Origin of the sequence: Nocardiopsis suaedae (assembly GCF_027706745.1) — a bacterium.
Taxonomy (GTDB): Bacteria; Actinomycetota; Actinomycetes; order Streptosporangiales; family Streptosporangiaceae; genus Nocardiopsis_A; species Nocardiopsis_A suaedae.
The window spans coordinates 1-56,789 of record NZ_JAQFWP010000019.1; the positions used below are offsets into that span (position 1 = coordinate 1).

46 protein-coding genes and 1 pseudogene (1 of these 47 running past the window's edge) are annotated in these 56,789 nt (G+C 74.1%); 28 read left to right on the forward strand and 19 right to left on the reverse strand.

Translation table 11 applies throughout. The annotated features are described in order from the left end of the window. Positions 1-37: 37 nt before the first annotated feature. The 5 genes from O4U47_RS12170 to O4U47_RS12190 all read right to left on the reverse strand — a co-directional run bounded on the left by O4U47_RS12170 (position 38) and on the right by O4U47_RS12190 (position 6,762). Complete coding sequence (locus tag O4U47_RS12170; RefSeq protein WP_270677928.1) at positions 38-1,624, reverse strand: BCCT family transporter; 1,587 nt, start codon at positions 1,622-1,624, stop codon at positions 38-40. Positions 1,625-1,789: 165 nt separating this feature from the next. After that, complete coding sequence (locus O4U47_RS12175; RefSeq protein WP_270677929.1) at positions 1,790-2,377, reverse strand: sarcosine oxidase subunit gamma; 588 nt, start codon at positions 2,375-2,377, stop codon at positions 1,790-1,792. Then, positions 2,367-5,210 carry a 2Fe-2S iron-sulfur cluster-binding protein gene (locus O4U47_RS12180; RefSeq protein WP_270677930.1) on the reverse strand — a complete coding sequence of 948 codons (2,844 nt, stop codon included), beginning with the start codon at positions 5,208-5,210 and terminating at the stop codon, positions 2,367-2,369. The genes O4U47_RS12175 and O4U47_RS12180 overlap by 11 nt, the downstream gene beginning before the upstream one ends. Next, a complete protein-coding gene (locus tag O4U47_RS12185) occupies positions 5,207-5,485 on the reverse strand; it encodes a sarcosine oxidase subunit delta (protein WP_270677931.1) in 279 nt (92 codons plus the stop codon). The genes O4U47_RS12180 and O4U47_RS12185 overlap by 4 nt, the downstream gene beginning before the upstream one ends. 44 nt (positions 5,486-5,529) lie before the next feature. After that, the gene (locus O4U47_RS12190) at positions 5,530-6,762 is read right to left on the reverse strand and encodes a sarcosine oxidase subunit beta family protein (protein ID WP_270677932.1); all 1,233 of its coding nucleotides are present in this window, start codon (positions 6,760-6,762) and stop codon (positions 5,530-5,532) included. 461 nt (positions 6,763-7,223) lie between these two features. On the opposite strand from O4U47_RS12190, the gene O4U47_RS12195 reads away from it, so the two are divergent. The 4 genes from O4U47_RS12195 to O4U47_RS12210 all read left to right on the forward strand — a co-directional run bounded on the left by O4U47_RS12195 (position 7,224) and on the right by O4U47_RS12210 (position 13,285). Then, positions 7,224-9,692, forward strand: coding sequence for a GcvT family protein (locus O4U47_RS12195; protein WP_270677933.1), 2,469 nt, complete (start codon positions 7,224-7,226; stop codon positions 9,690-9,692). Positions 9,693-9,799: 107 nt separating this feature from the next. Further along, complete coding sequence (locus O4U47_RS12200; RefSeq protein ID WP_270677934.1) at positions 9,800-11,173, forward strand: L-serine ammonia-lyase; 1,374 nt, start codon at positions 9,800-9,802, stop codon at positions 11,171-11,173. Between the two features lie 10 nt (positions 11,174-11,183). Further along, entirely contained in the window at positions 11,184-12,032 is an 849-nt protein-coding gene (purU, locus tag O4U47_RS12205) for a formyltetrahydrofolate deformylase (RefSeq protein WP_270677935.1), read from the forward strand. Between the two features lie 107 nt (positions 12,033-12,139). Then, positions 12,140-13,285, forward strand: a complete 1,146-nt coding sequence (locus O4U47_RS12210; RefSeq protein ID WP_270677936.1) for an aromatic ring-hydroxylating oxygenase subunit alpha — start codon at positions 12,140-12,142, stop codon at positions 13,283-13,285. Positions 13,286-13,520: 235 nt separating this feature from the next. On the opposite strand, the gene O4U47_RS12215 is transcribed toward O4U47_RS12210, so the two are convergent. Continuing rightward, the gene (locus O4U47_RS12215; protein WP_270677937.1) at positions 13,521-14,972 is read right to left on the reverse strand and encodes an MFS transporter; all 1,452 of its coding nucleotides are present in this window, start codon (positions 14,970-14,972) and stop codon (positions 13,521-13,523) included. A gap of 481 nt (positions 14,973-15,453) precedes the next feature. On the opposite strand from O4U47_RS12215, the gene O4U47_RS12220 reads away from it, so the two are divergent. Further along, positions 15,454-15,828: a bifunctional 3-phenylpropionate/cinnamic acid dioxygenase ferredoxin subunit gene (locus O4U47_RS12220; protein WP_333563644.1), complete on the forward strand. Its 375-nt coding sequence runs from the start codon at positions 15,454-15,456 to the stop codon at positions 15,826-15,828. Next, entirely contained in the window at positions 15,825-16,985 is a 1,161-nt protein-coding gene (locus O4U47_RS12225) for an NAD(P)/FAD-dependent oxidoreductase (protein WP_270677938.1), read from the forward strand. The genes O4U47_RS12220 and O4U47_RS12225 overlap by 4 nt, the downstream gene beginning before the upstream one ends. 42 nt (positions 16,986-17,027) lie before the next feature. Here O4U47_RS12225 and O4U47_RS12230 read toward each other — a convergent pair whose 3' ends face one another. After that, positions 17,028-18,302, reverse strand: coding sequence for a helix-turn-helix transcriptional regulator (locus tag O4U47_RS12230; RefSeq protein WP_270677939.1), 1,275 nt, complete (start codon positions 18,300-18,302; stop codon positions 17,028-17,030). Positions 18,303-18,476: 174 nt separating this feature from the next. Between O4U47_RS12230 and O4U47_RS12235 the strand changes: the two genes are divergently transcribed. From O4U47_RS12235 to O4U47_RS12245, 3 genes are all read left to right on the forward strand, one after another. Further along, entirely contained in the window at positions 18,477-19,562 is a 1,086-nt protein-coding gene (locus O4U47_RS12235) for an S-(hydroxymethyl)mycothiol dehydrogenase (RefSeq protein WP_270677940.1), read from the forward strand. After that, positions 19,559-20,191 carry an MBL fold metallo-hydrolase gene (locus O4U47_RS12240; protein WP_270677941.1) on the forward strand — a complete coding sequence of 211 codons (633 nt, stop codon included), beginning with the start codon at positions 19,559-19,561 and terminating at the stop codon, positions 20,189-20,191. The genes O4U47_RS12235 and O4U47_RS12240 overlap by 4 nt, the downstream gene beginning before the upstream one ends. Positions 20,192-20,522: 331 nt before the next feature. Next, on the forward strand, positions 20,523-20,726 hold the full coding sequence (locus O4U47_RS12245) for a cold-shock protein (RefSeq protein ID WP_017623812.1): 204 nt from the start codon (positions 20,523-20,525) through the stop codon (positions 20,724-20,726). Positions 20,727-20,866: 140 nt separating this feature from the next. Here O4U47_RS12245 and O4U47_RS12250 read toward each other — a convergent pair whose 3' ends face one another. Continuing rightward, a complete protein-coding gene (locus O4U47_RS12250) occupies positions 20,867-23,374 on the reverse strand; it encodes an alpha-L-arabinofuranosidase C-terminal domain-containing protein (RefSeq protein WP_270677942.1) in 2,508 nt (835 codons plus the stop codon). 552 nt (positions 23,375-23,926) lie between these two features. Between O4U47_RS12250 and O4U47_RS12255 the strand changes: the two genes are divergently transcribed. The 8 genes and pseudogenes from O4U47_RS12255 to O4U47_RS31280 all read left to right on the forward strand — a co-directional run. Beyond that, positions 23,927-24,907, forward strand: a complete 981-nt coding sequence (locus tag O4U47_RS12255; protein WP_270677943.1) for an ABC transporter substrate-binding protein — start codon at positions 23,927-23,929, stop codon at positions 24,905-24,907. Between the two features lie 30 nt (positions 24,908-24,937). Next, entirely contained in the window at positions 24,938-26,464 is a 1,527-nt protein-coding gene (locus O4U47_RS12260; RefSeq protein ID WP_333563645.1) for a sugar ABC transporter ATP-binding protein, read from the forward strand. Continuing rightward, on the forward strand, positions 26,464-27,573 hold the full coding sequence (locus O4U47_RS12265; RefSeq protein ID WP_270677944.1) for an ABC transporter permease: 1,110 nt from the start codon (positions 26,464-26,466) through the stop codon (positions 27,571-27,573). Before O4U47_RS12260 ends, O4U47_RS12265 begins: the two co-directional genes overlap by 1 nt. Further along, positions 27,570-28,586, forward strand: a complete 1,017-nt coding sequence (yjfF, locus tag O4U47_RS12270) for a galactofuranose ABC transporter, permease protein YjfF (protein ID WP_270677945.1) — start codon at positions 27,570-27,572, stop codon at positions 28,584-28,586. Before O4U47_RS12265 ends, yjfF begins: the two co-directional genes overlap by 4 nt. Positions 28,587-28,698: 112 nt before the next feature. Continuing rightward, entirely contained in the window at positions 28,699-29,964 is a 1,266-nt protein-coding gene (locus tag O4U47_RS12275; protein WP_270677946.1) for a DUF6745 domain-containing protein, read from the forward strand. Between the two features lie 54 nt (positions 29,965-30,018). Further along, a complete protein-coding gene (locus O4U47_RS12280) occupies positions 30,019-30,531 on the forward strand; it encodes a hypothetical protein (protein ID WP_270677947.1) in 513 nt (170 codons plus the stop codon). Positions 30,532-30,725: 194 nt separating this feature from the next. Beyond that, positions 30,726-34,850: a serine protease gene (locus O4U47_RS12285; protein WP_270677948.1), complete on the forward strand. Its 4,125-nt coding sequence runs from the start codon at positions 30,726-30,728 to the stop codon at positions 34,848-34,850. Between the two features lie 66 nt (positions 34,851-34,916). Continuing rightward, positions 34,917-35,132: pseudogene (locus O4U47_RS31280) on the forward strand (hypothetical protein); the annotation flags it as partial. Between the two features lie 208 nt (positions 35,133-35,340). Here the strand turns inward: O4U47_RS31280 and O4U47_RS12295 are convergent. Continuing rightward, complete coding sequence (locus O4U47_RS12295; protein WP_270677950.1) at positions 35,341-35,901, reverse strand: MarR family winged helix-turn-helix transcriptional regulator; 561 nt, start codon at positions 35,899-35,901, stop codon at positions 35,341-35,343. Further along, complete coding sequence (locus O4U47_RS12300) at positions 35,891-36,625, reverse strand: SDR family NAD(P)-dependent oxidoreductase (RefSeq protein ID WP_270677951.1); 735 nt, start codon at positions 36,623-36,625, stop codon at positions 35,891-35,893. Before O4U47_RS12300 ends, O4U47_RS12295 begins: the two co-directional genes overlap by 11 nt. A 184-nt stretch (positions 36,626-36,809) precedes the next feature. On the opposite strand from O4U47_RS12300, the gene fabI reads away from it, so the two are divergent. Both fabI and O4U47_RS12310 read left to right on the forward strand, forming a co-directional pair. Then, positions 36,810-37,589, forward strand: a complete 780-nt coding sequence (gene fabI, locus O4U47_RS12305; RefSeq protein WP_270677952.1) for an enoyl-ACP reductase FabI — start codon at positions 36,810-36,812, stop codon at positions 37,587-37,589. 378 nt (positions 37,590-37,967) lie between these two features. Next, positions 37,968-38,450, forward strand: a complete 483-nt coding sequence (locus tag O4U47_RS12310) for an HAD domain-containing protein (RefSeq protein ID WP_270677953.1) — start codon at positions 37,968-37,970, stop codon at positions 38,448-38,450. Here the strand turns inward: O4U47_RS12310 and O4U47_RS12315 are convergent. Next, positions 38,436-38,894 carry a MarR family winged helix-turn-helix transcriptional regulator gene (locus O4U47_RS12315; RefSeq protein WP_270677954.1) on the reverse strand — a complete coding sequence of 153 codons (459 nt, stop codon included), beginning with the start codon at positions 38,892-38,894 and terminating at the stop codon, positions 38,436-38,438. The genes O4U47_RS12310 and O4U47_RS12315 overlap by 15 nt on opposite strands. Positions 38,895-39,066: 172 nt before the next feature. Between O4U47_RS12315 and O4U47_RS12320 the strand changes: the two genes are divergently transcribed. Both O4U47_RS12320 and O4U47_RS12325 read left to right on the forward strand, forming a co-directional pair. Next, positions 39,067-40,236, forward strand: coding sequence for an MFS transporter (locus tag O4U47_RS12320; protein WP_270677955.1), 1,170 nt, complete (start codon positions 39,067-39,069; stop codon positions 40,234-40,236). 11 nt (positions 40,237-40,247) lie between these two features. Beyond that, a complete protein-coding gene (locus O4U47_RS12325; protein ID WP_270677956.1) occupies positions 40,248-40,928 on the forward strand; it encodes a class I SAM-dependent methyltransferase in 681 nt (226 codons plus the stop codon). Positions 40,929-40,951: 23 nt separating this feature from the next. Here O4U47_RS12325 and O4U47_RS12330 read toward each other — a convergent pair whose 3' ends face one another. After that, positions 40,952-41,206, reverse strand: a complete 255-nt coding sequence (locus O4U47_RS12330) for a PLD nuclease N-terminal domain-containing protein (protein ID WP_270677957.1) — start codon at positions 41,204-41,206, stop codon at positions 40,952-40,954. Between the two features lie 406 nt (positions 41,207-41,612). Here O4U47_RS12330 and O4U47_RS12335 point away from each other — a divergent pair, with 406 nt between their 5' ends. From O4U47_RS12335 to O4U47_RS12345, 3 genes are all read left to right on the forward strand, one after another. Beyond that, positions 41,613-42,173, forward strand: a complete 561-nt coding sequence (locus tag O4U47_RS12335) for a GNAT family N-acetyltransferase (RefSeq protein ID WP_270677958.1) — start codon at positions 41,613-41,615, stop codon at positions 42,171-42,173. Between the two features lie 90 nt (positions 42,174-42,263). Then, positions 42,264-42,776: a GNAT family N-acetyltransferase gene (locus tag O4U47_RS12340; RefSeq protein ID WP_270677959.1), complete on the forward strand. Its 513-nt coding sequence runs from the start codon at positions 42,264-42,266 to the stop codon at positions 42,774-42,776. A gap of 126 nt (positions 42,777-42,902) precedes the next feature. After that, entirely contained in the window at positions 42,903-43,304 is a 402-nt protein-coding gene (locus O4U47_RS12345; RefSeq protein ID WP_270677960.1) for an ACT domain-containing protein, read from the forward strand. Positions 43,305-43,430: 126 nt separating this feature from the next. Here the strand turns inward: O4U47_RS12345 and O4U47_RS12350 are convergent, their stop codons facing one another. From O4U47_RS12350 to O4U47_RS12360, 3 genes are all read right to left on the reverse strand, one after another. Further along, a complete protein-coding gene (locus tag O4U47_RS12350) occupies positions 43,431-44,243 on the reverse strand; it encodes an SWIM zinc finger family protein (protein WP_270677961.1) in 813 nt (270 codons plus the stop codon). After that, positions 44,240-47,305 carry a DEAD/DEAH box helicase gene (locus O4U47_RS12355; RefSeq protein ID WP_270677962.1) on the reverse strand — a complete coding sequence of 1,022 codons (3,066 nt, stop codon included), beginning with the start codon at positions 47,303-47,305 and terminating at the stop codon, positions 44,240-44,242. Before O4U47_RS12355 ends, O4U47_RS12350 begins: the two co-directional genes overlap by 4 nt. A 104-nt stretch (positions 47,306-47,409) precedes the next feature. After that, positions 47,410-48,543, reverse strand: a complete 1,134-nt coding sequence (locus O4U47_RS12360) for a chitinase (protein ID WP_270677963.1) — start codon at positions 48,541-48,543, stop codon at positions 47,410-47,412. Between the two features lie 163 nt (positions 48,544-48,706). On the opposite strand from O4U47_RS12360, the gene O4U47_RS12365 reads away from it, so the two are divergent. Further along, positions 48,707-49,279, forward strand: coding sequence for a hypothetical protein (locus tag O4U47_RS12365; protein WP_270677964.1), 573 nt, complete (start codon positions 48,707-48,709; stop codon positions 49,277-49,279). Positions 49,280-49,330: 51 nt separating this feature from the next. Here the strand turns inward: O4U47_RS12365 and erm are convergent, their stop codons facing one another. Beyond that, positions 49,331-50,221: an ErmE/ErmH/ErmO/ErmR family 23S rRNA (adenine(2058)-N(6))-methyltransferase gene (gene erm / locus O4U47_RS12370; RefSeq protein ID WP_270677965.1), complete on the reverse strand. Its 891-nt coding sequence runs from the start codon at positions 50,219-50,221 to the stop codon at positions 49,331-49,333. A gap of 940 nt (positions 50,222-51,161) precedes the next feature. On the opposite strand from erm, the gene O4U47_RS12375 reads away from it, so the two are divergent. Then, on the forward strand, positions 51,162-52,196 hold the full coding sequence (locus O4U47_RS12375; protein WP_270677966.1) for an NAD(P)-dependent alcohol dehydrogenase: 1,035 nt from the start codon (positions 51,162-51,164) through the stop codon (positions 52,194-52,196). A gap of 8 nt (positions 52,197-52,204) precedes the next feature. Here O4U47_RS12375 and O4U47_RS12380 read toward each other — a convergent pair whose 3' ends face one another. The 3 genes from O4U47_RS12380 to O4U47_RS12390 form a co-directional block, all read right to left on the reverse strand. Continuing rightward, positions 52,205-52,624 (reverse strand): SAM-dependent methyltransferase, encoded by a 420-nt coding sequence (locus tag O4U47_RS12380; RefSeq protein ID WP_270677967.1) that lies wholly within the window; start codon positions 52,622-52,624, stop codon positions 52,205-52,207. Between the two features lie 88 nt (positions 52,625-52,712). Then, positions 52,713-54,527, reverse strand: a complete 1,815-nt coding sequence (locus O4U47_RS12385; protein WP_270677968.1) for an alkyl/aryl-sulfatase — start codon at positions 54,525-54,527, stop codon at positions 52,713-52,715. A 278-nt stretch (positions 54,528-54,805) separates the two neighbouring features. Further along, complete coding sequence (locus tag O4U47_RS12390; protein WP_270677969.1) at positions 54,806-55,372, reverse strand: TetR/AcrR family transcriptional regulator; 567 nt, start codon at positions 55,370-55,372, stop codon at positions 54,806-54,808. Between the two features lie 94 nt (positions 55,373-55,466). Here O4U47_RS12390 and O4U47_RS12395 point away from each other — a divergent pair, with 94 nt between their 5' ends. Both O4U47_RS12395 and O4U47_RS12400 read left to right on the forward strand, forming a co-directional pair. Further along, positions 55,467-55,934 (forward strand): DoxX family protein, encoded by a 468-nt coding sequence (locus tag O4U47_RS12395; RefSeq protein ID WP_270677970.1) that lies wholly within the window; start codon positions 55,467-55,469, stop codon positions 55,932-55,934. Between the two features lie 375 nt (positions 55,935-56,309). Beyond that, positions 56,310-56,789, forward strand: the 5' portion of a protein-coding gene (locus tag O4U47_RS12400) for a HipA family kinase (RefSeq protein ID WP_270678006.1). It continues 288 nt past the right edge of the window; 480 of the gene's 768 nt are visible here — the first part of the coding sequence; its start codon is at positions 56,310-56,312; the stop codon falls past the right edge of the window.

A 56,789-nucleotide genomic window follows, 5' to 3' on the forward strand; every position in this document is an offset into this window, starting at 1 on the left:
CCTCCCCGCCGCGACCACGAATCTGATCGGGGTCCGATCAGCGGGAGCCGCGCGGCGGGGAGGGGTCCGGGGCGAACTCGGCGCGCAGTTCGCGGTGCAGGCCGATGCACGCCGCCACCAGCAGAGCCAGGAACGGCAGGGCGATGACCAGCGAGGCCGTCTGGATCGCCGACAGCCCGCCGGCCAGGAGCAGGACGGCCGCGGTCAGGGCGATCACCGCCCCCCACAGCACGACGAGCGGGCGGTGCGGGTGGAGCGCGCCGCGCTGGCACATCATCGCCAGCACCACCGACGCCGAATCGGCGCTGCTGACGAAGAACAGCGCGATCAGCACGATCACGGCGACCGAGGTGACCGCGGCCAGCGGCAGGTGGTCGAACATGGCGAACAGGGCGCCCTCCTCGCCGGAGGAGGCGAGCGCGTCGGAGAGCGGGGCCCCGCCCGAGAGCTGCATGCGGATGCCCGTCCCGCCCATGACCGCGAACCAGGCCAGGCTCAGCGCCGTGGGCACCACGAGCACGCCGACGATGAACTCGCGGATCGTGCGCCCGCGGGAGATGCGGGCGATGAAGGCGCCCACGAAGGGGGCCCACGACATCCACCAGGCCCAGTAGAAGACGGTCCACTCGGCCAGCCACTCATCGCCGCCGTAGACGCCGGTGCGCGAGGCCATCGGGACGATGTGCGCGGCGTACCCGCCGACCGTCTCGACGAGCGTCTGCAGGACGGGGATGCTCGGCCCGGCGACGAACACGAACGCGACCAGCAGCCCGGCCAGGGCGGCGTTGATCGTCGAGATGTGCTTGATCCCGCGGTGCAGGCCGGTCACCGCCGACAGCACGAACAGCACCATCAGCCCGGCGATGACCGAGATCGCCACCGCGGTGTTCTCGGGGACCCCGAAGGTCGAGGCCAGCCCGCTGTTGATCTGCAGCGCGCCCAGCCCCAGGGAGGTCGCCGCGCCGAAGGTGGTCAGGAAGACGACGAAGGCGTCGACGGCGCGGGAGGGCGCGCCGGAGGGCGGCCGGCCGGGCAGCACGATCGCGCTGAGCAGGTTGGGACGGCCCTTGCGGAACATCCCGTAGGCCAGCGCCAGGCCCACCAGGGCGTACAGCGACCACGGGTGCAGGCCCCAGTGGAAGACGGAGTACTCCATCGCCAGCCGCGAGGCCTCGGGGGAGTTCGGCGCGGCGGCGCCCAGAGGAGGCTCGGCCAGGTGGGACAGGGGCTCGGCGACGCCCCAGAACACCAGGCCGATGCCCATCCCCGAGGCGAACAGCATCGCCGTCCAGGAGGCCGTTCCGAACTCGGGGCGCTCGCCGTCCTCCCCCAGGCGGATGCCGCCGTAGCGGGAGAAGGCGAGGAAGAGGGCGAACACGACGAGCGCGGAGGCGACCAGCCCGTAGAGCCAGCCGGTCGAGTGGAGGACGCGGTCGAGGAGGCCTTGGGCGCCCGCCGCCAGGGAATCGGCATCGACCACGCCCCACACCACGAAGGCCAGGCACAGGGTCAGCGCGGTGCCGAGGACCACGGGGTCGATGCGATGGTCCGGCGGGGGTGCGGCGCGGTCGCGGCCGGTGGCGGCCGGGCTATGGAGCGGGGCGGATCGTTCTTTGCCGAGCATGGGGGGTTCCTTTCGCTCGCGAGCGGTGCGCGGGTCGAAGGCGCGCGGGTCGCCGGGGGCAGGGGCGAGCGGGCGGTGCGGCGGAGAATGCGCGCACCGCGGGAAGCGGGAAGGGGGCGGGCGGCCCCGGCGGAGGGTGTCGGACCCGGGGGCGCCCGCCCCGGCTCAGCCGCCGTATTCGGCGGCGGCGTCGATCAGCCAGTCGGCGAGGTAGCGGGCGAACGAGGCGCGGACGAAGATCCGGAAGCCCGGGGACCCGGCGTCGTGCCGCATCAGGATCGCGGCCGTGCGCGCGACGTCGGTCTGCGCGCACCGGTCGGAGGCGAACACCCGGGGGTGCAGGTCCAGCGCGCACCCCTTGTTCAGCACCTCCCGCGCCTTGGGGCCGGTCACCTCGACGACCGTGCGGTGGGCCGACACGTCCACCACGGCGCCGAACGCGCGGTCCAGGGCCGCCGTGAGCGTGTCCTGCAGCCCCTGCGCGGCGCCTTCCGGACCCACGAGCAGCCATTCGTCCGGGCCCAGGCCCAGCACCGTGACGCGCTCGGTGCGCGCCACCCCGCCGGGGCCCGGGAGCGCGGCGCCGAGCGCGGCCCCGATGCGCTCGGCCGCCGCGCCCCGGGGGTCCACGCGCAGCGTCACCTGGGCCAGGAAGGGCACCTCGGCGACGCGCACGGTCGAGGGGGACGAGGACGCGGCCAGGGCGTCGGCGCGCACGGCCAGCGGCGACGCGCCGTAGAGGTCAGCCGTCACGGCGTGCTCCCTCCTTGTCGTAGAACACGGGGTCGGTGATCTCGACCGGCACCAGCCGGTCGCCGACGTGCCCGTACACCGTCTGCCCGATGCGGTCCCGCCCGCCCTTGACCAGGGCCAGGGCGAACGGGGTGCCCAAGGCGGCACTGCGGTAGCTGGAGGTGACGTGGCCGAGCATCGGCACCGGGGGCTCGGGCAGCACCCGCGCCTCCACGATCTGGGTGCCCTCCGGGAGCACGCCCTCGCCCGCGGCCGGGATCAGGCCGACGAGCTGCTTGCGGTCGGTGCGGACGTTGTCCGGGCGGCTGAAGGAGCGGGCGCCGACGAAGTCCGCCTTCTTCTTGGACACCGCCCAGCCCATGCCCAGGTCCTGCGGGGTGACCGTGCCGTCGGTGTCCTGGCCGACGATGGGGAAGCCCTTCTCGGCGCGCAGCACGTGCATGGTCTCGGTGCCGTAGGGGGTGATGCCGAACGGCTCCCCGGCCGCGTACAGCGCCTCCCAGACCTGCCTGCCGTGCCACCACGGAACGTTGATCTCGAAGGCCAGCTCACCGGAGAAGCTGATCCGGCACACCCGGGCCCTGCGGCCCGCGATCGTCCCGTTGCGCCAGCTCATGAAGGGGAAGTCGGCGTTGTCCAGGTCGATCCCGGTGCACGCCCGCTCCAGCACCTCGCGCGAACGCGGCCCCGCCAGCGCGATGGTGGCCCACTGCTCGGTCACCGAGGTCAGGTGCACCCGCAGGTGCGTCCACTCGGTCTGCAGCCAGTCCTCAAGGTGCTCCAGCACCCCGGCCGCGCCCCCGCTGGTGGTGGAGAGCAGGTACCGGTTCTCCCCGGTGCGCATGACGGTCCCGTCGTCGAAGACCATCCCGTCGGCGGTGCACATCAGCCCGTACCGGATCCGGCCGAGCTTGAGCGTGCTCATCATGTTGGTGTAGACGAGGTCGAGGAACGCGGCGGCGTCCGGCCCCTGCACGTCGATCTTGCCGAGCGTGGACACGTCCTGCATGCCCACTCCGGTGCGCACCGCGCGGCACTCGCGCAGCACGGCCGCCTCCATGTCCTCGCCCGGCTGCGGGTAGTACCACGGGCGCTTCCACTGGCCCACGTTCTCGAAGGGCGCCCCCTGCGCGACGTGCCAGTCGTGCATCGCCGTCACCCGGATCGGGTCGTACAGGTCGCCCCGCTCCCGCCCGGCCAGCGCCGCGAAGGAGACGGGGCTGTAGGGCGCCCGGAAGGTGGTGGTGCCCACCTCGGACAGGTCGGCGCCCAGCAGCCCGGCGATGATGCCCGAGGACACCGTGCCCGAGGTCCGGCCCTGGTCGTGGCCGGTGCCGATGGTGGTGAAGCGCTTGATGTGCTCCACCGAGGTCAGCCCCGCCCCGACGGCCTTGCCGACGTCGGCGACCGTGGCGTCGCGCGCCAGGTCCACGAACTGGCGGCGGCCCGGCGCCTCGGGGTCGGGGTCGGGCACCCGCCACAGCGGGCGGCCCTTGGGCACCGGGTGCGGGTCGGTCTCGGGGCGGGGCGCCGCCGTGGCCTCCAGCCCGAGCCGGGAGGCCGCCTGCACCCCGGCCACCGCGCCGCTGGACAGGCACTGGGCCGTGGTGCGCAGCCCGGCCGCCGCCCCCGCCGGGTGGACGCCCGGGACGGAGCCGGAGGGCAGGAACGCCCCCGCCGCCTCGTCGTAGGCGAGGGGGCCGCGGGCCTGGGAGTACAGGTGCACCGCCGGGTTCCAGCCGCCGGAGACCAGCAGCAGGTCGCAGTCGTGGTGCTCCTCGGGGCCCAGGGCACCGGTGTCCGGGTCGAACGCGGCGAGGCGGGCGCCGGTGACGCGCTCCCCGCCGTCCGTGCCGACCACGGCGTGGCCGGTGCGCACCGGGATGCCCTGCTCGGCGCAGCGTTTGGCCCAGAACGGGGGCGCCTCCGGCCGCGCGTCGACGACCGCGGCGATCTCCACCCCGGCGCCGCTCAGGTCGAGCGCGGCCGGGTAGGCGCCGTCGTCGGTGGTGAACACGACCGCGCGCCGCCCGGGCAGGACCGCGTAGCGGTGCAGGTAGGTGCGGGCCGCCCCGGCCAGCATGGTGCCGGGGCGGTCGTTGTCGGCGAAGACCAGGGGCCGCTCGTGCGCCCCGGTCGCCAGCACCACCTCGTGGGCCCGGATGTGCCAGGTGCGCTGCCGGGTGAAGGCGTCTGGGCCCCGGTCCTCCACGGCGACCAGGTAGTTGGCGTCGTAGTGGCCGGTGACGGTGGTGCGCGGCAGCAGCCGCACCTCGGCGCGGCGGGCCAGCTCGGCCCGCGCCCGCTCCACCCACTCCATGGCCGGGGCGTGGTCGAGCAGCTCCCCGCTGCCGAGCAGGCCGCCGCCGAACTCGGTGTCGGCGTCGGCGACGACCACCCGGGCGCCGCTGCGGGCGGCGGCGAGCGCGGCGGACAGCCCGGCGGGCCCGGCGCCGACGACCAGCACGTCGCAGTGCTCGTGCACGGCGTCGTAGCGGGCGGGGTCGGGGTCGGGGGACAGGCGCCCCTGCCCGGGCAGGCCGGAGGCCTCCAGCCCGTCGCGCAGCTCCACCGTGGTGGCGGTGAGCATCGGCTCGGGGAAGGGCTTCTCGATCTGCACCAGGGCGTTGGGCTCCTCGGCGCCCGCGGACAGCACGCCGCGCGGGCGCCCGTAGCGGATGCCCGTGGCCACCTGGTGCACCCCCTGGGCCAGCAGCGCCGAGGCGAGCGTGTCCCCGGCGAAGCCCTGCAGGTCGCGGCCGTCGAAGCGGAACGCCACGGGGCGGTCGCGGTCGATCCGGCCGCCTTCGGCGAGCCTGAAGGGGCCGCTCATACCGCCACCGTCCTCTCCTGGTCCTCGTGCGCTCCGGTGTGGATCTCGTTGGTGGCGGTGTCCCGGCGGAGGTCGAACCAGCGGCGGCAGCCGGACCGGTGCATCCACCGCTCGGTGAACACGCCCTTGGGGTTGTCCCGGAAGAACAGGAACGCGGCCCACTCGGCGTCGGAGGCCGCGTACGGGTCCTTGGGGCAGGCCACTCCGGCCTGGCCGCCGTAGTGGAACTCGGTCTCGTTGCGCGGGCCGCACCACGGGCACGGGATCAGCATCATGCGTGGGCCTCCTTGGGAGGGTCGTGCGGAGGGACGGGGGACATCTAGTGCGCCACCCCGGCGGCCCCGTGCTCATCGATCAGGGCGCCGGTGGTGAACCGCTCCAGCCCGAAGGGGGCGTTGAGCGGGTGCGGCTCGTCGTTGGCGATGGTGTGGGCGAAGCACCAGCCCACCCCGGGGGTGGCCTTGAACCCGCCGGTGCCCCAGCCGCAGTTGACGTACAGGCCCTCGAAGGGGGTGCGCCCCATGACCGCCGAGGCGTCGGGGGTGACGTCGACGACCCCGCCCCAGGTGCGCACCACGTGGGCGCGGGCGAACATCGGGAACAGCTCCACGGCCGCGGCCAGCTCGCGCTCGATGGTGTGGAACGCCCCGCGCTGCCCGTAGGAGTTGTAGGCGTCGATGCCCGCGCCGAGGACCAGTTCGCCCTTGTGCGCCTGGCTGACGTACACGTGCACCGCGTTGGACATGACCACGGTCGGGTGGACCGGCTCCAGCAGCTCCGAGACCAGCGCCTGCAGCGGGTGGCTCTGCAGCGGCAGGCGCAGCCCCAGCGTGTCGGCCAGCACCGAGGTGTGCCCGGCGGCGGCCAGGGCGACCCGGCCCGCCCGGATCGGGCCGCGGGTGGTCTCGACCCCGATCACCCGGTCCCCGATCCGCTCGAAGCCGGTGACCTCGCACCCCTCGACCAGGTCCACGCCGAGCAGGTCCAGGGCGCGGGCGAAGCCCCAGGCGACGTGGTCGTGCTTGGCGATGCCCGCGCGCGGCTGCCAGGTCGCCCCCAGCACGGGGTAGCGCAGGTCGGGGGAGGTGTTCAGGATCGGGCAGGCCTCGGCGACCTGGTCGGTGTCGAGCCATTCGGCGTCGACGCCGTTGAGCCGGTTCGCGCCCACCCTGCGGACGCCGTCGCGCACCTCCTGCAGGGAGTGCGCCAGGTTCAGCACGCCCCGCTGGGAGAAGAGCAGCGGGTAGTCCAGTTCGTCCTCCAGCCCCTCCCAGAGCTTGAGCGCGTGCTCGTAGAGCCCGGCGCTCTCGTCCCAGAGGTAGTTGGAGCGGATGATCGTGGTGTTGCGGGCCATGTTCCCGCCGGCCAGCCAGCCGCGCTCCAGCACGGCGATGTTGGTGATGCCGTGGTTGACCGCCAGGTAGTAGGCGGTGGCCAGGCCGTGCCCGCCGCCGCCGACGATCACCACGTCGTAGGAGCTCTTGGGGTCGGCCGAGCGCCAGAGCCGGTCGGGGTGGTCGGGCAGGTCGGCGCCGGGCGTTCGCGGTGCCATCGGAGCCCTCCGTTCGTCCGGGGGGAGTAGAGAAGGTGCGGCGGCGGTGGCCGCGGGTCGCCGGCGACGTCGTCGTCCGCGATTCGTGAGGGCGGAGCGGGCGTCCGGGCCGGGGGCCGCTGCCACGCAACTGCCATGCAACTGAAATATCAGATGCCGTTCAGGCTAGCAGCGGGGCGGCCGAGGTCAAGGGGGTCCCGCGGGAGAAGCGGGGATGGAGCGGGACGGAGAACGGCGGATGAACCGATTCCCCGCAGGGGCTTGACCCCCGCTCCGGCCTCCGCGTACGTTGCCGTCCAGTTGATATATCAGTGTGCGTTCAGTCGTCGGGGACGGCCGGACGCGCGGTCCCGGCCCCGCCGCCGAGCCGCCCAGCCACCCACCCGCCCGCCCCGCGGCCGCGGCCGCCCCGGCGGGCGCCGCCCCGTGGTCATCACCCTCCGCCCCAAAGGAGATCCAGCATGGGTACGACCCCCCGAGTCGTGATCATCGGAGCCGGGATCGTCGGTGCCAACCTGGCCGATGAGCTGACCGAGCGCGGATGGGACCGGGTCACCGTCCTCGACCAGGGGCCCCTGCCGCTCACCGGGGGGTCCACCTCCCACGCGCCCGGCCTCGTCTACCAGACCGGCCCCTCCAAGACGATGACCGGCTTCGCCTCCTACACCGTCGACAAGTTCACCGGCCTGGAGGCCGACGGCGGCTGGTGCTTCAACCAGGTCGGCGGCCTGGAGATCGCGACCACCCCCGAACGCCTGGCCGACCTGCACCGCAAGGCCGGCTGGGCCGCCTCCTGGGGCGTGCCCGGCGAGGTCGTGGGCGCCGAGGAGTGCGCCAAGCTGCACCCCCTGCTCGACCCCGACCGGATCCTCGGCGGGTTCCACACCCCCACCGACGGCCTGGCCAAGGCCTCCCGCGTCGTGGAGGTGCTCGCCCGCCGCGCCGAGGCGCGCGGCGCCGTCTTCCAGGGCGGCACCCGCGTGGTGGGGATCCGGCAGAGCGGCGGCCGCGTCACCGGGGTGGAGACCCCGCAGGGCGAGGTCCCCGCCGACATCGTCGTGTGCTGCGCCGGGTTCTGGGGCCGCGAGGTCGGCGCCATGGCCGGGATGACGGTGCCCCTGCTGCCCATGGCCCACCAGTACGCGCGCACCGCACCGCTGCCCGAACTGGCCGGGCGCAACGACGAGCGGATCGAGGCGCGCCTGCCCATCCTGCGCCACCAGGACCGCGACCTGTACTTCCGCGAGCACGTCGACCGCCTGGGCATCGGCTCCTACGCCCACCGCCCGATCGCGGTCGGCCTGGACGAGCTGCCCCGCCTGGACACCCCCTCCGACGACGCCATGCCCTCGATGCTGGACTTCACCGGCGAGGACTTCGCCGAGTCCTGGGAGCACGGCCGCCGCCTGCTGCCCGCCCTGGAGCAGGCCCGCATCGAGGACGGGTTCAACGGGGTCTTCTCCTTCACCCCCGACGGCGGCCCCCTCATCGGGGAGTCGCCCGAGGTGGCCGGGTTCTGGATCGCCGAGGCCGTGTGGGTGACCCACTCGGCCGGCGTGGCCCGGTCCGTCGCCCAGCTCCTGGTCGAGGGCCGCAGCGAGCTCGACCTCCACGGCTGCAGCGTCCACCGGTTCGACGAGGTCGAGACCGCCGACGCCTACGTGGAGGAGACCTCCCGGCAGAACTTCATCGAGATCTATGACGTCAAGCACCCGCTCCAGCCCCGGTTCTCCCCCCGCGACCTGCGCACCAGCCCCTTCCACGCGCGGCAGAAGGAGCTCGGCGCGGTCTTCCTGGAGTCCCACGGCTGGGAGCGGCCCCACTGGTACGCGGCCAACGCGGCGCTGGCCAAGGACCTGCCCATGGACTGGCGGCCGCCCTCCCGCGACGCCTGGTCGGGCATGTTCCACGACGCCTCCGTCGTCGCGGTCGAGGCGTGGAAGACCCGCACCGCCGTGGCGATGTACGACATGACCTCTCTCAAGCGGCTGGAGGTCACCGGGCCCGGAGCGCTGGCCTACCTGAACCGTCTGACCACCGGGAAGATGGACAAGACCGTCGGCGCGGTCACCTACACCCTGATGCTCGACGACGCCGGGGGCGTGCGCAGCGACATCACCGTCGCGCGCCTGGACGAGCAGGAATTCCAGATCGGCGTCAACGGCAACATCGACCTGGACTACCTCCGGCGCGAACTCCCCGAGGACGGGAGCGTGCGGGTACGCGACATCACCGGCGGCACCTGCTGCATCGGCGTCTGGGGCCCACTGGCCCGGGACCTGGTCCAGCCGCTGAGCCGGGACGACTTCTCCCACGAGGGGCTGCGGTTCTTCCGCTGCATGCGCGCGCGCATCGCCGGGATCCCGGTCACCGCCATGCGCCTGTCCTACGTCGGCGAGCTGGGCTGGGAGATCTATACCAACGCCGAGTACGGGCAGCGGCTCTGGGACGTCCTCTTCGAGGCCGGACGGGACCTGGGCGTGGTGGCCGCCGGCCGGGCCGCCTTCAACAGCCTCCGGCTGGAGAAGGGGTACCGCGCCTGGGGTGCGGACATGACCACCGAGCACGACCCCTACGAGGCCGGGGTGGGCTTCGCCGTCCGCGCCGACAAGGGCCCCTTCATCGGGCGCGACGCGATCGCCGGGCGCGACGAGGGGTCGGTCGGGCGGCGCCTGACGTGCCTGACCGTCGACGACGGCCGCAGCGTGGTGCTCGGTTCCGAGCCGGTGCTCCTCGACGGGGCCCCCGCCGGATACGTCACCTCCGCGGCCTTCTCCCACACGCTCGGCACGCCCATCGCCTACGCGTGGCTGCCCGCGGAGGCCACGGTCGGCACGCCGGTGGAGATCCAGTACTTCGACCGGAGGGTGCGCGCCACCGTCGCCGCCGAACCCCTGGTCGACCCTGAGATGACGCGCATCCGCCGCTGACCCCGACCCCCCGCGCCGCCCCCGGCTTCGAACCCCTCACCGGGGGCGGCGCGGGGTCCATGGGCCCCCGTCGCCGGGCCGCCCGACGATCCCTCAGAGGAGGGAACATGAGCCTGTCCGTATTCGATCTGTTCAAAGTGGGCATCGGACCGTCCAGCTCGCACACGGTCGGGCCGATGCGCGCGGCCTACCTGTTCGCCACCCGGCTGCGCGGGGCCGGGACGCTGGCCCGCGTGGCCGGTGTCCGCTGCGAGCTGTTCGGCTCCCTCGGCGCGACCGGCCACGGCCACGGCAGCGTCAAGGCCGTGGTGCTCGGGCTGGCGGGGGAGCAGCCCCACCTCGTGGACCCCGTCGCGGCCGAGCCGGCGGTGCGGGCCGCGCGGGAGGAGGGCCGCCTCGTCCTCCTCGGGGAGCACAAGATCGCCTTCGCCGTCGACGACGACATCGTCCTGCACCGCAGGCGCAGGCTCGACTTCCACAGCAACGGGATGGTCTTCGAGGCCTTCGACGGCCAGGGGAACACCGTGGAGCGCCGGGAGTACTACTCGGTCGGCGGAGGGTTCGTCCTCGACGAGGACGAGGCGGGCCGCCCCGTGCTCGTGGAGGACGCGACCCCCGTGCCCCACCCCTTCCGCACCGGCGAGGAGCTGCTCGCCATCACGCGCCGCACGGGCCTGCCGGTCAGCGGCGTGATGATGGCCAACGAGCGCGTCCGCCGCACCGAGCGGGAGGTGCGGGAGGGCCTCCTGCACATCTGGTCGGTGATGCGCGAATGCGTCGACCGGGGGACGGGCGCCGAAGGCGTCCTGCCCGGAGGGCTCAGGGTCCGCCGCCGCGCCGGGGAGCTGCGCACGCGGCTGGAGGCGGGCGGCGGCGAGGGCGACGCGCTGGCCGCCCTGGAGTGGGTCACCCTGTTCGCCCTGGCCGTCAACGAGGAGAACGCCGCGGGTGGGCGGGTGGTGACCGCCCCGACCAACGGAGCGGCCGGGATCGTCCCGGCTGTCCTGCACTACGCCCAGGCGTTCCTGCCGGACTTCGGCGACGAGGAGGTGGTGCGCTTCCTGCTCACCGCCGGGGCGGTCGGGATCCTGTTCAAGGAGAACGCCTCGATCTCCGGGGCCGAGGTCGGCTGCCAGGGCGAGGTCGGCTCGGCCTGCTCCATGGCGGCGGCCGGCCTCGCCGAGGTCATCGGGGGCAGCCCTGAGCAGGTGGAGAACGCCGCCGAGATCGGCCTGGAACACAACCTGGGGCTCACCTGCGACCCGGTGGGCGGGCTCGTGCAGATCCCCTGCATCGAGCGCAACGCGGTGGCCTCGGTCAAGGCCATCACCGCCGCGCGGATGGCCGTCTACGGGGACGGCCGGCACCACGTCACCCTCGACAAGGCCATCACGACGATGCGCCAGACGGGGGCCGACATGAAGGACAAGTACAAGGAGACCGCCCGGGGCGGACTCGCTCTCAACGTCGTGGAATGCTGAGGAGCATGCGGTGGCCCGTTCGTTCGTCCTCACCCTGAGCTGCCCTGCGCGGACCGGAATCGTCCAGGCGGTCAGCTCCTACCTCTTCCAGCGCGGGTGCGACATCCGCGAATACCAGCAGTTCGACGACTCCGTCGGCGACCGCGTCTTCCTGCGCACGCAGGTCGCCTCGGACCGGGACGTCGACCTGGCCGAGCTCTCCTCCGGGTTCGAGCCGGTCGCCGCGGACTACGAGATGGACTTCTCGTTCTTCGGGGACCGCCCCGCGCGCGTCCTGGTGATGGCCTCCAAGGCCGGGCACTGCCTCAACGACCTGATCTACCGGTGGCGCGCCGGGAGCCTCGGGGCCGACATCGCCGCGGTGGTGTCCAACCACGAGGACCTGCGGCCCATGGCCCAGGCCGCGGACCTGCCCTTCGTCCACGTCCCCGTCACCCAGGAGAACAAGCCGGAGGCGGAGGCCCGCCTGCTGGAGCTCGTCGACTCCTACGGGGCCGACCTCGTCGTCCTCGCGCGCTACATGCAGATCCTGTCCGACCAGACCTGCAAGGCCCTGTACGGGCGGGCCATCAACATCCACCACTCCTTCCTGCCGGGCTTCAAGGGCGCCCGGCCCTACCACCAGGCCTACCGGCGCGGGGTCAAGCTGGTCGGCGCCACCGCGCACTACGTCACCCCCGACCTCGACGAGGGGCCGATCATCGAACAGGAGGTCATCCGCATCGACCACACCTACGACCCCGAGGCGCTGCAGACGGTGGGGCGGGACGCCGAGGCCCTGGCCCTGTCGCGGGCGGTGCGCTGGCACTGCGAGCGCCGCGTGCTGCTCAACGGCGACAGCACGGTCGTCTTCCGGTAGCGCCGTACCGCCACCGCCGCACCACCGCCCGTCCTCCCCGCCCCGGCCCGGTGCCGGGGCGGGGCCCATCTCCTTTTCTCCACCCCTCCCGCGTGAGGAGCACTTCCATGACCACCGGTGAAATCGCCCCCTCCAGCCAGGGCGAGGACCTTCCCGAGAGCCTGAAGGGAACACTTCCCGGCCGCTACTACACCGATCCGGCGATCTTCCGCGCGGAGCAGGCCGCGATCTTCGAGACGCAGTGGTTCTGCGCGGTGCTCGCGGCCGACCTGGACAAGCCCGGGCGGTTCGAGACCGTGCAGGTCGGCCGTGAGAGCGTGCTGGTGGCCCGCGGCCGGGACGGCGCGGTCAACGCCTACCTCAACGTGTGCCGCCACCGCGGCGCGCGGCTGTGCACCGAGGAGAGCGGCGAGGTGCGCCGGGCCTTCCAGTGCCCCTACCACGCCTGGACCTACTCCCTGGACGGCAAGCTCGTCTCGGCCCCCAACCTGACGTCGATGCCGGACGTGGACCGTGCCCGCTTCGGCCTGCACCGGGTGCACGTGCGCGAGTGGCTCGGGTACGTGTGGGTGTGCCTGGCCGACGAGCCGCCCTCGTTCGAGGAGACCGTCATCGGCGACGTCACCACCCGCCTGGGAACCCCCGACGCGATCGTGGGCTACCAGGTCGCCGACCTCAAGCTCGGGCGGCGCATCGAGTACGACGTGAAGGCGAACTGGAAGCAGATCGTCGAGAACTTCATGGAGTGCTACCACTGCGCGACGATCCACCCCGAGCTGACCGAGGTCCTGCCGGAGTTCGCCGACGGCCTGGCGGCCCAGTACTTCGTGGGCCACGGGGCCGAGTTCGGCCGGGACGTCGAGGGGTTCACCGTGGACGGGTCGGCCGGCCTCGAACGGATCCCGGGGGTGAACGAGGAGCAGGACCGGCGCTACTACGCCATCACGGTGCGCCCGACCGTCTTCATCAACCTCGTCCCCGACCACGTCATCTTCCACCGCATGTTCCCGCTCACCGCCGACCGCACCCTGGTCCGGTGCGACTGGCTGTACCTGCCCGAGGTCGTCGACTCCGGCGCCGACATCGACCGCTCGGTGGAGCTGTTCCACCGGGTCAACCAGCAGGACTTCGACGCCTGTGAGCGGTGCCAGCTCGCCATGGACTCCCGGTCCTACCGGGACGGCGGCGTGCTGGTGCCCAGTGAGCACCACATCGGCGAGTTCCACGACTGGGTGCGCGCGCACACCGGCTGACCTGGGAAGGCGGGGCCCCGCGTGCGCGCACGCGGGGCTTTCGGGCGTCACCTTCGTCTAGGGGGGGTTGGGTGGATCATGGCCGTAGCGAGCGGCGTCCAGGTGCGTTCATCGCGAGAACGCTGTGTTTCCCGAAAAGCAGGGGAGTCAGCCTGGGTGCGCTGTCGACCGATGAGGACGCAGCGAGGGGCGTGCCCGGGCGTCGCGCAGTAGGCCGTGATCCGCACAACACCCCCTAGTTCTCTTCGCGGTTCTCTTCGCGCGGGTACTCGAGGGGCACGCCGTCGGGGGACAGCGGGGGAGGGGCCAGCTCCGAGCTCGACGTCAGCGGCGCCGCGCCCTCCAGCGGCCGCCCGGCGTGCTCTTTGAGGAAGCAGGTGCTGACCAGGCCGATGACGCCGGCGGCGATCAGGTAGTAGCCGGGCCAGTCGAGGTCGCCGGTGGCGACGGTCGCGGCCTCGATCACCGTCGGCGCCGTGCCCGCGAACACCGACACCGACACGTTGAAGATGACCGCGAGGCCGCTGTAGCGGACCATCGTGGGCAGCAGGGCGGGCAGCGTCGAGGGGGACACCGCCGCGAAGCACACCAGCGCGGTCCCCATGATCGCCAGCCCCGCGATCTGGCCCATGAGGCCCTCGCGCAGCAGCCACACGGCCGGGAGGCCGAGCAGGACCAGGGTGGAGCTGGCCAGGATCAGGACGGGGCGGCGCCCGATCCGGTCACTGAGCCGCCCCACCGACCCGATGGCGCACATCATCAGCAGCATCGTGCCGACCTGCAGGGCCGTCACCGTCGTGCCGTCGGCGCCGCCCGCGCCGTGGCGCGGGAGGGTGCCCGACAGGTAGGCGGGGACGTGGTTGGTCAGCACGTAGTTGGTGACGTTCCAGGCGATGGTCACCCCGGCCGCCACCAGGGCCGCGGACCGGTAGTGGGCCGCGATGATCTGGACGGCGCGCCGGACCGACATCGTGGCCAGCGCCGGGGAGCGCTCCATGAGCTGGCGGAAGGCGGGGGTGTCCTCCAGCGACATGCGCAGGTACAGCCCGGTCAGCCCCAGGGGCAGGGCGAGCAGGAACGGCAGGCGCCAGCCCCAGGCGGCCAGGTCCTCGGCGGGCAGCAGCGCGATCACCGCCCCGGAGGCGGCCGCGCCCAGGGCGTAGCCCGCCAGCGTGGACAGCTCAAGGCGGCTGCCGAAGAACCCGCGCCGCCGGTCGGGCGCGTACTCGGCGATCAGGGTGAGCGCGCCGGTGTACTCGCCTCCGGCCGCGAAGCCCTGCAGCATCCGCATCAGCAGCACCAGCACCGGGGCGGCGACGCCGATGGTGCCGTGGCCGGGCACCAGGCCGAGCAGGACCGTGGCCGCGGCCATCAGCAGCATCGAGGCGGAGAGCACCCGGGTGCGGCCGAACCGGTCGCCGAGCCAGCCGAACACGAACCCGCCCAGCGGGCGCACGAGGAAGGCCGAGGCGAACGCGCCCAGGGCCAGGGCCGTGGTCCACCGGCCGGCGTCGGGGAAGAACACCCCGTTCAGCACGGCGACGGCCAGGTAGGAGTAGAGCCCGAAGTCGTACCAGGCGGCGAAGTTGCCGAGGGCGGCCGCGCCGACCGCCCTGCGGACGATGCGCTCCTCCTGCACGACGGGCGGCGTCAGGCCCCGGCGCGGCCGCCTCGGCTTGTCGGTCATGAGCCTCCTCGGTGCGGGTCCCGGTCCGCCCGAGGGGGAGCGGTGGGCCGGGGCCCAGAGGGCGAGGATTCGGGAGGTAAGTGTCGACGAGTGATATATCTCTGTTCAGCACGCGGCAACTTACGGCACCGCACCGCGGGGGTCAAGGCGCGGGGATCCGGTCCGGGCCGGGTGGGCCCCCCGGGGTGCCGGGGCGGAAACGAGAACGTCACGGACGTGTTCGAAATCGACCGTTGACGCGCGGTCCGGTGGAGCCGCATCCTGTGTGTTGCGCATCCCACCCCGGGTCTCGCAGTGTGCAACAGAGGCGAAAGGATCGTCGTCGCACCCGGCCGGGACCCTCCACCCGTCGGCCCACCGTTCCGGGTGCGCACCACGGCGCCGACCCCCCTGACCCCCTGGCCGTCGAAAGATGACCGTTGACGAGCGGCGGACCGGACCGCCCTGAGTGCGTTGCGTATTACGAAATGAGTTACTTCATATGCAACTTGGAGGCGAGATGATCTTCGTGGGCGAGCTGTCCGAACTCCCGCCCGGGGAATCGGTCCGCGTACAGGGAGAGGTGGCGATCGCGGTCTTCAACGCCGACGGCGAGCTCTACGCGATCGACGACACCTGCACCCACCAGGACGCGTCGCTGTCCGACGGATGGCTGGAGGGCTGCGCTGTGGAGTGCCCCCTGCACGCGGCCTGCTTCGACCTGCGGACCGGCCGCCCCAGCGGGCCGCCCGCCAAGGAGCCCGTCCGGACCCACCGGGTCGAGGTCCAGGACGGCCGGATCTACGTCCACGAGACGGCCCCCGTCGGCGCGGCCCCCGTCGCCGCCGAGGCGGCCGTGGGCGAGGTGGTCCGATGAGGACCGCCACCGTGGTCGGGGCCTCCCTGGCCGGACTGGCGAGCGCCCGCGCGCTGCGCGAGCACGGCTTCGACGGCCGCATCACCGTCATCGGCGAGGAGAAGCACGCCCCCTACGACCGCCCGCCGCTGTCCAAGGAGTTCCTGGCGGGCACGGTGTCCGAGGACGACATCCGCCTGACCGCGGACGACGAGGACCTCCAGGTGGACTGGGCCCTGGGCCGCACCGCCACGGCCCTGCGGCCGCGGGAGCGCACCGTGGTCCTCGACGACGGCAACCGCGTCGCCTCCGACGCGGTCGTTTTGGCGACCGGGGCGCGGGCGCGCACGCTCCCCGGCCCCCTCCCCGCAGGGGTCCACACCCTGCGCACCCTCGACGACGCCCTGGCCCTGCGGCGCGAACTGGTACCGGGGGCGCGACTGGTCGTCATCGGGGGCGGGTTCATCGGCGCCGAGGTCGCCTCGACCGCGGTCGGCCTGGGCTGCGAGGTGGACGTCGTCGAAGCGGGGGCGGTCCCGCTCCAGCGCGCGCTGGGGCCCGAGATCGGGGCGTTCTGCGCGCGGCTGCACGCGCGCAACGGCGTGCGCCTGCACTCCCACGCCCGCGTCGTGGAGATCGTGGGCCACTCCAGCGTGCAGGCCGTCCGGCTGGAGGACGGGCGGCTGCTCCCGGCCGACGCGGTGGTGGCGGGCATCGGCGCCGCCCCCAACACCGAGTGGCTCCACGGGTCGGGCGTCCAGGTCGACGACGGGGTCCGCACCGACGAGGCGGGGGCCACCAACGTGCCCGGGGTGGTCGCCGTCGGCGACTGCGCCAACAGCCACCGGGCCTACACCGGGGCGCCGCTGCGGCTGGAGCACTGGACCAACGCCCTGCAGCAGCCCGCGGCGGCCGCCGCGGGCCTGCTCGGCCGCGAGCACAGCGCGCCCGCCCACCACGCGGTCCCCTACTTCTGGTCCGACCAGTACGGCCACAAGATCCAGTTCGCGGGCCGCCGCACCGACGCGAGCTCGCTGCAGGTCGAGGAGGGCGACCCCGAGACGGGCGCCTTCCTGGCCCTCTACACCGACCGCGACGAGGAGGTCACCGGCGTCCTCGCCGTCGACCTCCCCCGCCCCTTCGGCGGGTGGCGCAGAAAACTGGCCAAGCGGATCTGACCGGGGCCCCGCCCGTCCGGGCGGGGCCCCGGCGCGCTCCTTCTAGGACGCACCGCCCCGGGCGCCGGGGGCGTCGGCCGCGATCCCCGCCCTCAGGCCGATCACGGCCGCCTCGCCCCTGGTCGCCACGCCCAGCTTCTTGAGCACCGCCGAGATGTGGAACTTCACCGTGCTCTCGGCCACGCCCAGGTCATGCGCGATGGCCCGGTTGCGCTTGCCCGCCGCCACCAGGGCCAGCACCTCCCGCTCCCGGCGGTTCAGGTCCGCCGGCAGCTTCTGCTCGGCCTGCGGCGCGGGCGGGGCGAGCGGAAGCCGGACGACGACCCGGTTGCCCCAGCCGGGCACCGACTCCACCTCCAGCCCGGCGTCGAGCGTGCGCGCCCGCCCCTCCAGCGTCCGCCGCAGACCGGCCGCGTCCAGCACGCCGCCGCCCTGGTCCCGCACGTCGACCACCAGGGTGGCGCTGTCGCACACCCAGGCCACCCGCAGCCGCTCCACATCGGACTGCGCCGTCAGGGCGACCGCGACGTCATGGGTGAGCGCCCGGGCCCCATAGGCGACCTCGCCGGGCAGGGGGCCGCCGCCGTCTCCCGGCGGCACGAACTCGGCCGCCACCTCCCGGTGCCGCAGCAGGGGGTCGACCTCCTGGCGCAGCCGCTGGAAGGCGGCGTCCGGCGCCTCCTCCGAAAGGTTCCGGTCGGCGTCCCGGCGCGCCCTCAGGGCCACCAGGGCCTTGGAGGCGGCGTCGGCCGCCGCGCCCCGGGCGCCGCGGTCGTCCAACCGGGCCGAGCGCAGGGTGCTGAGGATCCCGGTGAGCGCCGCCTCGTGCGCCGCCGTCAGCTCGGCGGTGGCCCGCGTGCGCTCGCTCGACGCGGCCCGCGACTCGGCCAGGTAGTCCGGGCTGGCCTGGGCCACCTGCTGGCGGATGGAGGTCGCCACGACGCCGAAGGCGGCCGCCAGCGCCGACGGGTCGGCCGGCTCGGCCCGGCGCCGCGGGAAGAGCACGAGCAGCGTGTCCTCGCGGTCCCGCACCGCCCACACCCAGCGCTGCGCACCGGCCAGCCGGGCGTGGCCGCTCGTGTGCTCCCCGAGCGCGACGGACGACTTCAGCGCTTCGAGCTCGGCGATGGTGACCCGCTCCACGATGTCGCGCTCGCCCGCCACCTTGCGGGGGCGGCCGGTGCACTCCAGCGTGTAGACCACCAGCGCCCGGTGGGGCCACCGCTCCGACAGCATCCGGGAGAACCGGCGCGCGATGTCGGCCAGTGGGCCCGCCACCACCTCGCGCAGCGCGTGCAGTTCGGCGACATCCCCCATGTCCGGGAAGTCTAGGCGCCCCCGCCTCCGGCGGGAACGGCGCGGCCCCGCCGAAGGGAGGGAAACTCCCCGCCTTCCGGCGGGCTCCCCGTCCGGGCCGCCCGGTCCTACCGTCGCGGTGAGTGCCGCGCGCCGCCGCGCGCGGCCGGTCGCAGCATCGGAGGAACACCAGGCATGCCACAGCAGGTACGCGGCGTCGTCGCCAGGAAGAAGGGCGCCCCCGTCGAGGTCGCCGACATCGTCGTCCCCGACCCGGGGCCGGGGGAGGCCGTGGTCGCCATCGCGGCCTGCGGGGTGTGCCACACCGACCTGACCTACCGGGAGGGCGGCATCAACGACGAGTTCCCCTTCCTGCTCGGCCACGAGGCGGCGGGCACGGTGGAGAGCGTCGGGGAGGGGGTCGAGGACGTGGCCCCCGGCGACTTCGTCGTGCTGAACTGGCGCGCGGTGTGCGGGAGCTGCCGCGCCTGCAAGCGCGGCCGCGCGCAGTACTGCTTCGACACCTTCAACGCCGCGCAGCCGATGACCCTGGCGGACGGGACCGAGCTGTCCCCGGCCCTGGGCATCGGCGCGTTCGCGGAGAAGACGCTCGTGCACGCCGGCCAGTGCACCAAGGTCGACCCGGCCGCGGACCCGGCCGTCGTCGGGCTGCTGGGGTGCGGGGTGATGGCCGGGCTCGGCGCGGCCGTCAACACCGGGGGCGTGGGCCGCGGCGACTCGGTCGCCGTCATCGGCTGCGGCGGCGTCGGCGACGCCGCGGTGGCCGGGGCGCGCCTGGCCGGGGCCGGGACCATCATCGCCGTGGACCGCGACGCCGGGAAGCTGGAGTGGGCCAAGGAGCTGGGCGCCACCCACACCGTCGACGCCTCCGCGGCCGACACGGTCGAGGAGGTGCGCGCCCTCACCGGGGGCTTCGGCGCCGACGTCGTCATCGACGCGGTCGGCCGCCCCGAGACCTTCGAGCAGGCCTTCTACGCCCGCGACCTGGCCGGGACCGTGGTGCTGGTGGGCGTGCCCACCCCCGAGATGCGCCTCGAACTGCCCTTCCTCGACGTCTTCGGGCGCGGCGGGGCGCTGAAGTCCTCCTGGTACGGCGACTGCCTGCCCGAGCGCGACTTCCCCATGCTGGTGGACCTGTACCGCCAGGGGCGCCTGCCGCTGGAGCGGTTCGTCACCGAGCGCATCGGCATCGAGGAGGTCGAGCAGGCCTTCCACACCATGCACGAGGGCGAAGTGCTGCGCTCGGTGGTGGTCCTGTGAGCGGCGCGCTGCGGATCGACCGCGTGGTCACCTCCGGCCTGTTCGAGCTCGACGGGGGCGCCTGGGAGGTCGACAACAACGTCTGGGTGGTCGGCGACGACGACGAGGCGGTGGTGATCGACGCCGCGCACGACGCCGAGCCCATCGTCAAGGCCGTCGGCGGGCGGGACGTGGCCGCGGTGGTGTGCACCCACGGGCACACCGACCACGTCACCGTCGCCCCGCGGCTGGGGCGGGAGCTGGACGCGCCGGTCCTGCTGCACTCCGGCGACGACGTGCTGTGGCGGATGAGCCACGAGGGCCGGTCCTACCGGCACCTCGACGACGGCCACCGCATCGGGGTCGCGGGCACCGAGCTGGTCGCGATCCACACGCCGGGCCACTCGCCGGGCTCGGTGTGCCTGCACCTGCCCGAGGCGGGGGCGCTGTTCTCCGGGGACACGCTGTTCTCCGGTGGGCCGGGGGCGACCGGGCGGTCCTACTCGGACTTCCCGACGATCATCGGCTCCATCCGCGAGCGCCTGTTCCGCTTGCCGGAGGAGACCCGCGTCCACACCGGCCACGGCGACGGCACCACGATCGGCTCGGAGGCGCCGCACCTGGCGGAGTGGATCGCCCGCGGCCACTGAGCCGGCCGCGGAGCCGGCTACTGAGCGGGCGTGTGCACCGGTCCCCCAGGGCCGGGGCCGGTGCACACGCCCTGTCCCGGTCCGGGGCCGTTCGGCCGGACCGGGCGCCCCCTCACCGGGGCGGCGGGAGTGACCGGAGTGACAGGGGACAGGCGCACCCGAATGTGCTAGTGTCACAGACGGGTTGCAGTCTGGATTTCGCTTGATCGCTTGATCGCCCGCGGAGTTTCGGCCAGCGGGCGTTTTTTCGTTCCGGAAAAGGGTTCGCGGCAGCCCCGGGCGCCGCAGCCCGCGGCGTCGGTTTCATTGCAGAAGGAACGAGGAGGCCGCCATGGCCACCGGAACCGTCAAGTGGTTCAACAGCGAAAAGGGCTACGGCTTCATCAGCCAGGATGAGGGCGGCCCGGACGTCTTCGTCCACTACTCCAGCATCGCCGGCTCCGGCTTCCGGAACCTTGAGGAGAACCAGCGCGTGGAGTTCGACATCGCGCAGGGCCCCAAGGGCCCGCAGGCCCAGGACGTCCAGGGCCTCTGAGGAGGACCGGCACGACGTGCCCGCCCCGCCGCCTCACCGGGCCCGGGGCGGAGGGCGGACGGCCCCCGCAGCCACCGGCTGCGGGGGCCGTCCCTTTTTCCCGGGCGGTGCGGGGGGCGCCCGGGAGGCCGGGCCGGAGGTCAGTCCCCTAACCCGATCCGCATGAAGGTGATCGAGTTCTGCGGGAACGTGTGGGTGAACGAGGAGTCCACGCCCTCGATGGTGGAGGTCTCGGGCGCCACGGGACGGTCCTCCGCCGTGTTCTCCGCGTCCGGGTCCGCGGCCAGCACCGTCAGCTCCGCGGTCGGCGCGACCTCGGCGCCGCCCAGGTCGATGGAGGTGCGCGCCTCCTCGCTCTGGGCGTTGACGACCTTCACGATGTACTCGCCGGTCTCCTCGTCGTGCGTGACGACCTGCCGGAACGGCTCGGGCGCGGGCGCGGTGAAGCTGTTCCACTCCTCGCCGTCCAGGTAGAGGGTGACGTCGCGCCCGCGCACCTCGATGCGGACGTCATAGGCGCGCCCGGCCTCGATGGTGGTCTCGTCGGAGACCACGGTGCTCTTCGCCCCTCCGGAGGCGTGCTCCACGGCGGACCGGGTGTTGCCCCAGCCGCCCAGGTTCCACCAGTAGTAGTCCTGGCTTCCCTGCACCCCGAAGCCGATGAGGAAGCCCTCGTCGCCTTCGCGCTTGGTGGCGGTGACCTCCATGTCGTAGTCGGTCCAGCCGGGGTCGCCCGCCATGACCATCGTGTTCTCGCCGGCCGTCTCGGTCTGGACGTACGCGCCGTCCTCCACGGCCCAGCTCCCGGCGTCGGTGATGTGCTCCCACCGGTCGGCGCCGCCGGAGAAGTCGTCGCTGAGCAGCGTCTCACCGCCGGCGGAGGTCACCTTCACGTCGTCGTACTCGGCGCTGGTGTTCCAGGTCGACAGGCCCACCGCCCCGGTGATCGGCCCGCTGGCGTCCGGGGTGCCCGAGGCGGTGCTGGGCACGACCGCGTCGCCGGTGTTCCGCGCGAACAGCCGCTGCACCTCGTAGTTGGCCGACCCCCAGCTCCGGGTGGTGTCGAACCAGATCATGTCGGGCGTCCACTGGGCGTCCCACTCGGCGGCCAGGAGCGGTGCGTAGGAGGCCATCTTCACCACGTCGGCGTTGCGCTCCAGCCCGGTCATGTAGGCGGCCTCGGCCAGGGCGTTGGAGAAGCGGTTGCCCTGGGAGGCGTACTCGCCCAGGTAGACGTCCGGACCCTCCCGGTCATAGGAGTCGTAGCGCTCGTTGTTGGACAGGAACCACTCGGGCGAGTTGTAGTAGTGCTCGTCGACCAGCTCCACGCCGTGCTCGCGGTTGAGCTCCCAGGCGCGCTCGAAGACGGTGCCGCCGGAGGCCGGGCCGGAGTTGCCGACCACCGTGATGTCCGGGTACTCGGCCTCGATCGCGTCGCGGAACTCCACGAACCGCTCGAAGAACTCCTCGGGCAGGTTCTCCTCGTTGCCGACCTGCACGTGCGTCAGGCCGAAGGGCTCGGGGTGCCCCATCTCGGCGCGCAGCCCGCCCCACTCGGAGTCGGCCGGGCCGTTGGCGAACTCGATCAGGTCGAGGGTGTCCTGGACGTGGCGCTCCAGCAGCTCGGGGTCGTCGGTGGCCTCGTTCTCGCCGCAGCCGGTGACCAGGGCGGGGACGACCGGGAGCGGCATGGCGCCCAGGTCCTCGGCGAACTGGAAGTACTCGTAGTACCCCAGGCCGTAGGACTGGTTGTAGCCCCAGAAATTGTGGTTGACGGCGCGCTCCTCGACCGGGCCGACGGTGTCCTTCCATTGGAAGGAGCGCTCGCGGGGCCAGTCGGGCGCCTCATAGGCCTCGTGGCTGCCGGTGTTGACCAGGCAGCCGCCGGGGAAGCGCACGAACCCGGGGTCGAGGCCGGCGATCTTCTCGGCGATGTCGGCGCGCAGGCCGTTCTCCCGGCCCTTGAACGTGTCGCGGGGGAAGAGCGAGACCATGTCCAGACTCAGCGAGCCGCCGCCGCTGCCGGTGACCGCCAGCCTGCCCGCGGTGCTGGACGAGTCGGCGGTGAGGGTCCCGGAGTACTGGGCCCACTCCCGGCCGCCCGCCTCCAGCTCCAGCGGCGCGGCGAGGGGGGCGCCCTGGGGGTCGGTGAGCCGCACGGTGAGCGGAGTCGTTCCGCTTCCGGCCGCCTTGGCCCAGACCGAGAAGTCGTACTCCGCGCCCTCCTCGACGGGGATGCCGGTGGAATAGCCGGTGTTGGCCACGCCGTATTCGCCGCCGTCGGCGGGCAGCGCCAGCCGGAGGTAATTGCGGTTGCGCTCATTGAGGCGGCCGTCGTCGCCGACGACTTCGGCGTTTCCGTCGGCGCCTCCGTCGGCGACCGCCTCCCACGAGGTCATCGGGGTGTAGTCCGCATTGTCGGCGGTGCTGTATTCGAACGACCGGTTCTGGACGAGTTCGGCGTACAGCCCGCCGTCGGCGGCGTGGTTGATGTCCTCCATGAAGATGCCGTACATGCCGTCGCCGATGTTCGGCCCGGTCGCCGCGGTGTCGACGTCGATGGTGTAGTCGGTCGCGGCGGACGCGGGCGCCGCCGCGGTCACGCACAGCGCGCAGGCGAGCAGTGCGCCGGTCGCGGCGGCCGTCACGGCCGTTCTCTTCCGGTGTGTCTTCGGTGGCACGTCTCCTCCGATGGGGATGCGCCTCCGGCGGTGGGAGGCGGAGCGGGAGAGGATCGAATGGGCCGGGAGAAGGGCGCCGGACCGGCGGAATGCAGGGGGGCCGCATTCCTCTTTCGGTGGTGCCGGGCGCCGTTCACCGGGGGATAGGGGGAAACGCCGACGGCGTTCTGCGCCAGGACCTCCTTGAGTGGAATGTTAGCGCTAACATTTCGATTCGGGAGGGTGGGTCCGGTCGGCCGGGGATATTTCCTCGAGGTTGCCGCCCGGCCGGAGGGGTGTCAAGGGGGCCGGGAGGGGCGGGTGCGCCGGAGGTGCGCCCGGGAGCGGATGGAACGTCTCAGAGCGGTAAACGTGTATTGACTGCCCGACTGTTAGCGCTAACAGTGGTGACGCACCTCACTCGCCGGACCCCGTGACGCCCCCACTCCCGATCCCCGCCCCGCTCCGGCGCACCTACGTCCCCCCGATTGTTAGCGCTAACACCCGGCCGTCCCGGCCGGTGGGCGCGGAAGGGCTCCCATGAACAAGGCACTCTCCACGACCGCCGCGGCCGTCGCGCTCACCGCCGCGGCGACCGCCTGCGGCTCGGGCGGCGGCCAAGGCGGCCAAGGCGGCGGCGACGACACCATCGTCCTCGGCTTCTCCCAGGTCGGCGCCGAGAGCGGCTGGCGCACCGCCAACACCGAGTCCATCAAGGCCGCCGCCGACGAGGCGGGCATCGAGCTGAAGTTCTCCGACGCCCAGCAGCAGCAGGAGAACCAGATCCAGGCCATCCGCAGCTTCATCCAGCAGGACGTCGACGTCATCGCCTTCTCGCCCGTCGTCGAGTCGGGCTGGGACACCGTCCTCGCCGAGGCGCGCACCGCCGGGATCCCCGTCGTGCTCACCGACCGCGCGGTCGAGACCGGCCAGGAGGACGTCTACGAGACCTTCCTCGGCTCCGACTTCGTCGAGGAGGGCCGCAACGCCGGGCGCTACGTGGTCGAGGAGTTCGCCGACTCCGACGAGGACGTGAACATCGTCGAGCTGCAGGGCACCACCGGCTCCGCGCCCGCCATCGACCGCAAGGAGGGCTTCGCCGAGATCATCGGCGAGGACGACAAGTTCGAGATCATCGCCTCCCAGGACGGCGACTTCACCCGGGCCGGCGGCCAGGAGGTCATGCAGGCCTTCCTCGGCTCCCACGACGACATCGACGTCCTCTACGCCCACAACGACGACATGGCGCTCGGCGCGATCGAGTCCATCGAGGCGGCCGGGCTCAAGCCCGGTGAGGACATCAAGATCGTCTCGGTGGACGGCATCAAGGCCGCCTTCCAGGCGATGGCCGAGGGGAAGATCAACCAGGTCGTCGAGTGCAACCCGCTGATCGGTCCGCAGTTGATGGACCTGGTGGAGAAGGTGCACGCGGGCGAGGAGGTCCCCGAGCGCGTCGAGGTGGAGGAGGGCGTCTTCGGCCAGGACCAGGCCGAGGAGGAGCTGCCGAACCGCCAGTACTGACCCGCCCGCCACCGACGCGAAGGAGGGGCCGTGGAGACCGCGGCCGGACCCGCTGTGCAGATGAGCGGGATCGTGAAGGACTTCCCCGGCGTCCGGGCCCTGGACGGCGCCGGGCTCCACCTCGAACCGGGGGAGGTGCACGCGCTGCTGGGTGAGAACGGGGCCGGGAAGTCGACCCTGATCAAGGTCCTGACCGGCGTGCACCGGCCCGACGCCGGAAGCATCGAGGTCGGGGGCCGCCCGGTCGCGGTCGACGGCCCACAGGACGCCGAGCGCCACGGGATCGCCACCGTCTACCAGGAGGTGAACCTGTGCCCGAACCTGTCGGTGGCCGAGAACGTGCTGCTGGGCCGCGAGCCGCGCGGCCGGTTCGGGATCTCCCCGCGGCGCATGAACCGGCGGGCGGCCGAGCTGGCCTCCGGCATGGGGCTCGACCTCGACGTCACCCGCGCCCTGGGCGAGTACCCCATCGCGGTCCAGCAGCTCGTCGCCATCCTGCGGGCGGTGGACCTCGACGCCCGGGTGCTGGTCCTGGACGAGCCCACCTCCAGCCTGGACCGCGACGAGGTGCGCATCCTGTTCGGCCTGGTGGAGCGGCTGCGCTCGCGCGGGGTGGCGATCCTGTTCGTCACCCACTTCCTCGACCAGGTCTACGAGCTGTGCGGCCGCATGACCGTGCTGCGCAACGGGCGCCCGGTCGGCACGTTCACCACCGACGAGCTGGACCAGCGCGGACTGGTCGGGCTCATGCTCGGTGAGCAGGCAGGGGAGCTGGACCGGGTGGAGGGGCGCGCCCACGAGGGCGCGCCGCCCCCGGACGAGCCCCCGCTGCTGCACGCGCGCGGGCTGGGGCGCGAGGGCGGCGTCGCCCCCTACGACCTGGACGTGGCGCCGGGGCAGATCGTCGGCCTGGCCGGCCTGCTGGGCTCCGGGCGGACCGAGGCCGTGCGGCTCCTCTTCGGGGCCGACCGCCCCGACAGCGGGAGCCTGGAGGTCGACGGGCGGCTGGTGTCGCTGCGCACGCCGCGCGCGCCCATCGCCGCGGGGCTGGCCTACTGCTCGGAGGACCGCAAGGCCGAGGGGCTGGTGGCCGACCTGTCGGTCGCCGACAACCTGCTGCTGGCCATGCAGGCCGCCCGCGGGTGGATGCGGCCGATGCCCCGCAAGGCGCGCGCGGAGCTGGTCGAACGCTACATCTCCGCGCTGCGTGTCAGGACCGCCTCGCCGGACACCCCCGTGGGCGCCCTCAGCGGCGGCAACCAGCAGAAGGTGCTGCTGGGCCGGTGGCTCATCATGCGGCCGCGGCTGCTCATCCTCGACGAGCCCACGCGCGGGATCGACGTCGGCGCCAAGGCGGAGGTGCAGCGCCTGGTGGCGGCCGAGGCCGAGGAGGGGACGGCGGTGCTGTTCGTCTCCTCCGAACTGGAGGAGGTGCTGCGGCTGAGCCACCGGGTGGTGGTCCTGCGGGACCGGCGGGTGGTCTCCGCCCTCGACAACGACGGCGGGCTGGACGTGGACGGCGTGCTCGCCGAGATCGCCGAAGGGGGTGCGCGGTGATGGCCGCGCAGACGCGGCGGCTCGCGTGGCCGCTCCTGGTGCTCGTCGGGCTGCTGGCCGCCAACGCGGTCGCCACCCCGGGCTTCTTCGCCGTCACCGTCAAGGGCGGGCGGCTGTACGGCAGCCTGGTCGACATCCTGCACTTCGGCGCGCCCCTGCTGCTGATCGCCCTGGGCATGACCGTGGTGATCGCGCTGCGCGGGATCGACCTGTCGGTGGGCGCCGTGGTGGCCGTCTCCGGCGCCGTGGCCTGCGAGATCATCGTCGCCGCGGGGGATCCCTCATCGCCGGGGGCGGTCGCCGGGGCGGTCGCGGCCGCCCTGGCGCTGTCGGCGCTGCTGGGGCTGTGGAACGGGTTCCTGGCGGCGGTGCTGCGCATCCAGCCGATCGTGGCGACCCTGATCCTCATGGTCGCGGGGCGGGGCCTGGCCCAGCTCATCACCGACGGCCAGATCACCACCGTGACCAGCGAGCCCTACCGGGGGATCGCGGCGGGCAGCCTGGCGGCGGTGCCCTACACCGTGCTCATGGCGGCGGTGACCGTGCTGGTCATGTGGGTGGCGCTGCGCCGCACCGCGCTGGGGCTGTTCGTCGAGGCCGTCGGCGGCAACGCCGAGGCGGCCCGGCTGGCGGGGATCCGCGCGACCGGGCTGTCGGTGGCGGCCTACGCCGTCTGCGGCCTGTGCGCCGGGCTCGCCGGGATCGTCATCAGCGCCAACACCGGCAGCGCCGACGGCAACAACGCGGGGCTGTGGATCGAGCTGGACGCGATCCTCGCCGTGGTGATCGGCGGGACGCTGCTGACCGGCGGCCGGTTCTCGATCGCCGGGACCGTGCTGGGCGCGGTCATCGTGCAGACCCTGTCCACGACGGTCTACACCATGGGGGTGCCGCCGGAGAGCGCCCTGGTGTTCAAGGCGGTCGTGGTGTTCGTGGTGTGCCTGCTGCAGTCGCCGCGGTTCCGCGCGCAGGTCGCGGCGCCGTTCCGGCGCGGCGGGCCGCCGGCACCGGCGGGGGGTGCGGGCGGCCCCGCGCCCGAGGAGGAGGACGGCACCATGCCCACTGCGACCGGCGACGGCCGGCCGGACCCCCGGGAGGTGCGGCGATGACGGGCCTTTCGACCCCGACCCCGGCCGCGTCCGCGGCGGCCCGTGTCCGCGCCCTGGTGGACGGGCGGCGCAGGTTCATCCCGGTGGCCGTGTCCGGCCTGGTGCTCGTGCTGCTGTTCGCGGTCGGCTCGGTGCGCTACACGGGGTTCGCCGAACCGCAGGTGATGCTGAACCTGCTGGTGAACAATTCCTTCCTCATCGTGCTGGCGGTGGGGGTGACGTTCGTGATCCTGGCGGGCGGCATCGACCTGTCGACGGGGTCGGTGCTGGCGCTGTCGGCGATGATCTGCGCGTGGCTGCTGCGCGAGGGCTGGCCCCCGCTGCTGGTGATCCCGGTCGCGCTGCTGGCCGGGGCCGCCATCGGCTTCCTGCAGGGGTGCATCATCCACTTCTACGGGGTGCAGCCCTTCATCGCCACGCTCGGCGGCATGTTCTTCGCCCGGGGGCTGTGCTACCTGATCAGCACGGAGTCGATCCCGATCACCGACCCGCTGTTCGGCACGCTCGCCCAGGCGCGGGTGCCGCTGCCGGGAGGGACGTCGCTGTCCCTGGGCGCGGTGGTGGCGCTGGCCGCGGCGGGTGCGGCGGCCTTCGTGCTGCACCGGACCCGGTTCGGGCGCAGCGTCTACGCGGTCGGCGGCAGCGAGTCCTCGGCGATGCTGATGGGCCTGCCGGTGGGCCGCGTGAAGATCGGGGTCTACACGGTCAGCGGGTTCTGCGCGGCACTGGGGGGCGTGCTCTACACGCTCTACATCGCCTCCGGGAACAGCCTGCACGGCCTGGGCATGGAGCTGGACGCGATCGCCGCCGTGGTGATCGGCGGAACGCTGCTCACGGGCGGCTTCGGCTACGTGCTGGGCAGCGTCGTGGGCGTGCTGACACTGGGCACGATCCAGACGATCCTGGTCTTCGAGGGCACCTTGAGCTCCTGGTGGACCAGGATCGTCGCGGGGGTGCTCCTGCTGGTGTTCATCCTGCTGCAGAGGGCCCTGGCCCCACGCACGGTGAAATGACCCCTGAGGACGTGGTGGCCGCCGGCGCCGGGGATCCGGGGTTGTGCTCCTTCGTCGGCGTCTGCCATCATCCGTCCATGACCGACATGAAAGGCGGCCCTGCCGCTCTCCGGTGACCGGGCGTCGTGGGGCTGAGAACCCCGACACCGAGTCCCTGTCCCTCCTTCGGCGCGCGGCCGCCATCCGAGACGAATGGCTGGCGCACGGCCTTTCCACGGAACCGGCCGACCGCCCCGCCGCCGAAGCCGCGATCTCCGCGCTGTACCGGCTCGTCGACCGCCCCCCGCCGCGGTTCGTCTGGGCCGACTCCCCCGGATCGGCCCTGTACCCCGGATCCCCGCTGCGCCGTGCGGAGCCCACGCTCGCCTACCTGAACGCGCCGGACGCCGTCAAAGGCGCCGACCCGCCGGTCCATGTCCGGCTCGCCGACCTGTGGAGCGGGATGCGCTCCCGGCTCGACCGCGCGGTCGCTCTCCGCCTGCGGACTCCGCAGGGAGCGCCGCGCCCGCCCGCGACCCTGCCGGCCGTCCCACCGGAGCGCGCCCTGCGCGACGGCGTCGGGATCGGGGCGATGATCGACGTCACCGTGCGCCACTCCCTGACGGTGTCCCTGCGCGACGCGGTGCGGGCGCCGCTGCTCACCGAGTTCGCCGCCTGCTCGCCGCGCCCGCTGGCCGACGCCTTCCGCGGCCAGCACGACGCCTTCCAGGTCGGCCCGTACGACGCCTGGAACAGGCTCGGCCTGGCCTCCTACCCCGCCTGGGCGCAAGGGCTCCTGGACCTGTGGTCGGCCACGGCCCGCTCCTGCGGCTGGTGGTGGCCGGGCGAGGAGGTGTGCGTGGTGGCCGAGCGGACGGCCGCGCTCCACAGCGAGCCGATGCCCGACGCCGTCCACGGCGAGGTGCGCCTCCACCACGACGGCGGGCCCGCCGTGCTCTACCGCGACGGCTGGGGCGCGCACGTCCTCAACGGGGCACGCGTCCCGGCGTGGGTGCTCACCAACCCCACCCCGGAGCGGATCGCGGCCGAGGCCAACGTGGAGGTGCGGCGCGCCGCCATCGAGCGCATCGGCTGGGACGCCTACATCGACGCCGCCGGGCTGTCCCTGGTCGCGGCCGCGCCCGACCCCGGAAACCCCGGCTCCGAGCTGCGGCTCTACGACATGCCGGAGTCCCCGGTGGCCGTGCCCGGCGCGCGGACCGGGCCGGGGCCGACCGGCCGGGTGCTGGTCGTGGTCAACGGCTCGCTCGAACGCGACGGCACACGGCGCCGGTACGGGCTGCCCGTCCCCGGCTCCCTCGACGACCCGGTCGACGCGGCCGGATGGACCTACGGCCTCTCGCGCGACGTCTACGCCCGACTGGCGCGCCGCACCTGACCCCCTGTCCACGGCGACGCGAACCGCCACCGAGCACACCCACAGGTGACCACCATGAGCACGGACACGCCCGCCACCGCCCCGACCCTCGCCGACCTCACCGCCCGCACCGGCCTCACCGTCCTGGACCACCTGGAGCGCGGGGCCGCGGTCCCCGTCCTCGACGGCCTCCAGGCCCAGGGCGACCTCCTCATCGTCCCGCTGCACCTCGTCGCCGACGAGGTGGCGCTGTCCGGGGGCGCCGCAGGCTCCGGACCGCGGTGGACACCGGTCCCGGCCGAGGGCCTCGAACTCCTGCGCAGCGCCGCCGGAGGCAACCCGCACACCCTGGCCGCCGCCCCCGGCACCTGCCGCTGGACCCCCGACGTCCACGACCGCCACCGCCTGGCGCTGGGCGTCCTGGCCGCCACGGCCCCCGCCTACCTGCTCCACCCCGAGCACGGCGGCAGCGGCCTGGCGCCCGGCACCTACGCGGTCCGCCGCCAGCGCGAGGCGGCCCTGCGGCACGCCTGGCGGGACGACCGGGCCCGCTGGTCGCCCGGAGAGTCCCGCCTGGTGGCCGACTGACCCGGCCCGTTCCCGCCCCCTGATCGGGCGCCCGCCCCCGGAGGACGGACCGGGGCGGGCGCCCCCCGCCGCCGACGGCCGTGTCCGGAAGCGGAAAGAGGGGCGGCCAGGCCGTCACCGGGCGTCTAGAGTCGATGGCGCACCAACGCGGCGCCGTCGGCGGCCACGGCCGCCGACAACCGAGGAGGGTCGAGGTGCCCGCTGCCCCCGTCGAGGCGGCACTGGTCGGGATCCGCTTCGCGCAGGCCCCGGGGTCGTTCGCCGGCACCGGCGTCCTGGTCACCGACACCACGGTGCTCACCTGTGCCCACGTCGTGTCCCGGGCCCTCGGCCGACCGGAGGCGTCCGCCCCGGACCCGCAGGACCGGCTGTCGCTGTCCTTCCCGCTGACCGGGGAGCCGGACGCCGCCGTCGACGCCGGGATCGCCCTCCTGCAGCCGCGCAACACCGGCGAGCCCGGCGACGTGGCCGTGCTCCGGCTGCCGCCGCCGCTCCCGCCCGGCGCGCACCCGGTCCCGCTCGTCGCCGTGGACGCCCCCTCCCGCACCGACGTGCTCGTCGGCGGCCTGCCCCTGGACCGCGGACTCGTCGCCTGGGCCCGCTGCCTCGTCCTGGCCCATGCCGCCCCCGGCCTGCTCCAGATCGAGGACCAGCGCACCCTGGGCATGCGGGTGCAGCCGGGGTTCAGCGGCGGCCCGCTCTGGTCCGAGGTGCACCAGGGCGTCGTGGGCATGGTGGCCATGGTCGACCCCGGCCCCGAACGGCGGACCAGCTTCGCCATCAGCGGCCGCGCGCTGTCCCGGGCCGCTGGGGAGGCGACGGGGGCCGGAACCGTGCCGCCCGCGCCCTACCGGGGGCTGCACGCCTTCGAGGAGGCCGACCGCGACCTGTTCTTCGGACGCGAGGAGCTGGCCCGCACCGTCGCGGCCGACCTGGCCCGACGCGGCCGCAACGTCCTGCTGGCCGGGCCGTCCGGCGCGGGCAAGTCGTCGCTGCTGCTGGCGGGCGTGCTGCCCGAGCTGGAGGAGGCGGACCGGGCGCGGTGCCTGGTGGTCCGCCCCGACGACCTCGCCCGCCGCGAGGAGGAGCTGGAGCGGGCCGCCGCCGGAGAGGGGCCCCACCGGTTCATCGTCGTGGACCAGGTGGAGGAGGCCGTGGAGGCGGAGGAGGCCGCAGGGGAGGCGGGCCGGGGGCTCCTCGCCCGGGTCGCCGCCGCGGCCCGCACCGCTACCGGTCCGCGCTGCCTGTTCGCCGTGCGCTCGGACCACCTGGACGCCGTCCGCGGGCGGCTCGGGATCGCCCCCGGGGACGGCCCCGTCGGCGCCGCCTGGCAGCCGCACGAGGTCCCCCGGATGAACGACGACCAGCTCCGCCGGGCCATCGAGGGGCCGCTGCCGCCGGGGGCCCACTTCGCCCCCGGGATGGTCCCGCGCCTCCTGGACGCCGCGCGGGGCGGGGACCCCGACACCCCGCCGCTGCCGCTGCTCCAGCTCACCCTGGCGCGCCTGTGGGACCGCAGGACCTCCGCCGGGGTGATCGGCCACGAGGCCTACGACGAGCTGCACGGGCTGAGCGGCGCCGTCGACGGCTACGCCGAGCGGATATGGGAGCGGCTCGGAGAGGAGGACCGGGGTGTGGCCCGCGGCCTGTTCCTGCGCATGGTGCGGGTGCTGCGCGAGGCCCCGCCGGTGGGGCGCTCGGTGCCCGTGGCGGACCTGGGGGAGGCCGAGGCCGACCTGGTCCGCAGGCCCGCCCTCGACGGGCTCGTCGCCGCGCACGGCCGGGGGGACCGCGCCGTCGTGCGTTTCACCCACGACGCGGTCATCGCCCATTGGAGCCGCCTGCGCGCCTGGGTCGAAGCGGACCGCGCCTTCCTCACCTGGCAGGACGAACTGCGCGGCGACGTCGAACGCTGGTCGCGGGCCGGGGAGGACACGTCGCTGCTGCTGCGCGGCCCGGCCCTGGCGCGGGGCCGGGAGGCCGCCCGCGACCGGCACCGCGACCTGGGACCGGCCGAGCTGCGCTACCTGGAGGCCTCCGCCGGCCAGGAGCGCAGGCGGCGCACCCGCAAGCGGCTGTGGACCGTGGGCCTGAGCGCCCTGCTCGCCGTCCTGCTCACCGTCGTGCTGGCCGCCGAGGCGTGGCGGCGCCAGGCGGGGGAGGGGGAGCGGGTGTCGGCCTCGCAGCAGATCGCGGCCCAGGTCAAGGAATCCTTCAGGCAGAGCGGGGCCACGCTCCTGCAAGCCGTGGCCGCCTACCGGACCGCCCCCACACAGGAGGCCGCCGAAGTCCTGTTCACCGCCTACATGCAGACCCGCCACCTGGACCGGCTGCTCAGCCCGCCGGGCCTGGAGTACGGGGCGGGCGACGGCGCCGCCCTGACCCGGGGGCTCGACCGGGTGGGGATGCGGTCGGGCGACCGCATGCTCCTGTGGCGGCGCACCGCCGAGGGGTACGTGGAGGAGGAGATCAGCGGCACCGCCGCGCTCGCCGGGACCCTGTCGGCCGACGGGTCCCGGACGGCCCTGCGGGTGCCCGGCGGCGTGCGGATCCACGACGCCGACGGCGGGCGCCTGGCCACCGTCCCCCTGGAGTCCGACGAGGAGGCGGGCTTCCTCTCGCTCTCGCCCCAGGGGACATACGCGGCGTTCTACGACGCGGCCGAAGCGGAGATCGCCGTCCATACCGCCGACAGGGCGGCCGAGGAGGTGCTCCGGCTCCCGGCCGGCACCGGCGGAGGGCGGCCCCCCTCCTTCGCGTTGTCCGAGCGGACGCTCTATGTGGAAGGCGGCGGCGACGGCCTCGGCCTCGAAGAGCCGCTCGGCGTCGATCTGGAGGACGGGAGCCGGACGGTTCTGGACGGTTCCTTCTTCAGTTCGTCCCTGCAGACCGGGCGCGTCGTCCGGTTCGCCCCCGGAGAACGCGAATCCGCGCTGCTGACCTGCCGGGAGACACCCGTGGAGGAATCGTTCGACGGGCCGCCCGAGAGCGACATCGCGGTGCACCGCCCCGCCGAGGCCGACACCGGTGACCGGTTCACCGCCCCAGTGGAATGCAGCGAGAGCATCGGTTTCGGCCTCGACGGCCGATACGCGGCGGCCTCCGGGCGCACATGGGACCGGTACTACCTCGACGTCGACGCGGGAGAGGTGATCGGCGGCGCCGCCCCGTACGGTCAGGGCACGCGCGTGGTGCCCGCGTCGGCCGGGTCGGGACTGCTGCGCACCGCCCACCTCGGCGGGGACTACGAGGGCGTCGGCATCGGCACCGTCGCCCCCGAGGGCCTGTCCGGCCGCCTCGACACGCTCGGGCTCACCGTCTCCGGCGGCGGCGACCTCGTGCTCACCCTGCGCAACCCCTTCCGGTACGAGGGTGGGCCCCCGCGCGGCGACGGCGTGGAGCTGTGGGACCGCGAGGGCGAACGGCTCGGCGCCGTCGACCTCCCCGACGCGGCCGCCGCGACGGCGCGTGACACGCACCTGGTGCTGGCGGGAAGGGAACGGGTCCAGGTGCACGAGACCCGGAGCCGCGCGCCCCTGTGGGGCGTGGACCTGCCCGGCTCCGACGAGCCCCAGGCCCTGGTGGCCGACGACGACGCGCACGTGCTGATCGTGGAGGACTCCGGGCGGGCGCGCGCCTACGCGCTGGAGGGCGGAGACCCGGTGGGACCGGCGTTCCCCCTCCCCCTGCCCGAGAGCGCGGGGCCCGGCGGCGCCCGCATGCCGCTGACGATGGACGAGATCCCCGGACGGCCGCTCGTCTACCGCGTCGTCGGCCCGGACGGCGCGTCCCTGCAGACCTGGGACGCCCGCACCGGTGAGCGCACCGGGACCGAGCCGCTGCCGACCGGGGGAGCGCTGGCCGCCTTCCACCACGACCCCGACGACGCGGGGCACGGTGTCGCCTACTCCTACGACGAGGACGACGGCTGGCAGGTGGAGCTGTGGCGACTCGACGGGAGGGCGCCCCGCAAGGAGGAGACCCTCGTCGGCGGGTTCGGGCTGTCGGCGGTCACCAGCGACCGGCCCGTCATCGCGGTCGTGGACGGCGACGTCCTGCGCACCTGGGACTACTCCGGCGAGGAACGGCGCACACTGCCGCTCCCGGCGAGCAGCGACAGCAGGGTCGTGGCCGTGCACGGGGAGGAGGGGCTGATGCTGACCCGGGGCGACCACGGCGGGGCCCAGATCTACTCCCTCGACCCGGAGGAGTGGATGCGGCACGTGTGCGCGGTGGCCGGGGACCGGGAGCTGACCGGGGCCGAGCGGAGCGGCATGCCGGCGGCGGCGGTCGCGGACGGGGTGTGCACCGGCGGGTGAGGCGGGACGGCGCTGCGGATCCGGCGATCGGGGACGGGGGAACCGAGGGAGAGGGGAGAGGAACGCATGGCCCGTTATCCGGACGTGCCGGTCGGCGGCGGGACGGTGCGCGTGGAGGTCGCCCCGCTGCCCGGCGACCTGATCCCCGCGGCGGGCGGGGACCATGCGCAGGTCGATCGGCTCTCGGAGTCCTTCGAGGCGGCGGTGGACCGCATCCGCCCGATGGCGGAGGCGATCACCGGGAGGCGCGCGGGGATGCGGGTGCGCCCGGACACGGTGACGGCGCGGTTCGGCATGGAGGTCTCCGCCGACGCCGGGGTCGTGGTGGCCCGCACCGCGGGGGGGGGAGGCCCAGATCACGGTGACCCTGACCTGGGAGAAGGAAGGCTGAGAGCGCGTCGGCCCGTCGGCGAGGGCCGGGCGGGGACGCGGCGGCGCCCCGCCCTCCAGGGGGCGCCGCGTCCCGCCCGGTGTGTTCCGCCCGAGAGCCTCAATCGGTCCGGTCGCCGACCTGGCCCGCCGGGGGCGGGCCGCCGAGGCCGGAGAGGAGTTCGCGCAGCAGGTCGGCCAGCAGCTCCCGGCGCTCGGGGGGCAGGTGGGCGACCAAGCGCTCCTCGGCCGTGAGCAGGTCGGCGACCACGCGGTCGAGCAGGGCGGACCCCGCGTCGGTCAGGGCGACGGCGCGCGCGTGGTAGCCGGATCCGCTCGTGGTCCGCTCGACCAGGCCCGCCTCGGACGCCCGGGCCACGCGCTGCGTGATCGCCCCGGGCGTCACCCGGCACGCCTCGGCGATGTCCCCGGGGCTCATCCGGTAGGGCGGCCCGGAGCGCCGGAGCGTGGAGAGCAGGTCCAGCGTCGCCGTGTCCACGCCCAGGTCGGCCAGGAGCCTCCGGCGCTCGTCGCCGAACACCTTGGCCGCCCACCAGACCCGGGTGATGATCCCGATCGACTCGACCGAGACGCCCGGCAGCTCGCGCCGCCAGGCGTCCTGGATGGCGTCGGCGCCGTCGCGCGGGGGCCCGGGCGGCCCGGCGGCCGGTTCAGCGGCCATTCTCGGCACCGCCGTTCACCTGGACGATCTGGGCGGTCACGTGCCCCGCGCCGGGCGAGGCGAGCCAGTGGACCGCCTCGGCGACGTCGCCGGGGGTCCCGGCCCGGCCGGTGCGGGTCTGCGCCACCAGCGCGGCGTGGCGCTCATCGTCCAGCGCGCCGCCGAAGAACTCGGTGCCGTCGATCAGGCCGGGGGCGACGGCGTTGACCGTGATGCCGCGCGGCCCCAGGTCGGCGGCCAGGTCGTAGATGTACGGGTGCAGGGCCGCCTTCATCGGTCCATAGGAGCCGCCGCCCGAGCCGCGGTAGGCCGCGATCGACGAGACGAACACGATGCGGGCGGAGGGGGTGAACAGGTCGCGCAGGGCCTCGGTCGGCAGCACCGACGTGAGGACGTTGGCGCGGAAGTCGCCCGCCCACCGGCGGGCCGTGTCCGTGAGGCCGTCGGCGGCGCCGTCGCCGGTCCCGACGTTGCCCCCGGCGTTGTTGACCAGGACGTCGACGGTGCCGAAGCGGTCGGCCAGTTCGGCGCGGACCCGCTCGGCCCCGGCGGGGTCGCCGAGGTCGGCGGGCAGCGCGGTGGCGCCGATCCCGTCGGCGGCCCGGCTCAGGACGTCGGCCCGGCGGCCGATGACCACCACCCGGTCCCCTCCGGCGGCGAAGCGGGCGGCGACCGCCCTCCCGATCCCGGTGCCGCCGCCGCTGACCACGACCGTGCGCGCCATGGGAGACCATCCTCTCGCTACGCTGACTTTAGGGCTAAATTTTAGAGCTAAAGTCACCGTAGCACTACTCCGGGGCGGCCGTTCCAACTTCTCGGCCCGAACTTTGTGCACATGCGCGAACGCCGACCGGCCCCCGGCCTGGCTACGGTGCCACCACCGGCACCGACGTCACCGAGGGAGTCCCGTGAAACTGCTCATCACCGGCATCACCACCCAGTCCTCCATCGCCTACGCCGTCGCGGAGGAGGCGATGAAGCAGGGGCACGAGGTCATCCTGTCCAACCCGCCCGGCCGCCAGCTCTCCATCCTGGAGCGCATCGCCAAGCGCCTGCCCGCCGAACCGGTCGACGTCCTGGGCCTGGACGTCACCGACCCGGACCAGGTCGACGCCGCCGCCAAGGCCGTCGCCGGGCACTGGGACCACCTCGACGGCCTCCTGCACTCCATCGCCTACGCCCCGGCCGAGGCCCTGGGCGGCAACTTCCTGGAGACCGGGTGGGACGACGTCGCCGAGGCCGTCCACGTCTCGGGCTACTCGCTCAAGGCCCTGGCCGTCGGATTCCGCGACCTCATGGCCGAGGCGCCCGACGGGGCCGGGGTGGTCTCCCTGACCTTCGACGCGAGCCGCGCGTGGCCCGTCTACGACTGGATGGGCAGCGCCAAGGCCGTCCTGGAGAACAGCACCAAGTACCTCGCCCGCGACCTGGGGCCGCAGAACATCCGCGTCAACGCCCTGGCGGCCGGGCCGATCAAGTCCCTCGCGGGCGGGTCGATCCCCGGCTTCGACCGGATCGCCGACCGGTGGGGCGAGTCGGCCCCCGTCGGGTGGGACACCTCCGACGCCACGGTCGTCGCCGGGCCCGCGCTCTTCCTGATGTCGCCCGCCGCGCGGGGCATCACCGGGACGACGCTGCACGTCGACGGCGGCCACCACGCCATGGGCGCCCCGGTCGCGGGCCTGTGACGCGGTCGGTGCCGTGACGGGCCGCCCCGTCGGCGGGGCGCTCTGCGCGCTGACGGCGAGGGCGGCCAGGCCGGACGTGGCCACCAGGCCCGCGACCGGGGCCTCTGAGGGCCGGGAACACGGCGAAGTGGTCCCCCGAGGATCGTCGCGTAGGCGGGCGCGACGGCCACGCTTTCTCGGGCGCCGAGCGGCCGACGTCCCCCGGAGGCCTCTCCCGGGGTTATTCCCGGCTGGTCCCGTTCGCGCGGCGCGTGCGTCAACGAGAGGTGCTCCCCGTGCGATCGGGCAGCAGCAGGGGAGGATCACCTATAGGAGGAGGTTGTTCGGGCGGTGCTCCCGACGCCTCGTTCGCCTTGAGGAGCCCGCCTAAGGAGTACTGTGACCGCGCCCTTGCTCTTCCTGGACGTGGATGGCCCCCTCAACCCCTATGCCGCCTCACGGGACGACCTCCACCGCGCCGGGTACCGCTCCCTCGGCCTGTCCGGTGTCCTGCTCCACCCCGGCCACGGGCGCGCCCTTCTCGACCTGCCCTACACCCTCGTCTGGGCCACCACCTGGGAGCACGCCGCGAACGACGTGCTCGCCCCGCTGTTCGGCCTGCCCCGCCTGCCGGTCGTGGAATGGCCCGACGCCGCGCCCGCCTACGGGGCGCTCTCCTTCAAGACGCCGACACTGGTGGACCGCGCCCGCGGGCGCCCCTTCGCCTGGGTCGACGACGACATCGACGACGCCGACCGGGCCTTCGTCGCCGACCACCACGACGCGCCCGCCCTGCTGCACCGCGTCGACCCCGCCGTCGGCCTGACCCCTGGCGACTTCGCGGCGCTGGCCTCCTGGGCGCCCGCGTCACTTCAGCAGTAGCGCGACGAGCTCGGCCCGCGTCTCGTCGCCGCCCTCCTCGGCCAGGGCCTCTTCGAGTGCCTGCGCGTAGCTCTCGCGTGCCTCTTCGACCTTCCGCCGCCCCAGGTCGGTGATCTGCGTGTACACGCCGCGCCGGTCATTGGAGCAGTGGTAGCGCTCGGTCAGGCCCGCCCGCTCCAGGCGGCCGACCATCCTGCTCAGGGAGCTCTGGCCGATGGGGATGGCCTCGGCCAGGAACTGCTGGCGCAGGTGGCCGTCGTCGTCGGAGTAGTGCAGCGCGGACAGCGCCGAGTACTCCGAGCACGTCAGCCCGTGCGGCTCCAGCGCGCGCTCCAGACGTTCCCGGACGCGCGCCTCGAACAGGCGCAGGCTGCGCCAGCGCGCCTCGAGCGGGGTCGGCTCCTCGATCCGGGGGTCGGCCGAAGAGGGGGAGGGCGCGCCCATGCCGGGACTCCTTGCTGTGGCGGACTTTGCGCCAGCATATCCAGCACGCGCGCAGGACCTCCATGCAAAGGACGTCACAGCGGTCATTTGAAATACAAAATACGTCTGTGCAACTATTGCGGCGACGTAGACCCCGGGATCTTGGCCCGGGGCCCCGCCCCAAGGAGTACGGATGCCCCTCGCCGTGTTCGCGCTGATGCTCGCCGCCTTCGGCATCGGCACCACCGAGTTCGTGATCATGGGTCTGCTGCCCGAGGTCGCCGACGACCTGTCGGTCACCCTCACCACCGCGGGCCTGCTCATCTCCGGCTACGCCCTCGGCGTCGTCGTCGGCGGCCCGCTCTTCACCGCCGCCGCCACCCGCATGCCCCGCAAGACGATGCTGCTCGTCCTGCTCGGTTTCTTCATCGCCGGGAACGCCCTGTCCGCCCTGGCCCCCGGGTACGGGACCCTCATGGCCGGGCGCGTCCTGGCGGCCGTCTGCCACGGCGCCTTCCTCGGCATCGGCTCGGTCGTCGCCGCCGACACCGTCGCCCCCGAGCGCCGCACCCGGGCGATCGCGATGGTCTTCACCGGTCTGACCGTCGCCAACGTCTTCGGCGCCCCCCTGGGCACCTGGATCGGCCAGGCCTTCGACTGGCGCGCCACCTTCTGGGCCATCGCCGCCCTGGGCGTGCTCAGCCTGATCGGCCTGGTCCTGCTGGTGCCGGCCGGGCAGGAGGGCGCACCCGCCCGCCTCCGCGACGAGCTGGCCGTCTTCGCCCGCGGCCAGGTGTGGCTGGCGCTGGCCACCGCCGGACTGAGCATCGGGGCCCTGTTCGCCGCCTTCAGCTACGTCGCGCCGCTGATGACCGGCGTCGCCGGGTTCTCCCCGGGCCTGCTGACGCCGCTGCTCATGCTCTTCGGCGCCGGGCTGGTGGCCGGGAACCTGGTCGGCGGGCGCCTCGCCGACCGCGCGCAGGTGCCCACCCTGCTGGTCGCCCAGGCCGCACTCGCCGCCGTCCTCGTGGCCTTCACCCTGACCGCGCAGTACCCCATGGCGGCCGCCGCGATGCTCGCCCTGGTGGGCGGCGCCGGGTTCGCCACCGTCCCCGGCTTCATGGCCCGGGTGATCGACAAGGCCGAGGGCGCCCCGGTGCTCGCCTCGGCCGTGGCCTCCTCGGCGGCCAACGCCGGGATCGCCGTCGGCTCCTCCCTCGCCGGACGGACCATCGACGCCGGACTCGGCCTCACCTCGCCGCTGCTCGTCGGCGCGGCCATGGCGGTGCTGGCCTTCGGCGTGACCGCGGCCTCAGGGGCTCTCGACCGGCGCCGTGCACCGGCGCTCTCCCGGCAGGAGTAGGCTCCCCCGCCGTGAACGGATCCTCCCCACCGACCGACCACCTGCGGGCGACCGCCGACGCCTACGACGGCCTCGCCGACCGCTACGCCGAGTTCGCCCGCGGGTCGCTTGCCTCCCTGCACCTGGACCGCGCGTTGATCGGCGCCTTCGCCGACCTGGTCCGCGGCGCCGGGCCCGTCCTGGAGCTCGGGAGCGGCTCGGGCGAGATCACCGGCCACCTGCGCGGCCTCGGCCTGGACGTGTCCGGCGTGGACCTGTCCCCGGCCCTGGTCGCCATCGCCCGCAAGGACCTGCCCGACGTGGAGTTCCGGGTGGGCTCCATGGGCGACCTGGACACGCCCGACGGCGCACTGGCCGGTGCCCTCTCCTGGTACTCGCTCATCCACCTGCCGCCGGAGGAGGTGCCCGCCTACCTCGCCGAGTTCCGCCGCGTGCTGGCGCCCGGCGGCCACCTCCTGCTCGCCTTCTTCGAGGCCGAGGGCGGACCGGTCGCCCCCTTCGACCACGCGGTCGCCACCGCCTACCGGTGGCCGGTCGACGCGATGGCAGCGGCGGCGGCCGGGGCCGGGTTCACCGAGGTCGGCCGGATGCTGCGGGAGCCCGTCACCGACGAGCGCTTCCAGGAGCGGTTCCGGCGCGGCCACCTCCTGATGCGCGCGGACGGGGAGGCCGGGTCCGACCGGTCCTCCTAGCCGATGCCGCGGCCGCCCCGGCGTCAGTGCGCCGCGGCGGCCGCGCTCCTCCTGCCGACGATGAACCAGCACAGCGCGCCCAGGAACGGCGCGCAGATGATGAACAGGGCCCAGACCACCTTCATCCCCGCGTCCAGCCGCGAGGTGAGGCTGCCGAAGAACGCGGCGACGATGAATGCGACGTAGGCCAGCAGGCCCACGGTGACGAGGGCGAGCAGGGCCGCACCCCCGACCTGGTCGGCGAAGAGCGCGGTGGTGGCGGCGGTGTGCACGAGCATGGCGCGGCATCCAATCCCTGGGGCGTTCCGGTCGCGATGACGGATTCAACGCTAGGGAGCGGCCACCGTCCGGCGCGTCGCTCTGCGGGACCAACCCGGTGTGCGACCGGAGTGGGGGGTGGGCGGTACCCCGCCTCCCTCGGCTGGTGGTCCCGGGGGTCAGGGGGCCAGCACGATGCGCCTGCGCTCCCCTCCCTTCGCCATCGCCCGGTGGGGTCCGCGTCGGCGCCCGCGTCCCACCCGGGTTCGGCGCGGTCGGTGAACGCGGTGCCGCGCGCCATGCGCTACTCGGAGCTCGCCCGCCGCCTACGACGCCCGCACGGACCGAACGGACCGATCCGGGCGCCCCGAAGATTCCCAAGAGCCCTTTACCTTCGCGTGAAAGGGGTTCGTCTAGCATTTCTCCATGACGTCCGAGTTGCGCACCCAACGGCTCCGCATCCGGGACTGGGCGCCCGACGACGCGCCCGCCGCGCTGCGGATATACGGGGTCGAGAAAGTGGCGGCCCGCCTCACTCCGGAGATGAGCACCGTCGGCGACGAAGAGGCCATGCGCTCGGTCCTGCAGGCCTGGATCGAGGCCCAGCCCAACCTGGTCACCCCGGCCGGGCGCTGGGCGGTCGTCCGCGAGTCCGACGGGGAGGTCATCGGCGGCCTGGCGCTGCGCCAGCTGCCGCCCTATGAAGAGGACTTCGAGCTGAGCTGGCACCTGCGCCCCGATGCCTGGGGGAGCGGGTACGCCAGCGAGGCGGCCCGCGCCCTCGCCGCGTGGGCGTTCGGGCAAGGGCTCGAGGAGCTGTTCGCCGTCGCCCGTCCCGACAACGAACGCGCTGCCGCCACCGCCCGCCGCATCGGCATGGAGTGGGTGGGCGAGACCGACAAGTACTACGACACCACTCTGCAGGTCTTCCGGATGCGTCCCTCAGACCTGGAAGGCGCGGTCCCCGCGGGTTTCACGGACAACTGACCGGGCGCGCGAGGGCGCGCGTCCCGGAGCGTAGGATCCGGTGGACCGGAGCGGCCGGAGCCTCCGGAGCGCCCACCACCGAGGAGCCGCATGGAACCGCGCGTGCGACCGGCGGAGAAGGCCGACATGGAGGCCGTCGCCGCCGTCTACGCCCACTACGTCACCGAGACCGTGGCCACCTTCGATGAACAGGCGCCTGACACCAGTGCCTGGCGGGCCCGCCTCCTCGACCTGCGGGAGCGCGGCCTGCCGTTCCTGGTGGCCGAGGCCGGGGGAGAGGTCGCCGGGTACGCCCTGGCGGCCCCCTGGAAGCCCAAGTCCGCCTACCGGTACACGGTGGAGGACTCCGTCTACCTCGCCCCGGGGCGCACCGGCGCCGGACTGGGCACCCTCCTGCTCGGCTCCCTGGTGGAGTCGTGCGCCGAGGCCGGGATCCGCAGCATCATCGCGGTCATCGCGGACACCCCCGACGGTGCCCAGGCCGCCGCGTCCATCGCGCTGCACGAGCGCTACGGCTTCTCGCACACCGGCCGCCTGGAGGGCGTGGGGTACAAGCACGGCGGCTGGCTCGACACCGTCCTGATGCAGCGCGCGCCGGGCTGACCGGGACGGCATGTCCTCATTCTGCGGCGCGGCGGGGATGAGCGTGCGCCGCGCGGGGTCCGCGGGCATCCTGGGCCGTAGGGGACCCAGGGGTCCGAAGAGGACAGGGCGAGCGAGGGAGGCCCGATGACCACCGCCACGGGAGAGCGCGACCTGACCCGTCTCATCTCCGGGATGCGTCCGGAGCTGCGGGAGGGCGAGTACGTCTTCACCCACGCCCCGGAGGTGCCGCCGGGGGTGCGCCCGGTCGCCACGGTGGCCGAGGACGAGGCCATCACCATCGTCTGCTCCCGCGCCGAGGCCGACGCCGCGGGCCTGTCTTACGACTACGTGGCCGCCTGGATCGAACTGAAGGTGCACTCGTCCCTGGAGGCCGTCGGGCTGACCGCCGCCGTCGCGGGGGCGCTGGGGCAGGAGGGGCTGTCCTGCAACGTGGTCGCGGGCTTCTTCCACGACCACCTGTTCATCCCCTACGACGAGCGCGAGCGGGCGGTGTCGGCGCTCGAAGGCCTCGCGGCGGGCGGCTGAGCCGGAGCCGGGCGCCGCTTGCCGTCGCCGGGGTGCTTCCCCGTTGCCGGGGCGAACCGGGCCAACGGCAGATCTACGCTATAAAGGCAAGGATCGGATTTGTCTTCCCGAAACGGCAAAAAGCGGTCAGTCGTCGGAGGAGTCCCCGGTCATCCGGGCGTACAGCGGCTCCAACGCGTCGAGCAGGGCGGCATCGCCGACCCCGTCACCGGGTCCGCCCTCCTCGTCCGGGTCGGCCGCGTACAGCGCGGGCTGCGGGCGCAGCGGTCTCGGCGGCTCCAGCACCGGTGTGTGCGTCCAGAACCGCTCAGGATCCTCGGGCAGGGGCGGCGGCTCCGCCCCGGGGCGCCGCTCATCGGCGAACGGGTCCCCGTCCTGCGCCTGCCCGCCCTCTGCCCGCCCGCGCCGCGCCTGCCCGGCGTGCCGCCGCAGCCCCGCCAGGAACTCGGCGCGCGGCAGCCCCAGCCACGTCGTCAGCAGGAACGGGTCCTTCGCCACCGCGTCCGACAGGGCCAGCAGCGTCGCCGCCGCGTGCTCGCACGGGTCGCCCCAGTTCGGGCACGAGCAGGTGAGGACCAGCTCGTCCAGCCCGCGCGGGAACAGCGACAGCCCCAGCACGTCGAAGACCCGGTCCACCTCGACCGGCAGCTCCCCGCCGAGCAGCCGCGCGCGGAACAGCGGCTGGCCCGCCAGCGCGCCCAGGACCCGCTCCCAGTCGCCGTCCTCCAGGGCCACGCGGATGACGCTCACCCGGTACGGGCGGGCCGTGCCGCCCCGGACCTGCGCGCGGACCTCGCCCGGCGCCACCTTCAGGCCCTCCACCGCGCCGCGCTCCGCGTACGCCTGCCCGCGCGCGAGGCGGCCGGGCCCGGTCCCGCTCTCCAGCGCGCCCATGAACCTGCGCGACCACCAGGAGGGCTCCGCACCCGCCGCGCTCACCGGGCCACCGCCTCGGGAGCCAGGCGCACCACCTCGCGCAGTTCATCGGTGGACAGCTCGGTCAGCCAGTCCTCCCCGGTGCCCACCACCCGCTCGGCCAGCGCCTTCTTGCGCTCGATCATCGCGTCGACCCGCTCCTCCAGGGTGCCCGTGCACACCAGCTTGCGCACCTGCACGTCGCGCCGCTGCCCGATGCGGAAGGCCCGGTCGGTCGCCTGGTCCTCCACCGCCGGGTTCCACCACCGGTCGATGTGCACCACGTGGTTGGCGGCGGTCAGCGTCAGCCCGGTTCCGGCCGCCTTGAGCGACAGCAGGAACACCATCGGCTCGCTCGCCTCCTGGAAGCGCCGCACCATCTCCTCCCGCCAGGGGCGCGGCGTGCCGCCGTGCAGCCACAGCACCGGCGCCCCCAGGCGCGCCGACAGGTAGGGGGCGAGCCGGTCGCCCAGGGCCGCGTACTGGGTGAAGCACAGGGCGCTGTCCCCCTCGGCGAGGGCCTCTTGCAGCACCGCCTCCAGCCGCTCCAGCTTGCCCGAGCGCCCCGCCAGGGCCGAGCCGTCTCCCAGGAACTGGGCGGGATGGTTGCAGATCTGCTTGAGCCGGGCCATCGTCGACAGCACCAGCCCCTTGCGCTGGATGCCGTCGGCCTCGTCCAGGCGGCGCGTCATCTCCTCCACCGCCGCCTTGTAGAGCGACGCCTGCTCCGGGGTGAGCGTGCACCAGGTGCGGAACTCGTTCTTGTCGGGCAGGTCCTGGATGATCGACCGGTCGGTCTTCAGGCGGCGCAGGATGAACGGGCCGGTCGCGCGCTTGAGGGCGTCGGCGGCGCGCTCGGACTCCTCGCCCTCGCCGCGCTCGATCCGCGCCGCCCCCCGCAGGAAGGCCGCGCGCGGCCCCAGAAGGCCCGGGTTGGCGAACTCCATGATCGACCACAGCTCGCCCAGGTCGTTCTCCACCGGGGTGCCGGTCAGCGCGATGCGGCAGTCGGCGTCCAGCCCGCGCACCGCCCGCGCCTGGTCGGTCGAGTGGTTCTTGATGGCCTGCGCCTCGTCGCACACCACCCGGTGCCAGGGCAGGGCCGCCAGCTCCCCGGCGTCCCGGGTGACGACGCCGTAGGTGGTCACGACCAGGTCGCACCCGCCCACCGTGCGCGCCAGCACGTTGCCGTGCGGGCGGCTGGGCCCGTGGTGGGCGTGCACCCGCAGCCCCGGCGCGAACCGGGCGGCCTCGCGCACCCAGTTGCCGACCAGCGACACCGGGCACACCAGCAGGGTGGGGCCGGGGGCGCCGCCCTCGGCCCGCTCCCCGGTGAGCACCGCCAGCAGCTGCACGGTCTTGCCCAGCCCCATGTCGTCGGCGAGCACCGCGCCCAGGCCCAGCCGCCCCAGGAAGCGCAGCCAGGCGGCGCCGCGCCGCTGGTAGGGCCGCAGCGCCCCGTCGAAGTCGGCGGGGGTGTCCATGGGCTCCAAGCGGGCCTCGGCCGCCCCGGCGAGCAGGTCGCCCAGGGGGCCGTCGGCCTCGACGCCGACCAGCGGCAGGGGGGCGCCGCCGCCGTCGGGGGCGGCGGCCGCGCGCAGCGCCTCGTCGCGGCGCATCCGCCCGGAGCCGCGGCGGCGCAGGAAGTCCAGCGCCGAGCGCAGGTGCGCCGGGTCGACCTCGACCCAGCGGCCGCGCAGCCGCACCAGGGGCTGCTTGAGGCGGGCGAGCTCCGCCAGCTCCTCCAGGTCGACCGGGGCGCCGCCGAGCACCGCTTCGAAGGAGAAGTCGACCAGGTCCGAGGGGCCGATGCCGCCGCCGCTGCCGGCCTGCTCGCCCTCGTGCACGGTCAGCTTCAGGCCCAGCCGGGAGCCGTCCATGCCGTCGGGCAGGACCACGGCGAACCCGGCGGCGTCCAGGCGGGGCGCGGCGTCGCGGATGAAGGCGTAGGCACCGCCGGTGCCGGTCTCCACGGCCGCGGGGGCCAGCTCCTCGAGGGCGTCCCGGATGGGTGGAAAGTGTCGGGCGGCGCGGCGCAGCTCCCGCAGGAGGCGGGTCTCCACGTCGTCGGGGAGCCAGGCGCCGCCCTCGCCCAGCCACACGTCCGACAGGGGGAGCTGCAGGCTGGGGTCGGCCTCCGAGCGCACCCAGAACTCCACCCGCCACCGCTCGGGCGCGCCCGGTTCGCGCTGTTCGGGGTCGGGCTCGACCAGGCGCAGGACCAGGCGGGCGCCGGAGGGGCGCTCGGCGGCCGCGTGCCGGTCGCGCAGGCGGGCGGCGAGGGCGGGCAGGTCGGTTCCGGCGGGGGCGTGCAGCGGTGCGGGGGCGGGGCGGGTGAGGGCGGCGGCCAGCAGGCGGCCGGTGGGGTGGCCGGCGGGGCGGGCGCCCTGGCTCCGGGCGCGCGCGGCCGTGTCGGTCAGGGCGCACAGGGCCGCGTGGACCGGGTCGGCGCCGTGTGTGGTGCCGTCGGCGGTGCCCAGTGCCCGCGCCGACGGCGGCAGGGCCGTGCGCAGCGCGCGCAGGTGTTCGGCGTCGGCGTCCTGGAGGACGGGGCGCCATACGGCCTGCGGCGGTTCGCCCACCAGGCGGGGCAGGACGCGGCCCGTGGCGGCCAGGCGCCGGGCGAAGCCGCGCACCGCCAGCAGATGGCGCAGCGCGGGGCCGAGGGCGAGGTCCCCGGCCGGGGCGGCGTCCAGGAGCGCCAGCGCGCGGTCGGCCCGGTTCCCGCGCAGCGCTGCGCAGGGCACGCGCCATTCGTGCAGGCGGGGCCGGTCCACCTCCGGCGCGTCCGGGAGGGGCCCCAGGGCGGGCGAGGGCAGCGGGTGCGCGGCCGAGCCGGGGAGGAGGACGCGGCGCTCCTCCGGTTCGCCCCGGTGGGCGCCGAGCCCGGTGAGCAGCGCGCTCAGGGCGTCGGCGGGCAGCGCGTAGGGATGCCGCGGCGGGGCCTGGGGGGCCGCCCCGTCCGCTCCGGTCGCGCGGACCGTGCGATCCGCCCCGCGCCCGCCGGTGCACGGCGGCAGCGCGGCGTCCTCCGCCCAGACGACCAGGCCGTCGGCCCCGTCCCAGGCCCCGTGCAGAACCCGCACGCTCCGCCCCCATCGGTCGCGCCTTTCACGATGACGCCCCCAGTATCGCGACCACCGGTGACGTTCTCGTACAGGCGGCGCCGGAGGGGCGCATCCGCCGGGCGCTAGGAGCCGATGTGGGCGCCGTGCTCGGTGGCGAACTCGTCACCGTTGTAGCGGTCCCAGTTGATCGACCAGGACATCAGCCCGCGCAGGCCCGGGTAGGTGCCGCGAGGAGCGTAGTCGGGGCAGCGCGCGCCGGTGGTCAGGCAGTCCCAGGCGGCCTGGACCTCGGGGGCGGCGGTGTGGCCGTTGCCCGCCAGCGGGCTCGCGGGCAGGCCGATGGCGACCTGTTCGGGGGCGAGGGGAGGGAAGACGGCGGTCTTGTCGCCCGCCACGGGGAACCCCTGCAGGACCATGTCGGCCATGGCCACGTGGAAGTCGGCCGAGCCCATGGTGTGGTAGCGGTCGTCCAGGCCGACGATGGGGCCGGAGTTGTAGTGCTGGACGTGCAGCAGCGTCAGGCGGTCGCGCAGGGCGTGGATGACGGGCAGGTAGGCCCCGGCTCGGGGGTCCGCCCCGCCCCAGGGGCCGCTGCCGTAGTGGGTGTAGCCGAGTTGGACGAAGAACGTCTCGGGCGCCATGGTCAGGACGAAGTCGGGGCCGTAGCGGTCGGAGAGTGCGCGCAGCGCGTCGATGAGGTTGACGATGACGGGGGTGGTGGGGGAGCGGAAGTCGGTGTCGCCGTCGTCCAGGTAGAGCGAGTGGCCCTCGAAGTCGACGTCGAGCCCGTCGAGGCCGTACTCGTCGATGATGGCCGAGGCCGACTCGACGAAGGCGTCGCGGGCGGCGGCGGTCTCCAGGGAGACCTGGCCGCGGGCGCCGCCGACCGAGAGCACCACCTTCTTGCCGCGCGCCTGGGCGTCGCGGATCTGGGTGATGAACTCGGCCTTGTCCGGGACGCCGGGGCACTCCTGCCGCGGGCACAGGGAGAACTCCAGCCGCCCGGAGGTGGGGGTGGTGGGCTCGGCGAAGGCGAGGTGGATGATGTCCCACTGGTCGGGCACGTCGGCCAGGTCCACCCATCCGGACCCGTTGGCGAAGCTGGTGTGCAGGTAACCGGCCATGACGCGGTCGGGCAGGGTGGAGGAGGCGGCGGGTGCGGCCGCTGCGGGTGCGGGCGCCGCTCCGGCGGCGGTTCCGGCCGCGGCGCAGACGAGGGCGGCGGTGGCGGCGACGGTGCGGGTCAGGGGGGTCACGCGGGCTCCTCGCGGGGGTGGGGGCGGGCGGGGGCCAAAATCTTAAGGAAACTTTCCTAATAGATGTGGCGAAGGTAACCCCCGCCCCCGGGGGCGTCAACACCCCCGCATGCCACAGGATCCCCCGCAACGGCGGCCGTTCCGTCCCATTAGGGTGACGCGGATGGACCCCAGGCAACGCTCGATCACCCTCCGCTGGGCGGTCCCCGCGGCGGTCCTCATCGCCGCCGCCGGACTGTTCACCGCCCCCTCCTTCTTCTACTCCGGCCTGCTGCCCATCGCCGCCGGGGCGCTCACGGCCGGCGCCGCCGCCACCGCGCTGCTGTGGTGGACGCTGCCCTCGGTGCGGAGCGCGCGCGGCGGCCCCGCCGTCTTCCTCCTCATCTGGGGCGCCTGCGTGCTCGCCGGAGCCGTCAGCGACGGGACCGCCCGCGTGGTGTCGGTCGAGCAGATGCAATCGGGGAGCGTCCCGGGCAGCGCGCACGGCGAGTCGTTCGGCTGGTTCGCCTATACGCCGCTGACGTCCTCAGACGGCCCTCCGGGCACCTATGAACAGATCAACCGGCAGATGACCGCGACGGGGCCCGGGATCTCGATGGTCGGCGGAGGCGTGTCGGTCGCGCCCGACTGGGGCGGAGTCGCCGCAGGCGTGGTGCTGGGATGGGCCGCAGGAGGGATCGGCGTCGTCGCCTACCGCAGGACCTCCCCGGCCGGCGCCTCCGAGCGCCCGGAGTGAAGGGGCCGGGCGCGGAGGCCGCCGTCCTCGGCCCTCGCGCCCGGCCCGCGGTCACCGGACCTTCCCGGCGACCTGTCCCCCTTCTATCCCGAGGAGGTGACAGGACAGGACCGCCCACTGGCGGGGGGTGACGAAGGCCACCACCGTTCCGCGTTCCACCCCGGCCGTGCGCAGGGCCGCGTCCACCCGCCGCGCCCGGTACAGGCGCCGCAGCGACGCGTCGAGCGAGCCCCCGACACCGGAGAACCCCGCCTCCACCAGCGCGCGGTAGTCGGCCAGGGCCGCTCCGGGCAGGAGCGGTTCAGGGCGCCGGACGATGCGCAGCACACCCGAGTCCACACGCGGAACGGGGTGGAACCGGTCGCGGCGCACGCGGTCGCCCAGCGCCCACTCGAACTGCGGCCACGTCAGCACGGTCAGCCTGCTCCAACGCCCGGAGGCTCCGGTGCGCTTGCGGGCGTACTCCCACTGGGTCAGCAGGGTCGCCGACCGCAGCGCGCGGGCGCGCAGGCACCAGTCGACGATGGCGGACGTGCGCGAGTAGGGGATGTTGCCCACGACCGAGAAGGGCCCGCGCGGCGCCGGGGCCGCGGTGAAGTCGGCAGGGCGCACCCGCACCCGCGGCGATGCGGCGAACCGCTCCGACAGGCGCCGTGCGAAGTACGGGTCGACCTCGTAGGCCGTCACCCGCCGGTTCCCGCGCGCCAGGTGGGAGGTGATCATGCCGTCCCCCGCGCCGGGTTCGAGCACCAGTCCGCCCTCGGGCAGGTCGGCGGCGCGCACGATGCGGCGGGCCACCGACGCGTCGGTGAGGAAGTTCTGGGACAGCGAGCGCCGCCGCGCCCCCGCCGCCTTGCGCCCCTTCGGGCCGTGCTCTCGGGACCGGCCGGGGCTCCTCTCGGCGGGGCGGCCGTCGCGGCCGGGTCCATGGATGTGCGCCATCGGGCGTCCGTTCCTGCCGCCGCACGATGCGGCGGCCGACAGGGGCGGGCGGCGCGGCGCCTCTCGCACGGGCCCGCGCCGCCCGCCCGCATGTACGTCGGGCAAGGCGGAACAGAGCCCCGGACCGGGGGCATGGCGGCGTGCAGGGATCCGCAGAGGGGGCGGGCCGGCGGTGGATCGCTCAGGCCCGCAGGGCGGCGCGGAGCAGAGCCCTGAACCGCCGGGCGGCAGCGGCCGGGCGGTTCAGCGGAGGCTCAGGTGGCGGCGCCGCGCGTCAGCGGCCGACGCCCGGAACCCGGTCCGGGGCGGCGGCGCGGTCGCGAACGTAGACGAACCCGGACCGCACCGCGGTCCGGCCGTCGAAAATCGCTTGGAAGGCTCCCATGATGCCCCGACCCTAGAAGCCTCAGCGCGCCTCCGGCAAAGGGTTTTCGGGACGGCGAAGAGGGCTTGTCGGCGCACCCGCCGCGTTCACGCGCCCGCCTGGGGGTACGGATCCCGTGCCCTCCCGATCAGCGGAGTGTGCCATGGGCGGAAAGCACGACCGTGCAAGCGGCGACGGCCACTTCCCCGGCCGGAAGATCCCCGATGACGACGATGGTCGGAAGGGCGGCGGCAAGCACGAGATGGACGACGACGAGTGACGCCTGACGACCTTCGCCCTTGGGCCGCCCCGACTCCGACCGGTTCGGGCCGACCGTGTCGTCCGCGGGCCAGCACGTATGGCTCGATGAACCGGGACGTCCGGCACTCGAAGGGGGAGGGGCGTTCTGGGGTGAAACGCTCACGCGGGGGTGGCGGAGGCGAGGTGCTCCCTTCCCCCGCACCCTTTTTAACCCCTGACCAGGCAGTGTTGGGGCCGCGGCGACCTGTCGGGGTGTAGGACGGAGAGCGGGTCCGGTCTGGGCCTTTCGGCCGTTGGAACGGGGGAGTGGAGCGCATGCGTGCGGTGCAGTACGTGGAGGTCGGCAAGGCGCCAGTGGTCAACGACGTCCCGGTGCCCGAACCGGGTCCGGGGCAGATCCTGCTCAAGGTCACCGCGGCGGGGGTGTGCCACTCCGACATCGCGGTGATGAGCTGGCCGGCCGACCGGTTCCCCTACCGCCTGCCCCTCACGCTCGGCCATGAGGGCGCGGGAACGGTCGCGGCGGTGGGAGACGGGGTCACCGCCGTTTCGGCGGGCGAGTCCGTCCTCGTCTACGGCCCCTGGGGGTGCGGGGTCTGCCGTGCGTGCGCGCGGGGCATGGAGAACTACTGCGAGCGTGCCGAGGCGCTGGGCATCTTCCCGCCGGGGCTGGGCGCGCCCGGGGCGCTCGCCGACTATGTCCTGATCGACGACCAGCGCCACCTCGTGCCCATCGGGGACCTGGACCCCGTCCAGACCGTGCCGCTCACCGACGCGGGCCTGACCCCGTACCACGCGATCAAGCGCGCCCAGCGCCACCTGTACCCGGGGGCCACGGCCGTCGTCATCGGCGTCGGAGGGCTGGGCCACGTGGCCGTGCAGCTCCTGCGCGCGATGACCGGCGCCACGGTCGTCGCCCTCGACGTGCGCCAGGAGAGCCTGGACCTTGCCCTGAAGGTCGGGGCGCACCACGCCCTGCCCTCGGACGGGGACGCCCCCGGCGCGGTGCGCGACCTGACCGGAGGCGAGGGGGCCGACGCGGTGTTCGACTTCGTCGGGGCCCAGCCGACCGTGGACCTGGCGGGCAAGGCCGCCGCGAAGGACGCCTCCGTGACCATCGTGGGCATCGGGGGAGGGGCGCTGCCGGTGGGCTTCGGCGCGCTCCCCTACGGGACCACGGTCAGCACCACGTACTGGGGCGGGCGCTCCGAGCTGATCGAGCTGATCGACCTGGCCCGCCAGGGGGCGGTCGGCGTACACGTCGAGCGCTACGGCCTGGAACAGGGGCCCGAGGTCTACGAGCGGATGCACGCCGGGCGCATCCAGGGGCGCGCCGTCGCCGTCCCCTGAGCGGGCCCTCAGTCCTCGCGGGCGACCGCGCCGACCTGGGGGACCCAGGCGGGGCCGGTGCCGCCCGCACTGACGTCGGGCCGCCACTGGGAACACGAGACGACCCCGGGCGGCAGGACGGTCAGTCCGTCCAGGAGCGCGGCGACCTGCTCAGGGGAGCGGCCCTTGATCGGCGGCGTGGCGTTGGCGTTCCAGAACTCCATCGCCTCGGTGTTGCCGCCTTCGCCCGAATGCACGACCGGGTGGCTCACGGCGACGTGGTCGCCGACGGCGCGGTCGCAGGCGTAGGAGTCCTTGCCGCCGAGCCAGTGGTTCCAGACGCGGGTGTAGTGCGCGACGGACGGGTCGATGCGCGGGCGCCCGGCGCCCGCTCCGTCCCGGGCGGGGTCCGGGCGGCCGTGCGGGGAGTGGGGGCGTTCACGGCGCACACCCTAATGGGGCACGGGTGGGCCCTCCCCGCTGCGGCGGCCGGAACCGGTCCCGGTTCCGGCCGCCCGTCCGCCGGCGGTCCGGGCGTCAGGGCGTCACGATCGGGAAGTCCGGGTCGGGCCGGTCCATCACCTGTTGCAGGCGCACCAGGACCGACCGGTCCCCGTCGAACGCGACGCCGTCGGCGCCCCCGCCGGTCAGCAGCGCGAGCAGGCGCGGCTTGGCGAGGGCGACCGCCAGGTCGGCGGGCGGCGCGCCCTCGGGCTCGGCGCGGTGGGTCAGCGCCCCGTTGGACAGGGTCATGCGGTAGCGCTCCCCGGTGTCGGTGATCGTCCAGGAGACGCTCAGGTCCTCGTCCCAGGCCTTGGGGCCGTTGACGCGCACGGCCATGGAGTCGAAGACCTGCTCGGCGCTGAGCCCCGCCGCCATGCCGCCGGAGAAGCCGAACGGGTTGGGGGTGACGCCCTCGCGCAGCTCCTTGGCGCCCGTCAGGTAGAAGTTGCGCCAGGTGCCGCTCTCCGCGCCCTCCCCGAGGCTCTGGTAGACCCCCGCCAGCGCGCTCTTGGCCCCGGCGTCGTCGGGGTCGGCGAAGACGGCGTGGTCGAGCAGGGTGGCGGCGAACCTGAGATCGCCCTTGGACGTGTAGTCGGCCGCCAGTTCGACGACCCGTGCCGTGCCGCCCATGCAGTCCACGTAGCGCCGGGCCTGCTCGGTCGGCGGGTGCTCCCACAGGTGCGCGGGGTTGCCGTCGAACCAGCCCATGTAGCGCTGGTAGACCGCCTTCACGTTGTGCGAGAGCGACCCGTAGTACCCGCGCGCGTGCCAGGCCGACGCCAGGGCCGGGGGCAGTTCGATCCGCTCGGCGATCTCGGGGCCGGTCATGCCCTGGTTGAGCATGCGCAGCGTCTGGTCGTGCATGTAGGCGTACAGGTCCCGCTGCTCGGACAGGTGGCGGGTGATGGCGCCGGTCCCCCAGGTGGGCCAGTGGTGCGAGGCGAAGGCGACGTCGGAGGCTCCGGCGAACAGGGTGATGGCCTCGTCCAGGTAGCGCGACCACACCCGGGCGTCGCGGACCAGTGCGCCCCGGAGCGTGAGGATGTTGTGCATGGTGTGCGAGGCGTTCTCGGCCATGCACAGCGCGCGCTTGCCGGGGAAGTGGAAGTTCATCTCCGCGGGCGCCTCGGTGCCCGGGGTGACCTGGAAGACGATGCGGACGCCGTCGACGGTCTCCTCCTGCCCGGTGCGGGTGACGTCGACGGTCGGCGGGACCAGGGACACCGAGCCGGTGGAGGCGGTCTGCCCGAGCCCGGTGCCGATCATGCCCTCGGGGCTCCGCTCCAGCGTCGCGCCGGTGTGGTACATGCCGCGCCGGGACATGGCGGTGCCCGCGTAGACGTTCTCGGCGATCGCGTGCTCGGTGAACCCCTCCGGTGCCAGGATCGGCACGCCGTCGGGGTTGCCGGGCGGGACGATCCCCTCCGCGCCGCCGAAGTGGTCGATGTGCGAGTGCGTGTAGACCATCCCGGTGACGGGCCGCTCGCCGCGGTGCTCCCGGTAGAGGGCGAGCGCGGCGGCCGCGGTCTCGTTGGAGACGAGGGGGTCGATGACGATGACGCCGGTGTCGCCCTCGACCAGGGTCATGTTGGACAGGTCCAGGCCGCGGACCTGGTAGATGCCGTCGGTGACCTCGTAGAGGCCCTGCTTGGCGCACAGCTGCGACTGCCTCCACAGGGACGGGTTCGCGCTCGAAGGGCACTCCCGGTCCAGGAACGAGGAGAAGACGTCGTTGTCCCAGACGGTGTTCCCTTGCCCGTCCTTGACGATTCCGGGGGTCAGGGCGGCGATGAACCCGCGGTCGGCGTTCTCGAAGTCGCCGCGGTCTCCGTAGTCGAGGTGAGTCATGGGGAATACATTCGCCCATGCCGGTCCGTAGTAAAACAGCAGGGGAGTAAAAACCGCCGGGGTTCTGCGTGCCAGGTCAGCGAATTAATCCGTATGCCACAGGGGTTCGGTGGGAATCGCCGGAAATCGGCGGGAGCTGCGCGTCCCCGCTGTAGTGAAGACCCGGCGGCGGCGACCGGAAGACGCGGGACCTCCACCATCAGGGTAGGTTCGGTCATCCATTCTTCAATGCAAGGGAACGGAGGGGGCGCCGTTCCGCGCCCCCTCGGCGGGTCCCTTCAGCGCGCGGCGTCCTCGGGAAACAGGAGCCGCGCGATGGCCCGTGTCCGGGCCTGTGGATCACCGGTGCGGACCGCGCCGGTGAGCACGAGGGTCGCATGTCCGTGGACCAGCGACCAGGCGGCGATGCGCGCGGTCTCCGCATCGCCCTCCTCCGGGCGGCGCCCGACGTACTCGGCCACGCCCGCGGCCAGGGCGTCGCCGGCCCTGGCCCGGGCGGCCGGGAGCTCCTCGTCGTCGGCGCGGTGAAGGGCGGGGTGGAACATCACCTCGAAATGCCCCGGGTGCTCCATGGCGAACCGGACGTAGGCGACCCCCATCTCGACGATCCCGCCGCCGCTGAGCCGTGCCCCGGTGACGGTGTCGGCGAGCAGGTCGTAGCCCTCGGCCGCGAGTGCGGTCAGCAGGCCGGCCTTGTCGCCGAAGTGGTGGGTCGGCGCGGCGTTGGAGACCCCTGCCCGGCGGGCGAGCTCGCGCAGGCTGATCGCGGCCGCCCCGGATTCGGCGACCGCGTCGGCGGCCGCGGCCATCAGGGTCCGGCGGAGGTCGCCGTGGTGGTAGGCCATGGCGGCCAGCCTAGCGCCGGTCTTGTCATTGACAAGACCGGCCGCGCCGTGGAATCTTGTCAATGGAAAGATTGAAGGCGGAGAGGAGAGCGCCATGGCGCCGCTGATCTTCCTGCTCGCGGGCACGGCGGCGGCGCTGGCGGCGGGCGGGGCCGGGGTGCGGGCGCTGCGCCCCTGGCCGGCGGCCGTGCGCTGCGGGCTGGCCCTGATGTTCACGGTGACCGGGCTGGCGCACTTCGTCGGGATGCGCGAGGAGCTGGTGGCGATGGTGCCGCCCGCACTGCCCGCCCCCGAGCTGCTCGTGACCGCGACCGGCGGGCTGGAGCTGATCGGCGCGGTCGCGCTGCTGTGGCCGCGGACGGCGCCGTGGTCGGCGGCGGGGCTCGCCGTGATGCTGGTCGTGATGTTCCCGGCCAACGTCCACCGGGCGGTCACGGAGCCAGGGCTCCCCTGGGACGACCGGCTGGTGCCGCGGACCCTGCTCCAAGCGGTCTTCCTCGCCGCCGCGCTCAGCGTGGTGGTGCACCGCGTCCGCACCCGCCGCGCCGTGCCGCAGGAGTAGGGCGGGCGCCGCCTCATGCGGGGGCGGGCCGGAGGCGTGCGGGGCGCGGCCGGATACTCGCCCACTTCCGCGCCCTTCTCACGGCGGAGCGGAACGGAGGGGGTGATCGGGCCCCGTCCCGCGGCCCGGGAGGAGGCGGGGGAGGGAGGTCTGTCGACGCCGACGCGCACGGTGTCGCACGTCCTGCCCGGGGGCACGGGTCGGGGCGACCGCCCGCGCGATTGAGATCTACAGGATAAAGGCGCGAGGAGCGGGTCCTCCTCGCTCCAGAAGAGACGACGGAGGTGCGGCTGCGCCGCACTCATCTTTCAGTCGGCGCTCCCCGCCGGCCGGCGGGGCCGCGCGGGCGCGCGGGGCCCGGGTCGGCCTGCGGATATTCTGGCGCGTGTGCTTAGGGAAGTTGCGGGGACGCGGTACGTCCTCCCGCTGAGGGAGGGCGGATCGCTCCCAGGGTTGGTCGAGGCCGACGACTTCGGCATGTACGTGGCCAAGTTCGTCGGGGCCGGGCAGGGACGCAAGGCACTGGTGGCCGAGGTGGTGGCCGGGGAGCTGGGCCGCCGTCTGGGGCTGCCCGTGCCCGAGCTGGTGCGCTTGCGGTTCGACGCCGTCATCGGCCGGGGCGAGCCGGACGAGGAGGTCCAGGAGCTCCTCAAGGCCAGCGGGGGCCTCAACCTGGGGATGGACTTCCTGCCGGGGGCGTTGGGCTTCGACCCGCTGGTCTATGAGACCGGGGCGGACTTCGCCGGGCGCGTGCTGTGGTTCGACGCCTTCACCGGCAACGTCGACCGCTCCTGGCGCAATCCCAACATGCTCGTCTGGCACGGCGAGCCGTATCTGATCGACCATGGAGCGACC

What these genes read in the sequence shown, in the direction of transcription:
- O4U47_RS12170 (WP_270677928.1), bottom strand. Translation starts at nt 1,624, where the DNA reads ATGCTCGGCAAAGAACGATCCGCCCCGCTCCATAGCCCGGCCGCCACC.
- O4U47_RS12180 (WP_270677930.1), bottom strand. Translation starts at nt 5,210, where the DNA reads ATGAGCGGCCCCTTCAGGCTCGCCGAAGGCGGCCGGATCGACCGCGAC.
- O4U47_RS12185 (WP_270677931.1), bottom strand. Translation starts at nt 5,485, where the DNA reads ATGATGCTGATCCCGTGCCCGTGGTGCGGCCCGCGCAACGAGACCGAG.
- O4U47_RS12190 (WP_270677932.1), bottom strand. Translation starts at nt 6,762, where the DNA reads ATGGCACCGCGAACGCCCGGCGCCGACCTGCCCGACCACCCCGACCGG.
- O4U47_RS12195 (WP_270677933.1), top strand. Translation starts at nt 7,224, where the DNA reads ATGGGTACGACCCCCCGAGTCGTGATCATCGGAGCCGGGATCGTCGGT.
- O4U47_RS12200 (WP_270677934.1), top strand. Translation starts at nt 9,800, where the DNA reads ATGAGCCTGTCCGTATTCGATCTGTTCAAAGTGGGCATCGGACCGTCC.
- O4U47_RS12210 (WP_270677936.1), top strand. Translation starts at nt 12,140, where the DNA reads ATGACCACCGGTGAAATCGCCCCCTCCAGCCAGGGCGAGGACCTTCCC.
- O4U47_RS12215 (WP_270677937.1), bottom strand. Translation starts at nt 14,972, where the DNA reads ATGACCGACAAGCCGAGGCGGCCGCGCCGGGGCCTGACGCCGCCCGTC.
- O4U47_RS12220 (WP_333563644.1), top strand. Translation starts at nt 15,454, where the DNA reads ATGCAACTTGGAGGCGAGATGATCTTCGTGGGCGAGCTGTCCGAACTC.
- O4U47_RS12225 (WP_270677938.1), top strand. Translation starts at nt 15,825, where the DNA reads ATGAGGACCGCCACCGTGGTCGGGGCCTCCCTGGCCGGACTGGCGAGC.
- O4U47_RS12230 (WP_270677939.1), bottom strand. Translation starts at nt 18,302, where the DNA reads ATGGGGGATGTCGCCGAACTGCACGCGCTGCGCGAGGTGGTGGCGGGC.
- O4U47_RS12235 (WP_270677940.1), top strand. Translation starts at nt 18,477, where the DNA reads ATGCCACAGCAGGTACGCGGCGTCGTCGCCAGGAAGAAGGGCGCCCCC.
- O4U47_RS12245 (WP_017623812.1), top strand. Translation starts at nt 20,523, where the DNA reads ATGGCCACCGGAACCGTCAAGTGGTTCAACAGCGAAAAGGGCTACGGC.
- O4U47_RS12255 (WP_270677943.1), top strand. Translation starts at nt 23,927, where the DNA reads ATGAACAAGGCACTCTCCACGACCGCCGCGGCCGTCGCGCTCACCGCC.
- O4U47_RS12265 (WP_270677944.1), top strand. Translation starts at nt 26,464, where the DNA reads ATGGCCGCGCAGACGCGGCGGCTCGCGTGGCCGCTCCTGGTGCTCGTC.
- yjfF (WP_270677945.1), top strand. Translation starts at nt 27,570, where the DNA reads ATGACGGGCCTTTCGACCCCGACCCCGGCCGCGTCCGCGGCGGCCCGT.
- O4U47_RS12280 (WP_270677947.1), top strand. Translation starts at nt 30,019, where the DNA reads ATGAGCACGGACACGCCCGCCACCGCCCCGACCCTCGCCGACCTCACC.
- O4U47_RS12295 (WP_270677950.1), bottom strand. Translation starts at nt 35,901, where the DNA reads ATGGCCGCTGAACCGGCCGCCGGGCCGCCCGGGCCCCCGCGCGACGGC.
- O4U47_RS12300 (WP_270677951.1), bottom strand. Translation starts at nt 36,625, where the DNA reads ATGGCGCGCACGGTCGTGGTCAGCGGCGGCGGCACCGGGATCGGGAGG.
- O4U47_RS12315 (WP_270677954.1), bottom strand. Translation starts at nt 38,894, where the DNA reads ATGGGCGCGCCCTCCCCCTCTTCGGCCGACCCCCGGATCGAGGAGCCG.
- O4U47_RS12320 (WP_270677955.1), top strand. Translation starts at nt 39,067, where the DNA reads ATGCCCCTCGCCGTGTTCGCGCTGATGCTCGCCGCCTTCGGCATCGGC.
- O4U47_RS12330 (WP_270677957.1), bottom strand. Translation starts at nt 41,206, where the DNA reads ATGCTCGTGCACACCGCCGCCACCACCGCGCTCTTCGCCGACCAGGTC.
- O4U47_RS12335 (WP_270677958.1), top strand. Translation starts at nt 41,613, where the DNA reads ATGACGTCCGAGTTGCGCACCCAACGGCTCCGCATCCGGGACTGGGCG.
- O4U47_RS12340 (WP_270677959.1), top strand. Translation starts at nt 42,264, where the DNA reads ATGGAACCGCGCGTGCGACCGGCGGAGAAGGCCGACATGGAGGCCGTC.
- O4U47_RS12345 (WP_270677960.1), top strand. Translation starts at nt 42,903, where the DNA reads ATGACCACCGCCACGGGAGAGCGCGACCTGACCCGTCTCATCTCCGGG.
- O4U47_RS12365 (WP_270677964.1), top strand. Translation starts at nt 48,707, where the DNA reads ATGGACCCCAGGCAACGCTCGATCACCCTCCGCTGGGCGGTCCCCGCG.
- erm (WP_270677965.1), bottom strand. Translation starts at nt 50,221, where the DNA reads ATGGCGCACATCCATGGACCCGGCCGCGACGGCCGCCCCGCCGAGAGG.
- O4U47_RS12375 (WP_270677966.1), top strand. Translation starts at nt 51,162, where the DNA reads ATGCGTGCGGTGCAGTACGTGGAGGTCGGCAAGGCGCCAGTGGTCAAC.
- O4U47_RS12385 (WP_270677968.1), bottom strand. Translation starts at nt 54,527, where the DNA reads ATGACTCACCTCGACTACGGAGACCGCGGCGACTTCGAGAACGCCGAC.
- O4U47_RS12390 (WP_270677969.1), bottom strand. Translation starts at nt 55,372, where the DNA reads ATGGCCTACCACCACGGCGACCTCCGCCGGACCCTGATGGCCGCGGCC.
- O4U47_RS12395 (WP_270677970.1), top strand. Translation starts at nt 55,467, where the DNA reads ATGGCGCCGCTGATCTTCCTGCTCGCGGGCACGGCGGCGGCGCTGGCG.